General features: G+C 62.1%; 54 protein-coding genes (2 of these 54 running past the window's edge). 44 read left to right on the top strand and 10 right to left on the bottom strand.

Translation table 11 applies throughout. From position 1 onward, the window contains the following. Together E5720_RS00990 and E5720_RS00985 are read right to left on the bottom strand one after the other, a co-directional pair. Positions 1-745, bottom strand: the 5' portion of a protein-coding gene (locus E5720_RS00990; protein WP_136169123.1) for an alpha/beta hydrolase family protein. Its footprint begins 266 nt before the window's first position; 745 of the gene's 1,011 nt are visible here — the first part of the coding sequence; its start codon is at positions 743-745; its stop codon lies beyond the left edge, outside the window. Positions 746-1,279: 534 nt separating this feature from the next. Then, complete coding sequence (locus E5720_RS00985; RefSeq protein ID WP_136169122.1) at positions 1,280-2,902, bottom strand: hypothetical protein; 1,623 nt, start codon at positions 2,900-2,902, stop codon at positions 1,280-1,282. A 375-nt stretch (positions 2,903-3,277) separates the two neighbouring features. Between E5720_RS00985 and E5720_RS00980 the strand changes: the two genes are divergently transcribed. The 8 genes from E5720_RS00980 to pdxS all read left to right on the top strand — a co-directional run bounded on the left by E5720_RS00980 (position 3,278) and on the right by pdxS (position 11,347). Further along, positions 3,278-3,736, top strand: coding sequence for a TIGR02611 family protein (locus E5720_RS00980; protein WP_136169121.1), 459 nt, complete (start codon positions 3,278-3,280; stop codon positions 3,734-3,736). Between the two features lie 99 nt (positions 3,737-3,835). After that, a complete protein-coding gene (gene thrS / locus E5720_RS00975; protein ID WP_136169120.1) occupies positions 3,836-5,899 on the top strand; it encodes a threonine--tRNA ligase in 2,064 nt (687 codons plus the stop codon). A gap of 2 nt (positions 5,900-5,901) precedes the next feature. Further along, complete coding sequence (locus E5720_RS00970; RefSeq protein WP_136169119.1) at positions 5,902-6,444, top strand: HIT domain-containing protein; 543 nt, start codon at positions 5,902-5,904, stop codon at positions 6,442-6,444. A gap of 25 nt (positions 6,445-6,469) precedes the next feature. After that, a complete protein-coding gene (pgsA, locus tag E5720_RS00965) occupies positions 6,470-7,153 on the top strand; it encodes a phosphatidylinositol phosphate synthase (protein WP_136169118.1) in 684 nt (227 codons plus the stop codon). A gap of 2 nt (positions 7,154-7,155) precedes the next feature. Beyond that, the gene (locus tag E5720_RS00960; protein ID WP_136169117.1) at positions 7,156-8,061 is read left to right on the top strand and encodes a phosphatidylinositol mannoside acyltransferase; all 906 of its coding nucleotides are present in this window, start codon (positions 7,156-7,158) and stop codon (positions 8,059-8,061) included. Then, positions 8,058-9,182, top strand: a complete 1,125-nt coding sequence (locus tag E5720_RS00955; protein ID WP_136169116.1) for a glycosyltransferase family 4 protein — start codon at positions 8,058-8,060, stop codon at positions 9,180-9,182. The genes E5720_RS00960 and E5720_RS00955 overlap by 4 nt, the downstream gene beginning before the upstream one ends. After that, positions 9,182-10,207, top strand: coding sequence for an NUDIX domain-containing protein (locus E5720_RS00950; RefSeq protein ID WP_136169115.1), 1,026 nt, complete (start codon positions 9,182-9,184; stop codon positions 10,205-10,207). Before E5720_RS00955 ends, E5720_RS00950 begins: the two co-directional genes overlap by 1 nt. A gap of 291 nt (positions 10,208-10,498) precedes the next feature. After that, entirely contained in the window at positions 10,499-11,347 is an 849-nt protein-coding gene (gene pdxS, locus E5720_RS00945; protein WP_222438210.1) for a pyridoxal 5'-phosphate synthase lyase subunit PdxS, read from the top strand. A gap of 31 nt (positions 11,348-11,378) precedes the next feature. On the opposite strand, the gene E5720_RS00940 is transcribed toward pdxS, so the two are convergent. After that, on the bottom strand, positions 11,379-12,014 hold the full coding sequence (locus E5720_RS00940; RefSeq protein ID WP_210729929.1) for a hypothetical protein: 636 nt from the start codon (positions 12,012-12,014) through the stop codon (positions 11,379-11,381). A gap of 98 nt (positions 12,015-12,112) precedes the next feature. On the opposite strand from E5720_RS00940, the gene E5720_RS00935 reads away from it, so the two are divergent. From E5720_RS00935 to E5720_RS00880, 12 genes are all read left to right on the top strand, one after another. Then, entirely contained in the window at positions 12,113-12,964 is an 852-nt protein-coding gene (locus E5720_RS00935) for an acyl-CoA thioesterase II (RefSeq protein WP_136169114.1), read from the top strand. After that, a complete protein-coding gene (gene pdxT / locus E5720_RS00930; protein ID WP_136169113.1) occupies positions 12,961-13,563 on the top strand; it encodes a pyridoxal 5'-phosphate synthase glutaminase subunit PdxT in 603 nt (200 codons plus the stop codon). The genes E5720_RS00935 and pdxT overlap by 4 nt, the downstream gene beginning before the upstream one ends. Positions 13,564-13,712: 149 nt before the next feature. Continuing rightward, entirely contained in the window at positions 13,713-14,468 is a 756-nt protein-coding gene (locus E5720_RS00925) for a YebC/PmpR family DNA-binding transcriptional regulator (protein WP_136169112.1), read from the top strand. Positions 14,469-14,577: 109 nt separating this feature from the next. Continuing rightward, on the top strand, positions 14,578-15,258 hold the full coding sequence (ruvC, locus tag E5720_RS00920; protein WP_136169111.1) for a crossover junction endodeoxyribonuclease RuvC: 681 nt from the start codon (positions 14,578-14,580) through the stop codon (positions 15,256-15,258). Beyond that, positions 15,255-15,863: a Holliday junction branch migration protein RuvA gene (ruvA, locus tag E5720_RS00915; protein WP_136169110.1), complete on the top strand. Its 609-nt coding sequence runs from the start codon at positions 15,255-15,257 to the stop codon at positions 15,861-15,863. The genes ruvC and ruvA overlap by 4 nt, the downstream gene beginning before the upstream one ends. Continuing rightward, complete coding sequence (ruvB, locus tag E5720_RS00910) at positions 15,860-16,942, top strand: Holliday junction branch migration DNA helicase RuvB (protein WP_136169109.1); 1,083 nt, start codon at positions 15,860-15,862, stop codon at positions 16,940-16,942. The genes ruvA and ruvB overlap by 4 nt, the downstream gene beginning before the upstream one ends. Positions 16,943-17,145: 203 nt before the next feature. After that, positions 17,146-17,562 carry a preprotein translocase subunit YajC gene (yajC, locus tag E5720_RS00905; protein ID WP_136169108.1) on the top strand — a complete coding sequence of 139 codons (417 nt, stop codon included), beginning with the start codon at positions 17,146-17,148 and terminating at the stop codon, positions 17,560-17,562. Between the two features lie 175 nt (positions 17,563-17,737). Continuing rightward, positions 17,738-19,483, top strand: a complete 1,746-nt coding sequence (gene secD, locus E5720_RS00900) for a protein translocase subunit SecD (protein ID WP_210729928.1) — start codon at positions 17,738-17,740, stop codon at positions 19,481-19,483. A 1-nt stretch (position 19,484) separates the two neighbouring features. Next, positions 19,485-20,678 carry a protein translocase subunit SecF gene (gene secF / locus E5720_RS00895; RefSeq protein WP_136169107.1) on the top strand — a complete coding sequence of 398 codons (1,194 nt, stop codon included), beginning with the start codon at positions 19,485-19,487 and terminating at the stop codon, positions 20,676-20,678. A gap of 37 nt (positions 20,679-20,715) precedes the next feature. After that, complete coding sequence (locus E5720_RS00890; RefSeq protein ID WP_247596115.1) at positions 20,716-22,398, top strand: ABC transporter substrate-binding protein; 1,683 nt, start codon at positions 20,716-20,718, stop codon at positions 22,396-22,398. 26 nt (positions 22,399-22,424) lie between these two features. Then, entirely contained in the window at positions 22,425-22,958 is a 534-nt protein-coding gene (locus E5720_RS00885) for an adenine phosphoribosyltransferase (protein WP_247596269.1), read from the top strand. Positions 22,959-23,092: 134 nt separating this feature from the next. Further along, positions 23,093-25,414 (top strand): RelA/SpoT family protein, encoded by a 2,322-nt coding sequence (locus tag E5720_RS00880; protein ID WP_136172337.1) that lies wholly within the window; start codon positions 23,093-23,095, stop codon positions 25,412-25,414. Between the two features lie 58 nt (positions 25,415-25,472). Here E5720_RS00880 and E5720_RS00875 read toward each other — a convergent pair whose 3' ends face one another. Beyond that, positions 25,473-26,264 carry a peptidylprolyl isomerase gene (locus tag E5720_RS00875; protein WP_247596268.1) on the bottom strand — a complete coding sequence of 264 codons (792 nt, stop codon included), beginning with the start codon at positions 26,262-26,264 and terminating at the stop codon, positions 25,473-25,475. Then, on the bottom strand, positions 26,264-27,121 hold the full coding sequence (locus tag E5720_RS00870) for a peptidylprolyl isomerase (protein ID WP_136169105.1): 858 nt from the start codon (positions 27,119-27,121) through the stop codon (positions 26,264-26,266). Before E5720_RS00870 ends, E5720_RS00875 begins: the two co-directional genes overlap by 1 nt. A 215-nt stretch (positions 27,122-27,336) precedes the next feature. On the opposite strand from E5720_RS00870, the gene E5720_RS00865 reads away from it, so the two are divergent. From E5720_RS00865 to E5720_RS00855, 3 genes are read left to right on the top strand one after another with little or no spacing between them, the layout of a single operon-like run. Beyond that, positions 27,337-28,035: an MBL fold metallo-hydrolase gene (locus tag E5720_RS00865; protein ID WP_136169104.1), complete on the top strand. Its 699-nt coding sequence runs from the start codon at positions 27,337-27,339 to the stop codon at positions 28,033-28,035. Further along, a complete protein-coding gene (gene hisS / locus E5720_RS00860; RefSeq protein WP_136169103.1) occupies positions 28,032-29,303 on the top strand; it encodes a histidine--tRNA ligase in 1,272 nt (423 codons plus the stop codon). The genes E5720_RS00865 and hisS overlap by 4 nt, the downstream gene beginning before the upstream one ends. Positions 29,304-29,361: 58 nt before the next feature. Then, positions 29,362-29,925: a hypothetical protein gene (locus E5720_RS00855; RefSeq protein ID WP_247596267.1), complete on the top strand. Its 564-nt coding sequence runs from the start codon at positions 29,362-29,364 to the stop codon at positions 29,923-29,925. Positions 29,926-29,929: 4 nt separating this feature from the next. Here the strand turns inward: E5720_RS00855 and E5720_RS00850 are convergent, their stop codons facing one another. Further along, a complete protein-coding gene (locus E5720_RS00850; RefSeq protein WP_136169101.1) occupies positions 29,930-30,397 on the bottom strand; it encodes a DUF3237 family protein in 468 nt (155 codons plus the stop codon). Positions 30,398-30,542: 145 nt separating this feature from the next. On the opposite strand from E5720_RS00850, the gene E5720_RS00845 reads away from it, so the two are divergent. Continuing rightward, positions 30,543-31,574, top strand: coding sequence for an Rv2578c family radical SAM protein (locus E5720_RS00845; RefSeq protein ID WP_136169100.1), 1,032 nt, complete (start codon positions 30,543-30,545; stop codon positions 31,572-31,574). A gap of 3 nt (positions 31,575-31,577) precedes the next feature. Here E5720_RS00845 and E5720_RS00840 read toward each other — a convergent pair whose 3' ends face one another. Continuing rightward, positions 31,578-32,507, bottom strand: a complete 930-nt coding sequence (locus E5720_RS00840; protein WP_136169099.1) for a neutral zinc metallopeptidase — start codon at positions 32,505-32,507, stop codon at positions 31,578-31,580. A 161-nt stretch (positions 32,508-32,668) separates the two neighbouring features. On the opposite strand from E5720_RS00840, the gene aspS reads away from it, so the two are divergent. After that, complete coding sequence (aspS, locus tag E5720_RS00835; protein ID WP_136169098.1) at positions 32,669-34,477, top strand: aspartate--tRNA ligase; 1,809 nt, start codon at positions 32,669-32,671, stop codon at positions 34,475-34,477. A 71-nt stretch (positions 34,478-34,548) separates the two neighbouring features. Here aspS and E5720_RS00830 read toward each other — a convergent pair whose 3' ends face one another. After that, the gene (locus E5720_RS00830) at positions 34,549-35,559 is read right to left on the bottom strand and encodes a hypothetical protein (protein ID WP_136169097.1); all 1,011 of its coding nucleotides are present in this window, start codon (positions 35,557-35,559) and stop codon (positions 34,549-34,551) included. 149 nt (positions 35,560-35,708) lie between these two features. Then, positions 35,709-36,293 (bottom strand): RDD family protein, encoded by a 585-nt coding sequence (locus E5720_RS00825; RefSeq protein ID WP_247596114.1) that lies wholly within the window; start codon positions 36,291-36,293, stop codon positions 35,709-35,711. A gap of 331 nt (positions 36,294-36,624) precedes the next feature. Between E5720_RS00825 and E5720_RS00820 the strand changes: the two genes are divergently transcribed. From E5720_RS00820 to aroB, 10 genes are all read left to right on the top strand, one after another. Next, positions 36,625-37,794, top strand: a complete 1,170-nt coding sequence (locus E5720_RS00820) for a kinase (RefSeq protein ID WP_136169096.1) — start codon at positions 36,625-36,627, stop codon at positions 37,792-37,794. Positions 37,795-37,825: 31 nt separating this feature from the next. Then, entirely contained in the window at positions 37,826-39,244 is a 1,419-nt protein-coding gene (locus E5720_RS00815) for a replication-associated recombination protein A (protein WP_136169095.1), read from the top strand. A 100-nt stretch (positions 39,245-39,344) separates the two neighbouring features. Next, on the top strand, positions 39,345-42,014 hold the full coding sequence (gene alaS / locus E5720_RS00810; RefSeq protein ID WP_136169094.1) for an alanine--tRNA ligase: 2,670 nt from the start codon (positions 39,345-39,347) through the stop codon (positions 42,012-42,014). A gap of 2 nt (positions 42,015-42,016) precedes the next feature. Next, positions 42,017-42,553, top strand: a complete 537-nt coding sequence (gene ruvX / locus E5720_RS00805; RefSeq protein WP_168708257.1) for a Holliday junction resolvase RuvX — start codon at positions 42,017-42,019, stop codon at positions 42,551-42,553. Then, positions 42,550-43,884 (top strand): endolytic transglycosylase MltG, encoded by a 1,335-nt coding sequence (locus E5720_RS00800; protein WP_136169092.1) that lies wholly within the window; start codon positions 42,550-42,552, stop codon positions 43,882-43,884. The genes ruvX and E5720_RS00800 overlap by 4 nt, the downstream gene beginning before the upstream one ends. A 5-nt stretch (positions 43,885-43,889) precedes the next feature. Then, the gene (locus tag E5720_RS00795; protein ID WP_136169091.1) at positions 43,890-44,699 is read left to right on the top strand and encodes a shikimate dehydrogenase; all 810 of its coding nucleotides are present in this window, start codon (positions 43,890-43,892) and stop codon (positions 44,697-44,699) included. Between the two features lie 227 nt (positions 44,700-44,926). Further along, positions 44,927-45,385, top strand: coding sequence for an A24 family peptidase (locus E5720_RS00790; RefSeq protein WP_136172334.1), 459 nt, complete (start codon positions 44,927-44,929; stop codon positions 45,383-45,385). A gap of 12 nt (positions 45,386-45,397) precedes the next feature. After that, positions 45,398-46,585: a chorismate synthase gene (aroC, locus tag E5720_RS00785; RefSeq protein WP_136169090.1), complete on the top strand. Its 1,188-nt coding sequence runs from the start codon at positions 45,398-45,400 to the stop codon at positions 46,583-46,585. Next, on the top strand, positions 46,582-47,145 hold the full coding sequence (locus tag E5720_RS00780) for a shikimate kinase (protein WP_136169089.1): 564 nt from the start codon (positions 46,582-46,584) through the stop codon (positions 47,143-47,145). The genes aroC and E5720_RS00780 overlap by 4 nt, the downstream gene beginning before the upstream one ends. Before the next feature lie 10 nt (positions 47,146-47,155). After that, positions 47,156-48,268, top strand: a complete 1,113-nt coding sequence (aroB, locus tag E5720_RS00775; protein WP_136169088.1) for a 3-dehydroquinate synthase — start codon at positions 47,156-47,158, stop codon at positions 48,266-48,268. A gap of 83 nt (positions 48,269-48,351) precedes the next feature. Here the strand turns inward: aroB and E5720_RS00770 are convergent, their stop codons facing one another. Then, complete coding sequence (locus tag E5720_RS00770) at positions 48,352-49,008, bottom strand: B-4DMT family transporter (RefSeq protein ID WP_136169087.1); 657 nt, start codon at positions 49,006-49,008, stop codon at positions 48,352-48,354. A 105-nt stretch (positions 49,009-49,113) separates the two neighbouring features. Between E5720_RS00770 and E5720_RS00765 the strand changes: the two genes are divergently transcribed. The 9 genes from E5720_RS00765 to carB form a co-directional block, all read left to right on the top strand. Then, on the top strand, positions 49,114-50,217 hold the full coding sequence (locus tag E5720_RS00765) for an aminopeptidase P family protein (protein WP_136169086.1): 1,104 nt from the start codon (positions 49,114-49,116) through the stop codon (positions 50,215-50,217). Between the two features lie 54 nt (positions 50,218-50,271). Beyond that, a complete protein-coding gene (gene efp, locus E5720_RS00760; RefSeq protein ID WP_084348807.1) occupies positions 50,272-50,835 on the top strand; it encodes an elongation factor P in 564 nt (187 codons plus the stop codon). Position 50,836: 1 nt separating this feature from the next. Further along, positions 50,837-51,412 carry a transcription antitermination factor NusB gene (gene nusB / locus E5720_RS00755; RefSeq protein ID WP_136169085.1) on the top strand — a complete coding sequence of 192 codons (576 nt, stop codon included), beginning with the start codon at positions 50,837-50,839 and terminating at the stop codon, positions 51,410-51,412. A gap of 117 nt (positions 51,413-51,529) precedes the next feature. Then, positions 51,530-52,126, top strand: coding sequence for a bifunctional pyr operon transcriptional regulator/uracil phosphoribosyltransferase PyrR (gene pyrR, locus E5720_RS00750; RefSeq protein ID WP_136169084.1), 597 nt, complete (start codon positions 51,530-51,532; stop codon positions 52,124-52,126). Beyond that, positions 52,126-53,073: an aspartate carbamoyltransferase catalytic subunit gene (locus E5720_RS00745; RefSeq protein ID WP_136169083.1), complete on the top strand. Its 948-nt coding sequence runs from the start codon at positions 52,126-52,128 to the stop codon at positions 53,071-53,073. The genes pyrR and E5720_RS00745 overlap by 1 nt, the downstream gene beginning before the upstream one ends. Next, positions 53,070-54,371: a dihydroorotase gene (locus E5720_RS00740; protein WP_136169082.1), complete on the top strand. Its 1,302-nt coding sequence runs from the start codon at positions 53,070-53,072 to the stop codon at positions 54,369-54,371. The genes E5720_RS00745 and E5720_RS00740 overlap by 4 nt, the downstream gene beginning before the upstream one ends. Positions 54,372-54,376: 5 nt before the next feature. Further along, positions 54,377-54,913 (top strand): transporter, encoded by a 537-nt coding sequence (locus E5720_RS00735; RefSeq protein ID WP_136169081.1) that lies wholly within the window; start codon positions 54,377-54,379, stop codon positions 54,911-54,913. Next, on the top strand, positions 54,910-56,040 hold the full coding sequence (gene carA, locus E5720_RS00730; RefSeq protein WP_136169080.1) for a glutamine-hydrolyzing carbamoyl-phosphate synthase small subunit: 1,131 nt from the start codon (positions 54,910-54,912) through the stop codon (positions 56,038-56,040). Before E5720_RS00735 ends, carA begins: the two co-directional genes overlap by 4 nt. Continuing rightward, positions 56,040-57,671, top strand: partial view of a carbamoyl-phosphate synthase large subunit gene (carB, locus tag E5720_RS00725; protein WP_136169079.1) — the start only. It continues 1,734 nt past the right edge of the window; only the first 1,632 of its 3,366 coding nucleotides appear in the window; its start codon is at positions 56,040-56,042; its stop codon lies beyond the right edge, outside the window. Before carA ends, carB begins: the two co-directional genes overlap by 1 nt.

Raw genomic sequence — 57,671 nt, 5'->3', positions numbered from 1 at the left:
TGTAGAGGTTGGTCCCGCGTAGCTTCTCGGCGTTGATGACCGGGTCGTTCTCGGCCCATGCTGGATCGTCGTCCGGGCCGTACATGTTGACGGTGTTACCGCCCGCCCAGGTTTCGACCGGAAGCTTCAGGAACTGTCGACCGATGGGATCGGCGATTTGTGCACACCCGCTGTAGGCGGCGACGGTCTTGAACAGCCCGGGGGCCGACTCTGCCATCTGCAGAACCGAAGTTCCGGACGTGGATAGGCCCGCGAGAGAATTCAGGCCTGTAGAACCGAGCGCGCTGTCGAGTATCGGCGGCAACTCCTTGGTGAGAAAAGTTTGCCACTTGTTGACGCCCAGCTTGGGATCTTCCTGGCGCCAGTCTGCGTAGTAGCTGCCGCGTCCCCCGATGGGGAGAACGACGTTGACCTGCTTGTCGGAGAGAAAGCCCAACGCATCGGTTTGCTGCTGCCAACTGGCGGAGCCCTCGCCGGCGTCGAGTCCGCTGAGGAGGTACAGGTTGGGTGCCGGCTCGGATTCATCGACCGGGCGCTGCACCTGGACGGTGATGTCCTTGTCCATCGCGGCCGAATACACCTGCAAGCTCCAGGTTCGACGGTCCTTGTCGATAGACGATACTGCCGATGTGTCGTTGGTCTGGGCTGTGGCGACGCCGCCGAACACGGTCATCGTCAGCGCTGCGGCGACGGCCATGGCGGCGTTGCGCAGTGCCGATCGGGTGCGGAGTGAAGGTAGTTGCATGTGCGAAGTCGAGTCCAGTCCACGGGCCTTGGTTGGCTCCGTTATAGCGGTTGAGTGCACCTACGGGAACCGGTGCGTGGGTAGGTGCGGTTGATCTATCTTCGACACCTTATGTCTGAAAGTCCGTGTGGTTTCGTTACGAGGCACCTTTCGAACCACGCACGTGATCAAACCCAGGTGGATGAACTATCGGCACTATTCATACTTCGTCGATGGCTCGAGTCGGTCCTCATGTAGTCGCTGTATTGCAGAGAGCCGACGTGGGGGACACAGGTGACTAGGACACGGACATTGTCGCGGACCGAAAACGCGCTGAGGGCAGGGCAACTGGCTACAACGACCTCCAAGGCCCGACGGTCGAGCGTTCGCAGCCTTACGCGCTGCATGAAAAGCTTCTTCGTCTCGGCGCCGATCAGGGCGACAGGTTCGCGAATCCGTGTTGGCTGGCACAGTGGTTCACCGGCATGTGATTGGCCTCGGAACCTTAGGGCTTCTATCCCACAGGGTGGACAGGCCACCAATTCGGAGGGTCTTTCAATCGATGGAAAGCTCGGTCAACGAATAGGGAGCCAGCACCATTTTCCCAGTCACGACGGTACGGGAACTGCTGACAGTGTCGACCGGTGTGAACGCCGGATTCGACAGCGGCGGCGCGGTCAATGTGTCCGCCCTCAGAGTGGCCGGCAATGTCGACGGCAGAGTGACTTGTATGGGCCGATCGCTCAAATTGACCAGAAAGGCACCGGGATCATCGCCCAAGAACGTCGTTCCGACTACCGCCGGTACCTGCGAGACACCGAGCGGTGAGAGTAGTGCAGCATTCACCGTGGGCGCCGAATCTGCCCGCAAAGCCTGAACTGTTGCCCCACCTCGCGCGCGACCGTAGATCGGCGTCAAGACCTCGTTGATCGCTGTACGCCCGAATTCCGTCGAACCACCGGAGCCGTCCGCGAGGACGGCATGGATCTCCTCGTTACCGTTTGCTGCCCGTGATCGTTCCGACGGTTGCCCGTCGAGAGCCGCATGGATGACCGACATGGTTACCCTCGGTTCGGTAAGAGTGCCCAGCGCGAAACTCGCCACGCCGAGTCCGACGGCCCAGGTTTGCGGCACCCCCGGAATCAAGTCCGGGGGAAATCCCGGGATTTCGCCCAACGGCAGGTTGATCTGGTTGTACTCGGACAACCAGACCGACATCGACGGTGGGACCTTTGTGAGTACCTTCTCCGAGAAGGCATTCCAAGCTACGGTTCCACCTGCGACTGTCGCGCCGATGTCGGCCTGGATCGGGTCGGGTACCCAGTATGGATGGATCGCGACGGCGTCCGCATCGATGATGTTCGCGTACAGTCCGTCGTTCCACTGTTGCAGACGCTCGCCGAGGACCAACGTGATCGCCGAAGAGTCGTCAGCGCCGGAGACTGCAATCTCGATGCCCGGAAACTGTGCCCGCAGCGCAACAACCCAGCTATTCATAGCCTTCGCGTAGTCGGCACCGGTCGGGTATATCTGCTCGTAATACTTGCCCGGGTCCCATAGTTCGTTACCCAGCTCAACGTATCTGACCTCCATTCCCAACTGCTGTGCAGCCCTGAGCATTTCGATCTGCTCGTCGAGAGTTGACGTGAGCACGTTCAAGTCGAAGACGGGGGTGGTTCCGGTTTCACGTACCAACTGCGCCCAGTCATCGAGCAGCAGCGGCTGCCTGCTTTCGTTCTGACCGATGAAGAAACTGCCCTCACGTTCGTCGAAAAGGCCGGTTCGCCAGTCGATCCACTGCGAAGTGGTCCCGCCTTGCACGCGCAGCAACCCTGCCCCGAGGCCGCCCAGTGCTTGTCGGAAAACCGGATCGTGCCATTGGGCAGCATTTTCAGGAGCAATGATGCGTGCACCGTTGAGTCCGAAGAAGTCGGCCGGCACTTGCCGGGTACTACCCTGCGGGGTCAGCACCGACTCACCCTGGGAGCCAGGGCCCAACGAACCAGTGCCCACGGATCCGATGCCGCCCTCCGGGGTTGCCGACGCGGCACCCGACGCGACGAAGATCGAGGCCGTAGTCAACGCCGCAACAAGCCCGAACCTGCCGCGGACCGATCGATTGTCCAACATGGGCCAGATCATGTCACGGAGATCGCCGTCGACGGTTTGATCGGTCATCGCCGTGCCGAAGTGGGTAGCAGCACATCGGCGATGCGGCCGGCGGTCGAGAAGAGCGGTAGGCGAATACGTTTTGGGGCAAACGAGTAGGCGAGTTCGGTGTCCAATTCTGCGATACGACGATGGACGGTGGAGAGTTCTGCGCTCTCGACCGATCTCTGCCCCGGCTTCTGTCGGGTTTGACGATCTCCGGGTTGCGGCAGCCGTCCTCGATCCGGTGGGCGCTCCGTGGGCCCTGGAGCGCCCAGCCGGGACCACAGGATTGGGTAAGCGTCCCACCCCGTACTGGCAGGGGCTTGTTCGATGTTCGGGGCGTTCTATGTTCCGGAGTCGGATGTTCCGAGCCTGGGTTTTGGATTCGTCTAATCTGGGACCGTGGCAGCCGACGACGTTCGCACCGATCAGGCGGAGACAGGCGACGAGGACAGTGTTCTCGATCGCCTCTCTCGGCGGAGACAGCGACTTCGCGACAAGATCGGGTCGAATGCGGCGCTCGACCTGACCTATCGTATCGTGATCGGCGTCGTCGGGCTGGCGGTCCTGGTTCTCGGCATCATTGCAATCCCGTACCCGGGTCCGGGCTGGCTGATCGTCTTCGCCGGTCTGGGAATCCTGGCTTCCGAGTTCACCTGGGCACATCGGCTCCTGCAGGTCGTCCGCGGGAAGTACGACAGATTCATGGAATGGTTCTCGCGACAGCCGATCGCCTTCAGGGCACTTGGAGTGCTGCTCACCGCGGGTATTGTCCTCGCTACGTTGTGGTTGATCGGCGGTCTGTATCTGGTCACCGGTTGGATCGGGCCGGACTGGCACTGGCTCGCGAGCCCACTCTGACCATGCAGGCCGGAGTGAGGTAAGAGTCCGAAGTGAGTTCCCGATAGGCTGTCCTTCGGTCTCACCCGACCGAAATGACCTATCGAGGAGTACATCGCCGTGACCATGCCCGCAACAGACGTCTCACCCGCCCGCATCATGGTGCCGGCTGGAACGACCGCTGGAACGGCGTTACGGGACACCGGTCTCCCGAACAAGGGGCCCGACGCCATCGTGGTGGTCCGAGACGCCGAAGGCCACCTTCGCGACCTGTCGTGGGCTCCTGAGGGCGATGCCGAGGTCGAGCCGGTGGCCGCGAACACCGAAGACGGGCGAAGCGTCATCCGTCATTCGGCCGCACACGTCCTCGCGCAGGCCGTTCAAGAACTCTTTCCGGACGCCAAACTGGGAATCGGTCCCTTCATCAAGGACGGCTTCTACTACGACTTCGACGTGAAGACTCCTTTCACTCCCGAGGATCTGACTGCTCTCGAAAAGAAGATGAAGCAGATCGTCAAGGCAGGCCAGCGATTCTCGCGGCGGGTGTACGAGTCGATCGACCAGGCACGCGAAGAGCTCGCCAACGAGCCCTACAAGCTCGAGCTCGTGAACGACAAGTCCGGTATCGACGATCCCGAGATCATGGAAATCGGCGGCGGCGAACTCACCGCGTACGACAACTTGAATCCCCGAACCGGAGAACGCATCTGGGGGGATTTGTGCCGCGGGCCGCATATCCCGACGACCAAATACGTGCCGGCGTTCAAATTGACTCGTAGCTCCGCCGCATACTGGCGCGGAAACCAGGACAATGCGGACCTGCAGCGGATCTACGGCACTGCCTGGGAGTCGACCGAGGCGCTGGACAAGCACCTCGAGTTGCTGGCGGAAGCCGAGCGCCGAGACCACCGCAAGTTGGGTTCGGAGCTCGACTTGTTCAGCTTCCCGGACGAGCTGGGCTCCGGTCTTCCAGTATTCCACCCGAAGGGTGGAGTGATCCGAAACGAGCTCGAGAACTACTCACGGCAACGTCATATCGAAGAGGGCTACGAGTTCGTCAACACTCCACACATCACCAAGGGTCATCTGTACGAGGTTTCCGGTCATTTGGATTGGTACCGCGACGGTATGTTTCCCGCGATGCATCTCGACGCCGAACTCGATGAGGATGGTGCGGTGCGCAAGCCCGGCCAGGATTACTACCTCAAGCCGATGAATTGTCCGATGCACAACTTGATCTTCCGCTCGCGGGGTCGGTCGTATCGCGAACTGCCACTGCGCTTGTTCGAATTCGGGTCGGTGTATCGGTACGAGAAGTCCGGTGTGATCCACGGACTCACTCGTGTGCGCGGAATGACTCAGGACGATGCTCACATCTTCTGTACACGGGATCAGATGCACGACGAGCTCACTCGGGCACTGGAATTTGTGCTCGGCCTCCTGAAGGACTACGGGCTCGACGAGTTCTATCTCGAACTGTCGACCCGTAACCCGGAGAAGTCCGTGGGAAGCGACGAGGTGTGGGAGGAAGCAACGAACACTCTCGCCGAGGTCGCTGCCGCATCGGGCCTGGACTTGGTGCCGGATCCGGGTGGTGCCGCGTTCTACGGTCCGAAGATCTCGGTGCAGGCCAGGGACGCTCTCGGTCGAACCTGGCAGATGTCGACCATTCAACTCGATTTCAACTTGCCCGAGAGGTTCGAGCTCGAGTACACCGCGTCCGGTGGGACGAAGGAGCGTCCGGTCATGATTCACCGGGCTCTGTTCGGTTCCATCGAGCGATTCTTCGGCCTACTGACAGAGCATTACGCTGGAGCGTTCCCAGCGTGGCTGTCGCCGGTACAGGTCGTCGGTATCCCCGTCGCAGAAGTCCATCAAGACCATTTGTTCTCCGTGATTGCCGACTTGAAGAAGCTCGGGATACGTGCCGAGGTCGACGCGAGCGACGATCGCATGCAGAAGAAGATCTTCAACCAGACCGCGCAGAAGGTTCCTTTCATGCTCCTGGCAGGAGAGCGCGATGTCGAGGCAGGTGCTGTCAGTTTCCGTTTCCGTGACGGCACACAGGTCAACGGTGTCCCGACCGCTGATGCGGTATCGCTGATCGCCGGCTGGATTACCGCACGCACCAATACATCTCCTACTGCCGCGCTCTTTGTTCCCGACACTTCAGGAGTGAGCTGACAATGCCCGAACAGGATTCGGCGATCGTCGACACCGGTCTCGGTCATCCCGATCGTCTGCAGCGGTTGTGGACCCCGCATCGGATGTCGTACATCGCCGAGGCGCCCGGGGCTAAAAATCAGTCGAGCGAACCGTTCTCCGACATTCCGCAGATGAGTGACGAGGATGGTCTTGTCGTCGCACGGGGCGAGCAGGTGTATGCCGTACTCAATCTCTATCCGTACAACCCCGGGCACACGATGGTTGTGCCGTACCGGCGTGTTGCCGCGCTCGAGGATCTCACCTCGGCCGAGAGTGCAGAATTGATGGAGTTCACTCAGCACACCATTCGCGTGATCAAAAGGGTGTCACGGCCACACGGCTTCAACGTGGGCCTCAACCTCGGTGCTGCTGCGGGCGGTTCGTTGTCCGAGCATCTGCATCAGCACATCGTTCCCCGATGGGGAGGCGATGCGAATTTCATCACCGTGATCGGCGGCACCAAGGTGATGCCTCAGTTGCTACGCGAGACTCGTGCTCTGCTGGCATCGGCATGGAACGAATGAGTCGGCGCGGCGACGGGACGTCGTCATGCTGAGTGTCTTCGGACGGGCTTCGGTATCGAAGCTGACCGCCCCGCTGGGTAAGGCGCTGAACAGCACCGGGCTGACGCCGAACTCGGTGACGCTGATCGGAACGGTCGCGACAGTGGCGGCCGCGGTGACGCTGTTCCCGGGCGGCTACCTGTGGTGGGGATCAGTCGTCATCACCTTGTTCGTCTTGTTCGACATGCTCGATGGCGCAATGGCTCGGGCCAGAGGTGGTGGCACCAAGTACGGCGCGGTTCTCGACGCCACCTGCGACCGGGTCGCCGATGGTGCGATTTTCGGTGGCCTCGCCTGGTGGGCCGTGTTCACCGAGAACGATAAGCCGTTGCTGATCGCAACGCTGATCTGCCTCGTCACCTCGCAGGTCATCTCCTACGCCAAGGCGCGTGCCGAAGCATCAGGTCTGTCGGCCGACGGTGGTTGGATAGAACGCCCGGACCGTCTGGTGATCGTGCTCGTCGGTGCTGGATTGACCGGTGTGGGTCGCCATTTCGACATTCCTTGGCTCCAGAGCCTGATTTATCCCGCGATGTGGATTCTCGCTGCGGCGAGCGTGGTCACGGTCTTTCAGCGAGTACTCGCCGTGCGGCGGTCCGAGGGTGCACGTGAGATCATCTTCCCGCCGACCACGCAGCCAGAAACCGGATCCGATGGGAAGGCCGAATAGAGATGACGCTCGTCGAGCGCGCCACCGACGCTGGGTATGCCGCAGGGTGGCGAGTGGTTCGAGCGCTTCCGGACCCGTTGGCTCGGAAGCTGTTCGACAAGGGTGCAGATTTCGCTGCTCGTCGTGGGGGTGGCCCGGAGCAATTGCGAAAGAATTTGGCTCGGGTGCTCGATGTGCACCCGCATTTGGTGCCGGACGAGTTGATTCGTGACAGCGTCCGATCGTATGCACGTTACTGGCGTGAAGCGTTCCGGCTGCCCTCGATGGACTTGGCTTCCCAGGCCGCGGTGATCGACAAATGTGTTTACGGGCGTGAGCATCTCGACGCCGCACTGAGTGAGGGTTCCGGGGCGGTGCTGGCTCTGCCGCACAGTGGGAATTGGGACATGGCAGGGATGTGGTTGGTCCGAACCTACGGACGTTTCGCCACCGTTGCGGAACGACTGAATCCCGAATCGTTGTATCAGCGGTTCGTCGACTACCGCGAAGGCCTCGGATTCGAGATATTTCCGCTGAGCGGGGGAGAATCCCCGCCCTTCGCCGCATTGTCGGAGCGGCTTCGAGCCAATGGGGTCGTCTGCTTGCTCAGTGAACGCGACCTGGCGAAACACGGTGTGCCAGTCTCGTTCTTCGGAGAGCAGACCCGGATGGCGGCCGGGCCTGCGAAGCTTGCCTTCGATACCGGGGCACACCTGCTACCGGTACACGGCTACTTCGACGGTGACGGGTGGGGTTTCACCATTTCACCTCGCATCGACGTCAGCGAGGGTGTCGCCGTTGCTACTCAGGCGCTCGCCGACTCGTTCGCCTCGCACATCGCCGAGCACCCAGCGGACTGGCACATGTTGCAACCCCTCTGGATGTCCGACCTTTCGGACAAGCGAAGAGCACGAATCGAGGAGTCGTGAAGATCGGGATGGTCTGCCCGTACTCCTTCGACGTTCCGGGCGGAGTGCAAGCGCACGTACAACAACTTGCCGAAGTGTTCATCGAGCGCGGACACCGTGTCAGCGTGTTGGCGCCGGCATCGGAAGAGACTCTGCTCCCGGACTTCGTCGTCTCGGCCGGTGAGGCATTGGCGATTCCGTACAACGGCTCTGTTGCCCGTCTGCGTTTCGGGCCCGTGACATATTCGAGAATCCGTCGATGGATCAGTGAGAACGATTTCGACGTTCTGCACATTCATGAGCCCAATGCGCCGAGTCTGTCGATGCTCGCCCTCAAAGCTGCCGACGGGCCGATCGTCGCCACTTTTCATACCTCGACCACGAAGTCGTTGTTCCTCAGTACGTTTCAAGGGGTGCTTCGGCCATACCACGAGAAGATCAGCGGCAGAATTGCGGTGTCCGAGCTTGCCCGACGGTGGCAGGTCGAAGCCCTCGGTGGTGACGCCGTCGAGATCCCCAATGGCGTCGACGTCGCCGCGTTCGCGGGGGCGCCGCTTCTATCTGGTTATCCGCGAGCGGGGAAAACTGTGCTGTTTCTCGGGCGCTTCGACGAACCGCGTAAAGGGATGGGGGTGCTCCTCGGTGCCCTCCCGTCGCTCGTAGCGCGGCATCCCGATATCGAGATTCTCGTCGTCGGTCGAGGTGACGAAGAAGGCCTGCGGGACGACGCAGGCGTGCTCGCCCATCATCTGAGATTCCTCGGACAGGTCGATGATGCGGAAAAGGCTTCTGCGATGCGCAGTGCAGACGTCTACTGCGCGCCGAACCTCGGCGGTGAGAGTTTCGGAATCGTGCTCGTCGAAGCGATGGCGTCGGGAACAGCAGTTGTGGCCAGTGAACTCGATGCGTTTCGTCGAGTGCTACGCGACGGTGCCGCCGGGCTTCTCGTTCCGATCGGCGACTCCGAGGCGCTGGCGGCCGCTGTCGATTCTCTGTTGTCCTCGGAGAAACTACGGGTCGAATTGGTCGAAGCCGCAAGTCGAGCCGTTGTCGACTACGACTGGCCGGTAGTCGCCGAACAGATCATGCGCGTCTACGAGACAGTCACCGTCGGAGGCCAGAAGGTGCGGGCTGCGAGCTGATGACGTTGTCTGCGTTGACGATTCTCGTACTGGGCGTGGTTTCCGTGGTGATACTGGTCATCGGTCTGTGGGCCTACGCCACGGCCAACCGTTTGGATCGCCTTCATGTCCGGTCGGACCTCGCATGGCAATCACTCGATTCGGCGTTGGCCAGACGTGCCGTGGTGGCTCGTGCAGTATCGGCAGCGACTCGCGATCAGCTCGAAGACAGCAAACGTCTCGCCGCCTTGGCCGATACAGCCGAAAGAGCGGATAGATCGCGACGTGAGGACGCCGAGAATGCCGTATCCGGGGCACTCGCGGCTCTCGATCCGGCAGACCTTCCGCCGCAGCTGGTTGCCGAACTGGCAGACTCCGAAGCGCGCGTGTTGATCGCGAGGCGTTTCCATAACGACGCGGTGCGGGACACCTTGGCGCTCCGAACGACCACACCCGTGCGGATCTTGCATCTGGGCGGTACCGCCCCCTTGCCGTCGTATTTCGAAATTGCCGAAAGATCGGCGTCGGAGGCCTTCGGTCACAAGGAACGAGCCGTGCAGCGGACCTCGGCGAGAGTGGTGCTCGTCGACGAACGCGGCCGGGTTCTGTTGCTGCGTGGACATGACCCGATCGTTCCGGAAGTCTTCTTCTGGTTCACGATCGGCGGCGCGGTCGAATCCGGCGAGAGTCTGCGTGAAGCAGCGGTGCGCGAGGTCTACGAGGAAACCGGTCTCGAAGTCGAAGCAGCTGATCTCAAGGGTCCGATGTGGCGGCGGGTAGCCACGTTCCCTTTCAATGGAACCCTGATTCGGTCGGAAGAGCTGTTCTTTGCTTATCGCACTCAGGAGTTCGAACCTCATCACGGTGGCTTCACCGATTTGGAACGACGAACCGTCACCGGCCATCGTTGGTGTGAGGAGGACGACATCCGGGCCTTGGGTACGACGGGCGAAACGGTCTATCCCCTCGAACTTGCCGAGCTGCTCGACGAAGTCAACATCGTGCTTGCCCGCCGAGTGAAGCCGGACGTCCGAGCCATCCGCTGACATCCTTCGGCAGCAGATCGACTGCTCGGTGATCGAGGGCTACCAGTCCAGCAATCGCCGAGTGGTTATAGGTGGTGATCGAAGGCCAGCCTAGAATCGACTTCGAACAAATACGTCCTTTCGGATCCGCAGGCACGTGCGCCCGCTGCCGTCGAAGGATGATTCGACATCGAGAACGCATTCGATCAAACACAGGAGTTTGCCGTGAGTACCCCCACAGAGACCGACACCAGCGGCTCCGAGGAGAAGGTTTCGAAGCCCGGAATCGGAACCTCCCGCGTCAAGCGCGGCATGGCCGAAATGCTCAAGGGCGGCGTGATCATGGACGTCGTCACTGCTGAGCAGGCCAAGATCGCCGAAGACGCAGGCGCGGTCGCAGTGATGGCACTCGAGCGTGTCCCGGCAGACATTCGTGCGCAGGGCGGCGTATCCCGAATGAGCGATCCGGACATGATCGACAGCATCATGGCCACCGTGAGCATTCCGGTGATGGCCAAGGCACGGATCGGACACTTCGTAGAGGCTCAGATCCTGCAAAGTCTCGGGGTCGACTACATCGACGAGTCCGAGGTCCTGACCCCCGCCGACTACGCGAACCACATCGACAAGTGGAATTTCACCGCCCCGTTCGTGTGTGGCGCGACCAACCTGGGCGAGGCCCTGCGTCGCATCACCGAGGGCGCCGCAATGATTCGCTCCAAGGGCGAGGCAGGCACCGGAGACGTATCGAACGCAACAACGCACATGCGTAAGATCCGCGACGAGATTCGCCGACTCACCTCGCTCCCCGAGGACGAATTGTACGTTGCAGCAAAGGAATTGCAGGCACCCTACGATCTCGTCGTGGAAGTTGCACGCGCAGGGAAACTTCCGGTCACGCTCTTCACGGCAGGCGGCATTGCAACTCCCGCCGACGCGGCGATGATGATGCAACTCGGTGCAGAGGGCGTGTTCGTCGGTTCGGGAATCTTCAAGTCGGGCAACCCCCAACAGCGCGCAGAGGCGATCGTGAAGGCGACCACCTTCTTCGACGACCCCGATGTGCTGGCCAAGGTGTCGCGCGGTCTCGGCGAAGCAATGGTCGGAATCAACGTGGACGATCTCCCGGTTGGGCACAGGTTGTCCGAGCGCGGCTGGTGAATTCTCGTCGGTGACGGATCAACCGGGTTCGTCACCGAAGCCGGACCGCAGGCCGATCGGGATGGTCCCAGCGAACCCAGAGCGCCGGTCCCTCGGACGCAGTGCCCTGGTCTAGGTCCATCTCACGGTAATAGATGAGTAGTGGCTCTATCGTCCACTGTTCCTCGGGCCGTGTCCGACGACGCAATGCGCCTGCCGAGAGGTCGAGCCGGATTGTCGCGTCGACGTCGAGGCCTCGGCCCAACAGCATCGGCCCGGCAAGGATCACTACGTGTGTCTGTGCTGCCTCGCGCAGCGAAGCGCGCGCGGAGCGATCGCTCTTTTCGTCCCACAAGCGGGGTAGAAACTGCCCTCGACCGCCGGGACGCAATGGGGCGATCACCTCGCGTTCGATCGCATCGAAGTCGAACCAGCCTGTGCGATAGGTTATTTCGTCTGTTCTGGAGTGCTCGAATCGAAGCGAGGCAGGACGAACGAAGTCGTGAAGGTTCACCACGTCACACGGGCGACCGGTACTGGAAACGAATGCGCTTGTCCGATAGGCGAAGTCGACGGGATCAGCGCCGTCCGGCCCGTCGACGACCGCCACGCAACGACGGCCCGACGGAAGCAATGCGGTGAACATCTCGACGAGTCGAGCCGGCGAGATCGGTTCGAGTTGCGGCATAGGGAACATCCTGCCCTGCACGGGCTCGGGTCGCGGTGGCCGCAGATCGCGTTGGGCTCCTTGTTAGCCTTCAGGCAGCTGGTACAGAAAGGTGGATCATGGCGAGTATCGAAGACATTCTCGAACTCGAGCGCATCGAGGACGACATCTTTCGCGGTCGAACATTTCCCAGTCTGCTGCAACGGACATTCGGGGGACAGGTCGCCGGACAGGCGCTGGTTTCTGCCGTCCGAACGGTAGGCGAGCAGTATCGCGTCCATTCTTTACACGGATACTTCATTCGGCCGGGCAACCCGACCGAGCCGACGATCTATCTGGTGGATCGCCTCCGCGACGGGAGGTCGTTCAGTACGCGTCGGGTGACCGGTATTCAGGCTGGTAAGCCGATCTTCACCATGTCCGCGTCCTTTCATGTCGAGGACGAGGGTATTTCGCATCAGGACACGATGCCCAAGGTCGTCGACCCCGAGTCTCTGGCCGACTCTCGTGATCTCCCGGACGGGGGAAGTCCGTTCTTTCGCGAATGGAAAGAATGGGACGTCAGGCTGGTTCCGGATGAACAGACCGAGAAGCATCCGGATTTTGCCGCCCAACAGCGCGTGTGGTTTCGGTACCGGGACAAGCTGCCGGACAATCAGGTGTTCCACGTCTGCACTCTCGCCTACATGAGCGATATGACGCTTCTGGGTTCGGCACTGGTGCCGCATCCCGACGTGTCGACGCAGACCGCGTCGCTCGACCACGCCCTGTGGTTCCTGCGGCCGTTCCGGGCGGACGAGTGGTTGCTGTACGACCAGACTTCGCCCTCCGCGGATTTCGGTCGGGCGCTGACGCAGGGACGAATCTTCGACCGGCAGGGACGGATGGTCGCTGCCGTGGTTCAGGAGGGGCTCATGCGTTTCGATCGCAACCCCGACCGAGTGAACAAAGATCTGGCCAGGCCCCAGTGAGTGGTCCGAAGATCGGTGTCCTTGCGCTGCAGGGGGACGTCCGCGAGCACCTTGCCGCCCTGGATTCTTGTGGCGCCACCGCAACGACGGTTCGCAGGCCTGCTGAACTGGACGAGGTAGATGGATTGGTGATTCCCGGTGGGGAATCGACGACGATGAGCACTCTGCTGTCCGTCTTCGACTTGCTCGAACCTCTCAAAGCGAAGCTGAAGGACGGGTTACCCGCCTACGGGTCCTGCGCGGGGATGATCTTGCTTGCATCGGAGATTCTCGATACTCGTCCCGACGCCCAGCATCTCGATGCGCTTGACATCACTGTGCGGCGTAATGCGTTCGGCAGGCAGGTCGACTCGTTCGAAACGGACCTGTCATTCGCGGGCATCCAAGGCGAGAAAGTGCGCGCGGTGTTCATTCGTGCGCCGTGGGTGGAAAGGGTCGGGAGCGGCGTCGAGGTGCTGGCCGAAGTTCCGGATGGCCCGGCCGCTGGGCGGATAGTTGCAGTCCGGCAGGGCACCGTGATGGCGACGAGCTTCCATCCGGAAGTCACCGGTGACCGCCGAGTCCACGAACTGTTCGTAGACTTGGTACGCAACACCTAGTAGGGCGTGCAGGACCCGGTAGTACGTGCGGGTCCAGTAAACCTGCAGGGCAGTTGCCGCAGGACGGAACCGAGTTAGTGGATCCGGGCACCCGAGCACATGCGTAAAGTACACAACACTTAGCTGAAGCAGGAAAGGGGCTCTATCGCATGAGCGGCCACTCCAAATGGGCCACCACCAAGCACAAGAAGGCCGTAATCGACGCCCGTCGAGGCAAGTCCTTCGCCAAACTCGTCAAGAATATCGAGGTGGCGGCTCGCACCGGTGGTGGCGATCCGGTGGGTAACCCCACCCTGTTCGACGCCATTCAAAAGGCGAAGCGCACCTCGGTTCCCAACGACAACATCGAGCGTGCCCGCAAGCGTGGCGCAGGTGAAGAAGCCGGTGGCGCCGACTGGCAGACGATCATGTACGAGGGATACGGCCCCAGCGGGGTGGCGATGCTCATCGAGTGCCTGACCGACAACCGCAATCGGGCCGCCGGAGAAGTTCGCGTCGCCATGACGCGCAACGGCGGCAACATGGCCGATCCGGGCTCGGTGTCGTACCTGTTCGCTCGCAAGGGACTTGTCACGTTGGAGAAGGACGGGCAAAGCGAGGACGACGTGCTGATGGCCGTCCTCGATGCAGGTGCAGAGGAGATCACCGACAACGGAGATACCTTCGAAATTGTCAGTGAACCAACCGACCTCGTTGCGGTACGCACTGCACTGCAGGAAGCAGGCATCGAGTACGACTCGGCGGAGGCCACCTTTCAGGCGTCAGTGTCCGTTCCTGTGGACGTAGACGGCGCCCGCAAGGTGTTCAAGCTCATCGACGCACTGGAAGAGAGCGACGACGTGCAGAACGTGTACTCGAACGTCGAGCTGTCCGATGAAGTGATTGCTGCACTCGACGAGGAGTGAAACCGCTCGGGGCGGGAAGACTGATCTCGCTTACGGGTGTCGCGCACCCGATAGGTCGCACCGCTCCGATACGCTATCGAACAACAGTTCGTAAGCGGAAGGTGTCAGTGTGCGAGTGATGGGCGTCGATCCAGGTTTGACCAGGTGCGGTCTGAGCTTGATCGAAGGCGGGGCCGGTCGCAGTGTCGTGGCACTCGATGTAGACGTGGTGCGAACGCCGCCCGATATGGATTTGGCACAGCGTCTACTTCGAATCTCCGAGGCCGCGGAGTACTGGCTCGATACGCACAAGCCGACGGTGGTAGCGATCGAGCGCGTTTTTTCGCAGCACAACGTTCGGACCGCCATGGGTACCGCCCAGGCTGGGGGAGTCATCGCGCTTGCAGCAGCTCGTCGCGGTATCGACGTGTGTTTTCACACTCCGAGCGAGGTCAAGGCCGCTGTTACCGGCAACGGCAGCGCTGACAAAGCGCAGGTCACCGCGATGGTCATGAGAATTTTGGGTATGCAGACCGCCCCTACGCCTGCCGATGCCGCGGATGCGCTGGCACTGGGCATTTGCCATTGTTGGCGGGCGCCGATGATCGCCAGAATGGCGCAGGCCGAAGCCATGGCCGCGCAGCAGAAGCGAAAGTTCGAGCTTCGGCTCGCCGAGGAACGTAAATCGCGAGCACAGGCAGCGCGGAAGGTCGAACGCGCCAGACTCGCAGCATCCGTGCCGGCTCGTGCCGTAGAAGAGGCTCGTGCCGCAGGAGAGGCTCGTGCCGCAGGAGAGGCTGGGGCACGATGATCTCCTCGATCAGCGGCGAGGTCCTCGATATCGCCCTCGATCACGTGGTCATCGAGGCATCGGGTGTCGGATACCGAATCAATGCGACGCCCAACACCCTCGGCACGTTGAGCCGAGGATCGGCATCGAGATTGCTGACGACGATGATCGTCCGCGAGGACTCGATGACCCTCTACGGCTTTTCGGACAGTGAATCGCGCGAGCTGTTCTCGCTACTGCTGTCGGTCTCCGGTGTAGGCCCCCGCATTGCCATGGCGACATTGGCGGTACTCGATCCTCAGGCGCTGCGGACCGCACTGGCAGACGGCAACGTGGCCGCGCTGACCAGAGTTCCGGGCATCGGCAAACGAGGGGCGGAGCGCATGATCGTGGAATTGCGCGACAAGGTCGATGCGATCGTGGCAGCAGGGAACACCACGATCGTGCAGTCCGGGTCGGGAACGGTCGACTCCGTTCGTGACCAGATCGTCGAGGCGCTCACCGGACTCGGTTTTGCGGCCAAGCAGGCCGAGGACGCGACGGATTCGGTTTTGGTGGAGAGTCCGGATGCGTCTACGTCGGCGGCTCTACGATCCGCGCTGGCCTATCTGGGTAAGAGCAGATGACCGGAGATCCAGAAGAGGAATTCGCGGACTCACAGCTCGCGGCCGGGTTGATCGCGGACGACGCAGATGTCGAGACGAGCCTGAGGCCCAAGACCCTCACCGATTTCATCGGCCAACCACGCGTGCGTGAGCAACTGCAGTTGGTGTTGACAGGCGCCAAGCTGCGTGGCAGTACCCCCGATCATATTTTGATGTCCGGTCCGCCAGGCCTGGGTAAGACCTCGATGGCCATGATCATCGCGCAAGAGTTGAATACCTCGCTGCGTCTCACCTCGGGACCGGCGCTCGAGCGAGCAGGCGATCTAGCGGCAATGCTCAGCAATCTCGTCGAGGGTGATGTCCTCTTCATCGACGAAATACATCGGATTGCGCGCCCGGCAGAAGAAATGCTCTACCTGGCCATGGAGGACTTTCGGGTCGACGTCGTGGTGGGAAAGGGGCCGGGAGCCACGTCGATTCCGCTCGAAGTTGCACCGTTCACCCTGGTAGGGGCTACTACCCGATCGGGAGCGCTGACCGGACCGCTACGTGATCGGTTTGGGTTCGTCGCGCACATGGACTTCTACGAACCTGCGGAATTGGAACTGATCCTCCAGCGATCGGCCGGCATACTCGGTGTTCCGATCGACAAGGCTGCGTGCACCGAGATCGCTGGGCGCTCGCGAGGCACACCGCGCATCGCCAACCGGCTCCTGCGCCGAGTTCGTGACTACGCGGAAGTACGCGGCGACGGCACCATCACCAAGGCCACGGCCCGCGCTGCTCTCGTCGTCTACGACGTCGACCAGCTCGGTCTCGACCGGTTGGACAGAGCGGTGCTCAGCGCGCTGATTCGTAGTTTCGGCGGCGGACCGGTGGGAGTTTCCACTCTTGCTGTGGCCGTCGGGGAAGAACCGGCAACCGTCGAAGAGGTATGCGAGCCCTTTCTGGTTCGTGCAGGGATGGTTGCCCGCACACCCCGCGGTCGAGTCGCCACCGCTGCGGCGTGGCAACACCTCGGTCTCGTACCGCCGCCGGATCTGGCCATCGGCGGAATTTCCGTTCGAACCAACGAGGCTCAGCAGGAGTTATCCGAATAATCTGCTGATAATCGGTGGGAGCTGACCGGATCGTCGGTCCGGTAATGGCACACTGGTTCTTTGCGTGGTTCTTCAGCACAGCCGCGGTGACCGAATTGTCGCCTACTTCGGCTGTACGCGAACGTTGAAACCATCGTGAAGACACCGTGGGCACCAAAGCCGAAACCGATAGACAACCGAAACTTCGAGGACTGACGTAAAAGATGGAACTGCTATTCCCCCTTCTCATCGTGGCTCTGCTCGTGCCGATGTTCCTGAACGTCCGGCGCCAGAAGAAGGCTCTCGCCCAGACTCAGACTCTGCAGGATTCGCTGAAGATCGGTGACGAAGTGGTCACCACAGCCGGTCTGTACGCCCGGGTGGTGCTGGTCGAAGACGACACAGTGGACCTCGAGATCGCCGACGGCATCGTGACGACGTGGTCGCGCGCCGTCGTGAAAGAGGTCTTGCCCCCGGATGTCGACGATCTCGACTCCGACTTCGTCGGATCTGTCGACGTCATCGAGTCCGGCGACTCGACACCGTCGCTCGAGAAAAGCACGACACTCGAGAAGGACGCGTCCCCGTCGTCTTCGGAAGAGACCGTGGAGCAGAGCGCACGTCGTCTCGAAAAAGAGTGATCGACCTGTGAACGAAACCGCTGCCGGAGAAACTCCGGCAGCGGTTTCGCTTGCCGCGCACATGCTGCCCAGTTCGTCTGGAATCACCTGTTCCGACGCGTATCACCCGACAGAGACCGCTTGCGTCCCCTGATCGACCGCATGTTGTCCCACGCCAAGAGGAGAATCACACACCGTGGCACCTTCCAGCGGATCGGTGCATCCAGCCCGCTATCTCGCCGTCTTCGCGGTATTGATGGCCGCTGTGTATGCGCTGGTCTTTTTCACCGGAGACAAGTCGCCAACTCCCAAGTTGGGAATCGACCTGCAGGGTGGCACGCGTGTCACGCTCACCGCCAGGACGCCCGACGGCAGCCAGCCGAGTCAAGACTCTCTGAAGCAGGCGCAGCAGATCATCGAGACTCGCGTGAACGGGCTCGGTGTGTCCGGGTCCGAGGTGGTGATCGACGGCGACAATCTCGTCATCACCGTTCCCGGCGACGACAGTTCGCAGGCTCGTTCGCTCGGCCAGACCGCACGGCTTTTCATTCGTCCAGTGTTGACCGCAGCGCAACCGGCGGCAGGACAGCCCGCGGCAGGACAGCCCGCTCCTGCGAACGGAACACCTGCGCCCGCTACGGGCGAGCAGCCCCCGGTCGGCGAGTCAGTACCTCAGGGCCGGCCGTTCCCGGCGCAGGACCCCAGTGCGGTCGAACCGGTCCCGGCGGCCCCTGCCACCGGCGATCCAGGCAGCAACGACGCTCCGCCGGCAGCTGTCCCCACGGAGGTCTCGGAAGCAGATCAGGCGGCCAGTCAGATCACCGAGGCGAAGGCGCTACGGCAGAGCGAGGACCCCCAGGTTCAGCAGGCCGCCCTCGCGACGATCGATTGCAACGCACCCGATCCACTACAAGGCAACGACGATCCCGCGTTACCCCTGGTTGCGTGCTCCACAGATGGCACTTCCGTCTATGTACTCGGGCCCAGCATCATCGACGGGCAGCAGATCGCCGACGCTACGTCGGGCTTCAACAGTCAACAATCGCGGCACGAGGTCAGTCTCAGTTTCGACTCCGAGGGCAGTAACACCTGGGCGAAATTCACCGGCGCCAACATCGGCAAGCAAGCGGCGTTCACACTCGACTCCAAGGTCGTCAGTGCACCGCAGATCCAGGGTGCGACACCAGCCGGTAGCGCTACCTCGATTACCGGGCAGTTCACCGCGCAGAGCGCCTCGGAATTGGCGAACACCCTCAAATACGGTTCACTGCCGCTGTCCTTTGCCTCCTCGGAAGCAGAAACAGTGTCCGCGACGCTTGGGCTTGCTTCGCTGGAGGCAGGTTTGATCGCCGGCGCCATCGGTCTGGTGCTCGTCCTGCTCTACTGCCTCGTCTACTACCGCGCGTTGGGACTGTTGACAGCCCTGTCGCTGGTGCTGGCAGGTCTGATGGTCTACGGAATCCTGGTTCTGCTCGGGCGGTGGATCAGCTTCACTCTCGACCTGGCAGGTATCGCCGGATTGATTATCGGTATCGGTATGACAGCGGACTCGTTCGTCGTGTTCTTCGAACGAATCAAGGACGAGATTCGTGAGGGTCGAAGCTTCAGGTCGGCGGTGCCGCGAGGCTGGGCACGTGCGCGAAAGACTGTCCTGTCCGGAAACGCGGTCAGCTTCATCGCCGCTGCCGTGCTCTATGCACTTGCCGTCGGACAGGTTCGAGGATTCGCTTTCACTCTCGGCCTGACGACCATCCTCGACGTAGTGGTCGTCTTCTTGGTGACCTGGCCGCTGGTCTACCTGTCCACGAAGTCGAAATTCTGGTCGAGACCAGGTGTCAACGGCCTCGGCGCAGTGGCGGAGGTCGCACAGGAACGCAAGCGGGCGGCTGCCCGAACGACATCGAGTACGGTCTCGGCCGACGCGTCGACCAAGGGGGCGTGATATGTCCGATTCACCGGAGAACAACACTTCAGAAACGACCTCGACACTGCTGACAGATTCCGGTGCCGAACAGATGGATCAGCCGCAGCACAGCTGGATGAATCGGCTGTACACGGGCACCGGGGCCTTCGAGATCATCGGTCGACGGCGCTTCTACTACATTTTGACCGGAACGATCGTCTTGATCTGCCTGTTGAGCATCGCCATCCGTGGCTTCACCCTCGGAATCGATTTCGAAGGTGGCACCCGGATTCAGATCCCCGCTGCCGACAACGTCAGCACCGAGCAGGTCGAGACCGTCTTCGCCGACACCCTCGGATTCGATCCGGTATCGGTACAGACCGTCGGTTCCGGTGCCGCCGCCACGGTGCAGGTTCGATCCGAGGCGCTCGACGCTGCCGAAGTGAACTCGGTCAAGACTGCTCTGTTCGATGCCTTCACTCCTGTCGACGGAAACGGAGTTGCGTCCCCGAATGCGATCAGCATCTCCGACGTGAGCGAGACCTGGGGCGGACAGATCACCCAGAAAGCACTGATCGCGCTGCTGGTGTTCCTTGTCATCGTCAGTATCTACATCTCCATCAGATACGAACGGGACATGGCGATGGCCGCCCTCGCGGCACTCGTGTTCGATCTCTTCGTCACGGCCGGTGTCTATTCGCTGGTCGGGTTCGAGGTCACGCCCGCGACGGTGATCGGTCTGTTGACCATCCTCGGCTTCTCGCTCTACGACTCCGTGGTGGTGTTCGACAAGGTCGAAGAGAACACGAGAGGGATTCTGAATCTCAGGCGCAAAACCTATGCAGAACAGGCGAACCTGGCTGTCAACCAGACGCTCATGCGCTCGATCAACACGACGGTAATCGGCGTCCTGCCGGTGCTGGCTCTGATGGTCGTTGCCGTATGGCTGCTCGGAGTCGGAACGCTGAAGGACCTGGCACTCGTACAGTTGGTGGGCATGATCGTGGGTGCGTACTCGTCCATCTTCTTCGCAACACCGCTGCTCGTGACCATCAAGGAAAAGTGGGGACCGGTCGCCGGGCATACGAAGAAGGTGATGGCCAAACGCGCTGAAGCCGCACAGCGCGGAGGCGTCGTCGGCATGGTCGAGTCCTCGGCCGCTACCGTGTCCGCGCCGGCGACACCGCAGCCAGGGTCGAGGCCGACAGGAAAGCGCAACAAGAAGAGGCGTTGATCACGTGCGAGTCTGTCGAATAACTGCCGCAAAGGCGGTGGCAGCTGGACTGGCTGCCACCGTCACCGTGGCTACGGCCGCAGGGTGCTCGGCAGGCGAGGATCCAGTTCCGTCCATCGGGTACGCCGTCGACAATGTCGTGTCCACGTACAACGCTCGAACTGTGGACGGCGCCGCGTCCGGGGCGCGCCAGGCGTTCCCGCGCGTTCAGACCGGATTCACCTATCTCGGACCCGAGGGAGAGGCGCTGTCCGACAACGACATCGGAAGCGCGTCGGTGGTGCCCGCCGCCGCTCTGACCGTTCGCTACGTGATCGCTCCCCAGGCTGTCTACTCCGACGGCGTCCCGATGACTTGCGACGACCTCGTGTTGGCGTGGGCTGCCGAGAGCGGCCGTTTCACCTCCGGTGTGGGCAGTTCTCCGCTGTTCGACGCTGCGTCGACTGCGGGTTACTCCGACATCGACAAAGTGGACTGTGTAAGCGGTACCAAGGAAGCCACGGTGACCTTTGCGCCCGGGCGGTCCTACCTGGACTGGCGCAGCCTGTTCGGTGCGACGGCTCTGCTCCCTGCACACATCGTTGCGCGTGCAGCGAACGTCCCCAACATCGTCGACCCGATCAACAGTGGGGATCTGGACGCGGTCGGTCGGATCGCCGATTTCTGGAACACCGGCTGGAACTTCGCTCCCGACGCGATCGACACATCCCTCATGCCGTCCAACGGTCCGTACCGTGTCGATTCCTACACTGCCGACGGCGGGCTGGTGCTGGTAGCCAACGACAAGTGGTGGGGCGTCCCGCCAGAGACCGAACGAATTGTCATCTGGCCCAAGGGAACCGACATCCCGGCGCGGAGCGAAGCAGGTAATCTCGAAGTCGTCGACTCCGGTGCCGGGGGAGAGGAACCCACCGACGGATTCGACCGCACCGACTTTCCCTCCAAGGGTGTCGAACAGTTGACGTTGGCTACCGGAGGAACCCTTTCTTCTCCGGCGGTGCGGCGAGCGCTTGCCTCGTGCATTCCGCGCCAGAAATTGTTCGACGAGGTAGGGCATTCCGGATACGACAAGAGCGTCGGGATTGGATCCGGCGTCGTCGACGCCAGACTCGTGCAGCCCGACACCCTGCTCTACCCGCCGGTGTCGGCTACCGCGGCCGGGCGATATCGCCAGCCGGACACGACGGCATCGTCGTCCGAACTTCAGGCCGCCGGTGTGACGAATCCGACGATCCGGATCGGATACCTCGCTCCGGATGCACGTCGAGGGGGCATCGTGTCCACTATCGCTGCCTCGTGCGGTCCGGCAGGAATCAACGTTGTCGACGCGTCGTCCGCCCAGTTCTCGCCCTCTGCTCTCCAGCGGGGCGAAGTAGACGCGGTACTCGGATCGACCGCGTCGGCGTCGGGAGCGGCAGGTGCCGTATCCGACGCGGCAGCTCGGTACAGCCTGCGTGGTGGCGTAGGTAGCAATGTGGGCGGCTACGACAACGGTCGGGTGAATGCAATCGTGGATCAGCTTGCCGTCGATACATCCGACGCAACTGTTCTCGCGGTAGCGACGGAGGGCGAGAACATTCTGTGGAACGAAATGCCGTCGTTGCCGTTGTTCAACCAGCCGAGGATGCTCCTCGTATCGGACGGGATGAAGAACGTCGTCGCCAATCCGACCGCGGCGGGTGCGGGCTGGAATATGGACCGGTGGATACTCCTCCGGTGAGCAAACACAGTGAGACAACTTTCAACGTGAACGCGTTGGCCGAGACTGCCTCGGCAAACATCGACCGATTGGTCCGCTGGGCGGACGACTTCCCGGTTCAGGGTGTACGTTTCGCCGATTTGACACCGGTGTTCGCCGATGCGGATGGACTCTCGGCGGTGATCGAAGCGCTGGCAGTCGCTGGAACGGGTGCGGATCTCGTGGCAGGTATCGACGCTCGCGGGTTCCTTCTCGGTGCCGGCGTAGCGCTTGCGCTCGGATCTGGTGTACTCGCGGTGCGCAAAGCCGGCAAACTGCCTCCGCCCGTCGTATCGCAGCGGTACGAGCTCGAATATGGATCCGCCCAACTGGAAATCCCCGAATCCATCGATTTGGTAGGCCGGCGCGTCATCATCGTCGACGATGTGCTGGCGACCGGTGGCACGATCGCCGCGACGGCGACATTGCTGCGCGCACGTGGAGCTCAGGTTGTAGGAGCTGCCGTAGTGCTGGAGATAGCGGAGCTTCAAGGCCGCTCCAGGTGTGATGGGTACCCGCTCACCTCCTTGAAAAATGTGTGAGGACTAAAGTCGGACCACGGAGCGTGTGTGCCCGGTGCAAGACTGGGCCATGAACTCAAACGCGGCAGGAGGCGATCAGCGTGACCAGTTATCTCGACCAACCCTCGCCCGAACAGCCCGCTTCGGATTCCGCGATGCCCGAATCGAATACGGCCGATCCAGCCGCCCCGCCGACAGCCGGACGCGGGTCTGTGCCGGCTGTTCCTACGTCGGCATCGAGAAGGGTTCGCGCTCGTCTGGCGCGGCGGATCACCGCTGGTCGCTCGGCTGCCGTCAAACCGGTTCTCGAGCCTCTTGTCAGTCTGCATCGAGACCTGTACCCGAAGGCCGATCTCGCGTTGCTGCAACGTGCCTACGACGTCGCCGACGAGCGGCACGCTACGCAGATGCGCAAGTCGGGTGACCCCTACATCACGCATCCGCTTGCGGTGGCGAACATTCTCGCCGAGCTCGGGATGGATACGACCACGCTCGTCGCTGCTCTCCTGCACGATACTGTCGAGGACACGGGATACTCGCTCTCGCAACTCACCGAGGAGTTCGGTGAGGAGGTCGCGCATCTCGTCGACGGGGTCACCAAACTCGACAAAGTAGCGCTCGGGAGCGCGGCCGAAGGCGAGACCATTCGCAAGATGATCATTGCCATGGCGCGCGATCCCCGCGTGTTGGTGATCAAGGTCGCCGACCGACTTCACAATATGCGGACGATGAGGTTTCTCCCGCCGGAAAAGCAGGCACGTAAGGCCAAGGAAACCTTGGAAGTTATTGCGCCGCTTGCTCATCGGTTGGGGATGGCGACGGTCAAGTGGGAGCTCGAAGACTTGGCGTTCGCTATCCTGCACCCGAAGAAGTACGACGAGATCGTCCGACTGGTCGCGGACCGAGCGCCTTCCCGTGACACGTACCTCGAGAAGGTTCGAGCGGAGATCAACGCATCGTTGTCGGCGTCGCGAATCAGCGCCGTGGTGGAGGGGCGCCCGAAACACTACTGGTCGATCTATCAGAAGATGATCGTCAAAGGACGCGACTTCGACGATATTCACGACCTCGTCGGCGTTCGTATTCTGTGCGACGAGATTCGTGATTGCTACGCGGCTGTCGGCGTCGTGCACTCGTTGTGGCAGCCGATGGCCGGACGATTCAAGGACTACATCGCCCAGCCCCGATACGGCGTCTACCAGTCGCTCCACACGACTGTGGTCGGGCCCGAGGGGAAACCGCTCGAGGTGCAGATCCGCACCCGGGAGATGCACAGGACAGCGGAGTTCGGAATTGCCGCGCACTGGCGTTACAAGGAGACCCGAGGCAAGCACGGCAACGACAACGCCGAGGTCGACGATATGGCCTGGATGCGTCAACTGCTCGACTGGCAGCGTGAGGCGGCGGATCCGGGGGAGTTCCTCGAATCTTTGCGTTACGACCTCGCGGTCAAAGAGATCTTCGTGTTCACCCCGAAGGGAGACGTTGTAACTCTGCCTGCGGGTTCGTGCCCGGTCGACTTTGCATATGCGGTCCACACCGAAGTCGGGCACCGTTGCATCGGAGCGCGCGTCAACGGCCGGCTCGTCGCACTGGAACGCACCTTGGACAACGGTGAGGTCGTCGAGGTTTTCACCTCCAAAGCCGCCACCGCGGGTCCCAGCCGTGATTGGCAAGGTTTCGTAGTCTCTCCGCGTGCCAAATCTAAGATCAGGCAGTGGTTCGCCAAGGAACGTCGCGAAGAGGCACTGGAAGCCGGTAAGGATTCGATCGCCAAGGAAGTCCGTCGTGGAGGCTTACCACTTCAGCGTCTGATGAACGCGGAATCGATGTCCACCATTGCGCACGAATTGCGTTATGTGGATGTCTCCGCGCTGTACACGGCGGTCGGTGAAAGCCACGTATCTGCCCAGCACGTCGTACAACGCCTGGTGGCTCACCTGGGCGGGGTAGGCGACGTCGAAGAAGAGCTCGCGGAGCGCTCGACACCGTCGACGATTCCCACCCGGGCTCGGCATATCGGTGACGCAGGCGTGCTCGTTTCGGGCGCCGAAGGCATCGTGGCGAAGTTGGCCAAATGCTGCACCCCGGTTCCGGGCGACGAGATCCTCGGATTCGTCACCCGCGGTGGATCGGTCAGCGTGCACCGAACCGACTGCACCAATGCCAAGTCGCTGGAGGAGCAGTCGGAAAGGTTCGTCGATGTGCAATGGGCACCGTCGGCGTCGTCCGTCTTCCTGGTTGCCATCCAGATCGAGGCTCTCGATCGGCACCGACTGCTCTCCGATGTCACGAAGGCTCTGGCCGACGAGAAAGTCAACATTCTGTCCGCGTCGGTAGCAACATCAGGTGATCGAGTCGCCATCAGCAAATTCACCTTCGAGATGGGCGACCCGAAGCACCTGGGGCATGTTCTCAATGTCGTCCGCAACGTCGAAGGCGTCTACGACGTCTACCGCCTGACCTCGGCGGCCTGAGCCTCCGCTGGCATGGTCGAGCGGCGTGTATGCGCGCTCGACTGTGCCAGCGGAGGTTCTAGGTGACGGTTTGTATGGTCACAGCTGCGTTCGGGGCGCCGTCGCCGCCGGGAGTTGCGACCCCTGCCGCAGCGACCTTGTCGAGCGTGGCGAGTCCCTCGGCAGAAATCGTCCCGAAGACGGTGTATTGCGGAGGCAGCACCGAGTTCTCGTAGACGAGGAAGAATTGGCTACCGTTCGTGTCGGGCCCGGCATTCGCCATCGCGAGCGTTCCGCGTGGGTACACAACCGGTGTCGACGCGGCGGGATCATCGGCGGGGTACGCCGTGGTCGGGTATTCGTTCGGATATTCGTAACCCGGGCCTCGGTTTCCCTTGCCCGAAGGATCACCGCACTGGAGAACCTCCAAGCCAGGGGAGGTGGTCAGACGATGGCACGGGGTGTCGTCGAAGTAGCCCTGAGCCGCCAAGTTGGTGAAGCTGTTGACTGTGCACGGTGCTTCGGTCCGGTCCAAGGTCAATCCGATCGGCCCCTGGCTCGTCGTCATCGCAACCTCGACCGTCCCTTCGGTCGACACCCCGTCAGACGGCGGAGGGTTGTTGTCTCGGACGGCAGGAGTCGCCGCAGGATAGACACAACTCGTCGTCGGCGCTACGGGTGCGGGGACCGCAGGTAGTGCCCCGAACTGGCTCAGATCCAATTCCGGCTCGGGTGCGACGCTGGTAGTCGACTTCGGTGTCGATGCTGCTGCCGTCGTCGTGGACGTCGCAGTTCCCGATGTGTCCGATGAGCAACCAGCCACGAGCACGGCTACCGCACCGGCCGCCACGAACAAAGCCGAGCGGGTGATCATAGATCGCTCACCACGTTCGTGATCTCTACGGGAAGGGCCGGCTTTCCGTCTTGGGCACCGCCTTCGACTCCGCCTGCTGCGACCTTGTCGAGAGTCTGCAGACCCGTCTCGTCGATGGTTCCGAACGCCGTGTACGCGGGAGGCAGCTTCGAATCACCGAAGACGAGGAAGAACTGGCTTCCATTGGTTCCGGGCCCGGCGTTTGCCATGGCAAGGGTGCCGCGGGGATAGGAGATCGGCTGGCCGGCTGCAGGGTCACCGACGTTGTATTGGTCGACCGGGAACTCATCGGCGAACTCGTAACCGGGCCCGCCTTGACCGGTACCGGCAGGATCGCCGCACTGGAGCACCTGCAACCCTGCAGACGTCGTGAGACGGTGGCAAGAGGTTCCGTCGAAGTACCCCTGGTTTGCCAGTGAAACGAAGCTGTTGACAGTGCACGGCGCCTGCGGGTTGTTCAGCGTGAGCCCGATGTTGCCCTGCGAGGTTTCCATGCTGTAGCTCAAGGGCTCGTCGCTCGTCGGAATCGAGTCGGTGCGTGGTGGCGTGTTCGGCTTCGCCGCCGGTGCCTGTGCCGCCGTGTATGCGCAGTTCACGGTCTCCGGAAGCGGTTCGGAGCGGCCGTCGGTGATGAGTGTCTCTGCAGACGGAGTATCCGACGCGGTCGTCTCGGGTTCGTCGCCACCCCTGGTGATGGCGAACACGACTGCCACCGCACCGACTACGACAGCCACGCCCAGAACTGACCCGGCGATCGTCAGCTGTTTACGCTTCTTTGCTCGCTCTGCTCGGTGTTCGAGTTGTCGCTCGAGCTTCCTTTTTGCTGCCTCACGCCGTTGCTCGTTGCTGGGCAATTCGCCTGTCCTCCCGCTTGTCCTCGATCGATTACCGGCGCTCGATCCGGCTGTTCCGAGCCTGAACCGGCCGTCAGTGAGTGTGCCATTACATCCTGAGAACACTCTGGCGGGCACCGCGGGCGCGCAACGCCAGGCACTGGCGATGTCAGTGTGGGCACCGTGCAACTAGGCTGGAGGAAAGACCGTGCCAGACCGATCTAGGAGCTACAGCTGTGCTCGTCACCGGATTCCCGGCGGGAATGTTTCAGACCAACTGCTACATCCTCGCCCAGGACGGGGCAAAAGAATGCGTCGTCGTCGATCCCGGTCAGGATGCGGCAGAGCCCCTGTTCGAGTTTCTGAACTCCTCGAACACGACGCCGGTTGCTGTGCTCCTGACTCATGGGCACCTCGATCACACCTGGTCCGTGGAACCTGTCTGCAGAAAGTTCGGGATCCCCGCCTACATTCAGGCCGAGGACCGATACATGCTTTCGGACCCGATTCGAGGGACTGGGCCGGCGTTGGCCGCGATGTTGGGTGACGCCGAGTTCCACGAACCGGACGAGGTGCTCGATCTCGAGGACGGAATGACTCTCGAACTCGCCGGAATCACGTTCGGCGTGCTGCGTACGCCGGGCCACACTCGAGGGTCGGTGGTATTCACGACAACGATCGATGCGCCGGACGGGGATGTGTCCATTGCTTTGACCGGGGACACGCTCTTCGCTGGTTCGATCGGCCGCAGCGACCTCCCCGGTGGTGATCATGACCAGCTACTCCGCTCTATCGGCCGGTCTCTACTACCACTGGCCGACGACACCGTGATCCTTCCCGGACATGGTGGCCAGAGCTCCATCGGTCAAGAACGCGCGTCCAATCCGTTTCTCGTTGGAATGTCCGGTCCCGAACAAGGAAATATGCACTCGTGAGCAAGCCGACGACCTTCTCTGCACCCAAGGGTGTTCCCGACTACTTTCCGCCGAACTCCGCCGAATTCGTCGCTGTTCGAGAGGGGCTCTTGACCGCAGCACGAAATGCGGGGTACGCCCATATCGAACTGCCGATATTCGAGGACACCGGCCTCTTCGCCCGCGGCGTGGGAGAGTCGACCGACGTGGTCAGCAAGGAGATGTACACCTTCGCGGATCGAGGGGACCGATCGGTCACTCTCCGGCCGGAAGGCACTGCCGGGGTGATGCGAGCGGTAATCGAACACGGCCTCGATCGAGGGGCGCTCCCGGTGAAACTCGCATATGCCGGACCCTTCTTCCGCTACGAGCGGCCGCAGGCCGGGCGCTACCGTCAGCTGCAACAAGTGGGGGTCGAGGCGATCGGCGTAGACGATCCAGCTCTCGATGCCGAAGTGATCACAGTCGCCGACACCGGGTTTCGAAGTGTCGGTTTGACCGACTTCAGGCTCGAGATCACCTCTCTCGGTGACGACACCTGTCGCCCGCAATACCGAGAGCTACTGCAGAAGTTCTTGTTCGCGCTGCCACTCGACGAGGACACTCGACGCCGCGCGGAGATCAACCCGTTGCGTGTGCTGGACGACAAACGGCCGGAAGTCAAAGAGATGACCGCCGATGCACCACTCATGCTCGATCATCTTTCCGATTCGGCCAAGGCTCACTTCGACGAGGTGCTTGCCCATCTCGACGCGATGAAAGTTACGTACGTCGTGAATCCGCGGATGGTGCGGGGGCTCGACTACTACACGAAGACCACGTTCGAATTCGTGCACGACGGCCTCGGTGCCCAGTCCGGAATCGGCGGCGGGGGCCGCTACGACGGCCTCATGGCGCAGCTGGGTGGCCAGGAACTTTCGGGAATCGGATTCGGGCTCGGCGTCGACCGTACGATGCTCGCGCTCGCAGCCGAGGGCAAATCGGCAGGCGCTTCCGCCAGGTGCGCAGTCTTCGGAGTTCCGCTCGGTCTGGAAGCGAAAGCGAAGATCGTAGCCATCGCGGGGGATCTGCGGAAAAAGGGAATCAGCGTCGACCTGGCCTACGGAAATCGTGGTGTGAAGGGAGCAATGAAGGCAGCCGATCGGTCGGGAGCGCGCTTCGCTTTGGTACTGGGCGACAAAGAACTTGCCGAGACGTCCATCGTTGTCAAAGAACTCGCCAGCGGTGAACAGCAGCAGGTTTCGTTGGATGGCATCGTCGATCATCTGGAGGCCCGTCTTGCCGACTGACGGCTCGGATCGCGTCGATCTCGATTTGGTCCCAGTCGAGTTCATCAGGCCGCGGTTGATGAAGATCATGGCCGGTGCAGTAGTGGTCGCGATCCTGCTCGCAGTCATCGCGAGCTTTTTTCTACCCGTGGTTGTGGCAGTCGCCCTCGGGGTCATTGTGGTGGTGCCGACGGTGGTCTCGACATGGATAGTGCTGCGGCGTCGAACATGGCTGAGCGGCAACACTATCCATGTCCGCGGCGGCTTCGGGACGAAGCAGTTGTCGGTGCCGAAGGTCGTGACGGCCGAGATTGCGGTGCGGACCGCTCGGATCGACAACGTCACTCTCCGGTTGTACGACGGCAGCTCTCGCGTCACGATCGCACTCGCGCTCTACACCCAGGGCGGTGGCCGAGAGCTGCCGATCCTGTCTTTGCGCAAGCTAGCCGACGCGCTCTGGACAACTGAGTTGGTACCGGCGGCGGCGATCGCATCGGTTCTTGTCGATCAGCTCAAGGCAGAAGCGCGCGACGCGGGTCTGCACGAGCGGCCCCTGTTCAGGGCGATCGAGTTGGTCCGCTCGACGGGACGAACTCCGCTTGCCACTTTGACCGATCGAGAAGTCGCCGAACTGTCGAGCTGACCGGTCACGTCACCAGGAATGCGTCCAGCACAACAGCTTCGGCCGATCGTGAACCGGATGTCACCACCAGCGCACGGTTGAGGTATGTGAACTGCGGCACGGAGGTCGCGATATCCAGAGTTCCGCGGAAGTAGTACGTGGCCGGATCGACTTCTTCGGTCCCTCCCAGTGCCTCGATGACGTCGGCCGGGCCGAATTGGAGCCCTCGGTACGACAGCGAAAGATATCCTCCCACCGTCAGTTCGAGAGTGAACTCGGCACTGAACTCGGTGCAGCCATCCGGCCGTGTCAATCCGAAGACGGACGAAGTGCCGGCCAGCGTGCCTTCGATGTCCGGTCCGGGCGCCGCACCGCCGAGAACGGGGATGACGACTCGTTCTCCCGTGGGGACACCGCCGATGTCGATCGGTACTCCGAGAGTTATGCCGAGCCGGAGGATCGGTTCGAGCGTCGGGATATTCGGTGCAGTCACGGCGAGAATTACTCCTTCATGTTCGGGCAGTGGGTACACGCTATCCTTCGTCGCGTTCGTCTCACCTTCCTAGTGCTCCGTCGAGCGAAAAGTGCACGCCTCGTTGCGTCTTGACATGGCATAGAACAAATGTTCGACTGTGTGCATGCGATGGGCCGGACAATCACTCGACGCTGCCGACGAGGACGCGCTACCGGGTTTGGAACGTGCAGGCTTGGTGCGCAGTGTTCAAACGCCGGAGTTCGAGGGCATCACGTTCCACGAGGTGCTGTGCAAGAGCGCGTTGAACAAGATTTCCGGTGACGCCTCGCTCCCGTTCACTTGGACGATCAACCCGGCTCGCGGTTGTTCGCATGCGTGCCGATACTGCTTCGCCCGCCCCACTCACGAATATCTCGGTCTGAATTCCGGCAACGATTTCGATTCGCAGATCGTCGTCAAGACCAACATCGCTGCGGTGCTCCGCAAGGAACTCTCCCGTAGATCGTGGAAGTGCGAACCGGTTGCGCTGGGAACCAATACCGATCCCTATCAACGTGCCGAGGGGCGTTATCGGCTGATGCCGGGCATCATCCGAGCACTGGCGGAGTCCGGCACACCGTTCTCGATACTGACCAAAGGCACCTTGCTGCGGCGTGACCTACCCCTGCTGACGCTCGCGGCTCGGGAGGTGGACGTGCGCATCAGTATCAGCCTCGCTATCCACGACGCGGATCTGCAGAAGCAATTGGAACCCGGGACGCCGAGTCCGCGGGCCCGGTTGGATCTGATCCGTTCGATTCGGGAGGCCGGTTTGCCGTGCGCTGTGATGGTGGCCCCGGTTATCCCATTCCTGACCGACGGAGCCAAGCATCTCGACGGACTGCTCGAGGCGTTGGCAGAGGCAGGCGCCACTTCGGTGACCGCGATGCCGATGCACTTGCGGTCCACGACCAAAGATTGGTTCATGTCCTGGTTGGCCGAGCAACACCCTGCCCTGGTCCGGCGGTACCGGCAACTCTATGGACGCGGCTCCTATGTCACGCCCGAGTACACGAGGTGGTTTCGCGAACGAATCGACCCGCTGCTCGTCCGACACGGATTTGCGTCCGAGGACACTCGATCCCTGCCGGAGAACACACCGGCAGGGACAGCATCGAAGATCTCCGTCCCGGTCGCTGCCCTCACCTTGTTCTGATCGTCACCGGGTGAGCGCGGGAGGGCTCAGTAGATCGCGCGCCGAAAAGGTATCGCAGGCCGCGACCTGGCCCGTCCGGTAACCCGCGAGGAACCATTTCTGTCGTTGCTCGGACGAGCCGTGGGTCCAACCCTCCGGATTGACCCTGCCACTCGACGCCTGCTGTATCCGATCATCGCCGACCGAGGAGGCCGCGGACAAGGCGTCGCGGATATCGGTGTCGGTCAAAGGAGCGAGGAAGGGGACGCCGGTGTCCTGTGCAGGGATAGTCGCAGCATGATGCGCCCAGACTCCTGCGTAGCAGTCCGCTTGTAGCTCGACCCGGACAGCACCTGATTGCGGACCCTGCGGATCCGCCTGCGCGCGGCCGATGTCGCCGAGCTGATTCTGAATGTGATGTCCGACTTCGTGTGCCACAACGTATTCCTGTGCCAGAGGGCCGCCGCTGGATCCGAACTGATCGACGAGGACCTGAAAGAAGCTCGAGTCGAAATATGCCGTCGAGTCGGCCGGGCAGTAGAACGGGCCGACAGCGCTGGTGGCGTTGCCGCATCCCGTGCTGATCGAACCGGTGAACAGCTTGACGTCCGGCTGTACGTACGCGACCCCGGTCTGCGATCGGAGTTCCGATTCCCACACCGTGTCGAGGCTGCCAACGGTAAAACTCACCCGGCAGTCGATATCGGCATTGGCGTCGGCGCCCGTCTCGCAGTTCTCCACCGTGCCGCCTGCCTGCGACTGACCTGCATTGTCGGTAGAGCCGCTGAGTTGACCGAGAACGGACCCCGGATCTCCACCGAACAGCAGGGCCAAGACCAGAATGACCAGGCCTCCTGCGCCGCCGCCCAGAGCGAGCTTGCCGCCTCGTCCGCCGCCGCCCCCGCCGGTCGACACCCGGCCAGGTTGCATACGAGCGCCCTCGTTGAAGGTCATCGCCGAAATCCTCTCTTCAGGGTCAATTCTGTGGGCTGTCGGTCGTGGTCGGGCACTAGCTTTGCACGCCGTGGTGGGATCGCGTTTCCGGTCGGCGTAGGTGTCTCCGTAGGATTGGCTACCGACGAACACGCTTTGTGAAATTTTGTGAAAGGAAACCCGTGCTGCGCACCCACCTCGCCGGCTCACTTCGACCCGAGCACGTCGACCGAACAGTCACCCTGACGGGTTGGGTTGCTCGGCGACGCGATCACGGCGGTGTCATTTTCATCGACCTTCGTGACGCGTCCGGCGTCGCTCAGGTCGTCTTCCGTGAAGGCGCCGTCGCCGAACAGGCCCACCGCCTACGGGCGGAGTACGTGGTGAAGGTGACCGGCAAGGTCGAGACCAGGCCGGACGGCAACCAGAATTTCGAAATCCCGACCGGCGCAGTCGAGGTCGACGCATCCGCGATCGAAGTTCTCGCCGAGAGTGCGCCGCTCCCGTTCCAGCTCGATGAGCAGCCGGGCGAGGAAGCTCGTCTGAAGTACCGGTACCTCGATTTGCGTCGCCAGGGCCCGGGAAGCGCCATCCGTCTGCGATCGCATGTCAATGCTGCAGCGCGTAGTGTGCTGGCGCACCATGAGTTCGTCGAGGTCGAGACACCCACTTTGACGCGGTCCACGCCGGAAGGCGCACGGGATTTCCTCGTGCCTGCACGTTTGCAGCCGGGCAGCTTCTACGCGCTCCCGCAGAGTCCTCAGCTGTTCAAGCAGCTGCTGATGGTCGGTGGAATCGAGCGGTACTACCAGATCGCACGCTGCTACCGAGACGAAGATTTCCGAGCCGACCGTCAGCCCGAGTTCACCCAGCTGGACGTCGAAATGAGCTTCGTCACCCAGGAAGACGTCATTCTGCTGGCCGAGGAGATCCTCGCGGCCTTGTGGAAACTGGTCGGCTACGAGATCGTCGACAAGATTCCTCGGATCACGTACGCCGAGTCGATGAGGCGTTACGGATCCGACAAGCCGGACCTTCGTTTCGAAATCGAACTCGTCGAATGCACCGACTTCTTCGCCGACACGACTTTCCGGGTATTCCAGGCACCGTACGTCGGAGCGGTAGTGATGCCGGGCGGCGCATCACAGCCGCGCAAGCAGCTCGACAAATGGCAGGAGTTCGCCAAGCAGCGTGGGCACAAGGGACTTGCTTACGTACTCGTCGGCGAGGACGGAAGCCTCGGTGGACCGGTAGCGAAGAATCTCACCGATACCGAGCGCGACGGCCTCGCAGCTCACGTCGGCGCCAAGCCCGGTGATGCAATCTTCTTCTCCGCGGGACCGATCAAGGGCTCGCGCGGATTACTCGGTGCAGTGCGTGGCGAGATCGCGCGCAAACTCGACTTGATCGACCCGAAGGCCTGGGCCTTCGTGTGGGTCGTCGATGCGCCATTGTTCGAGCCGACATCCGACGCGACGGCCAGCGGTGACGTTGCCGTCGGCTCCGGAGCGTGGACGGCCGTTCACCATGCCTTCACTTCGCCGAAGCCGGACTCTATGGCGACCTTCGACACCGACCCAGGTTCGGCGCTCGCCTACGCGTACGACATCGTCTGCAACGGAAACGAAATCGGTGGCGGCAGTATTCGTATCCACCGCAAGGACATTCAGGAACGCGTATTCGCGGTGATGGGGATCGGTGAAGCCGAGGCACAGGAGAAGTTCGGATTCCTGCTCGACGCTTTCAGCTACGGAGCGCCACCGCACGGTGGAATCGCGTTCGGTTGGGACCGGATCACTGCTCTTCTTGCCGGAGTCGACTCGATCCGCGAAGTCATTGCATTCCCCAAGTCCGGTGGCGGCGTCGACCCGTTGACCGACGCACCGGCGCCGATCACGCCGCTACAGCGTAAGGAATCCGGCATAGATGCCAAGCCGGAGAAGAAGGAATCCGCGCAGGCCGAAAAGGATGAGTCTTCGTCTGCTCGATAGTCGAAATCACAGTGGAAGGGCCCCAATTCTCTCGCGAGAATCGGGGCCCTTCCACTCGTTCGACCGAAGGCTCAGGCGACCGGTTGTCCGCTCGTCACGATGCGGTAGGCATACGTCGAGGCAATGATGGTCATCGGAATGGTCACCAGTAGTCCTAGCCCGCAGGGGATCGCGCCGAGAATGTTGATTCCGACGAGTGCGAGCGCAAGCAGGAACAACTGGCCCGCGTTCGACGAAATCGCCCTGAAACTCGACTTGATTGCAGTGATCGCATCTTCGTTGCGGTCGACCACGAACTGAAGCGTCCACCACGTCAAAAACACCACGATGATGCCCGGGATGATCAGTAGTACGAAGCCGATCGTCGCCATGATCCCGATCAGCACGCTGGCGACGATAATCGCTGCCACATTGGCGAACTGGAAGAACGATCCGATCGTGGGCTTGGTCCCGTCGACCTCGTGCAATGCACCGCGAACCATCGCAGCCTGGATCAGGTATGTCACAACTGCACCGACGAGTGTGCCGATGATTCCCAGAACATTGAAATTCGACGAGAAGTCCCCGGAAGTGTCGAATCCGCCGAAGATCAGATTGACCACGAACTGCAGGACTGCAGCGATGAAGACAATTCCGACCCACACACCTGCGTTGTTCTTGAACTTGTTCCAGCCGAAGGAAATCGCGCCGCCGATGTCGAGCGTCGGGGGTAGTCCACCACCTGATCCGGACCCGTGCGACCCGTAGTTTCCGGGCGGCGGGGGATAGTTCCCGGGTGGGTAGTTGCCGGGAGGCGGGGGATAGTTCCCGGGTGGGTAGTTGCCGGCAGGCGGTGGGTAGTTGCCGGCAGGCGGTGGGTAGTTGCCGGGAGGCGGGGGATAGTTCCCGGGTGGGTAGTTGCCGGCAGGCGGGGGATAGTTCCCGGGGGGCGGATATCCACCCTGAGGTGGGTAATTGCCAGGCGGGGTGCTGCCGGGTGGGGTGTCGCTGCCGCCCCCTGGCTGTGAAGACTTCCCCAGGTCCGGTCGGTCGGGGTCGGGAGTGCTGCCGTACTGCGGGCCGTTCGGTGGGTTCTCGCTCACGGTATTTCTCCTATTCAGGGACTTCAGGTCATTGTGCGCCGTTCGAGTCTGCTGAACATCCGTATCCGTCCGTCGGTGAACTGAAAAGCGGATCCATCGGGACTCTTCCGATGGATCCGCTATCGTTACCCCCTGTACTCGGGCCCGGCTCAGTTGACCGTGATCACCTGAGTGCCGCCGGCGAGTTCGTCGTGCTTGCCCTGCTTGATGGGGCTCGAGTTGATCGTCACGGCAATGACGATGTACGCGACGAAAACGAGCAAGCCGCCGAGCACCGGGACGATGTTCAGCAGCAGGAACGCATTTCGCTTCGCTGCTTCGGCTTGCGTGGGGTTGCCGCCTGCAGCGCCGAGGGTGCGAAGGCCCAGCAGTTGCTTGCCCAGCGTTTGCCCACGGCTCGACTCTAGAAGCGTGAAGTAGGCGAAACCCAGAACAGCGGTGACGAGGCCGAGAATGATCTGCCCGACGAACCCGTCCGGCGAGATCGCATAGACGACGAGCGCCACTACGGACACGATGATGCCGTCGATGAAGCGAGCGGCGAACCGCGCTCCCAAGCCTCCTGGCCGGCCGCCTCCTGGCAACTGAGAACCGAGGCCGTACCCAGCATTACCCGAGGCGGGCGGTGGTGGGTAGTTGCCGGGTGGCGGGTAGCTGTTGCCCGGATTCTGGGGGTACTGCGGCTGATTCGGGTCTACGCCGCCGTAGTGCGGATCATTGGGCGGGTTGGTCACGAAATATCCCCCTGGAGTCGTTGTTCATTCATGAACGCGCCGTCGCGTACTGACGCAATTTCAGGGTGAGCGAACCCCACCGGCTGTGATGTGTCAAGCCTGACGTGGCGACGAGCAGTGCACGTGTCGAAGCGAATCGCTCTTTCCGAAGATTCAGGTACTACCGCCGGAAGTTCCACCTGTGTCGATACCCTTTTTTCCGGTCCATCCGGTTCGATGCCTGTCGTGATGAAATTGGTATCGGCGATTCCGCAGGTCAGTCCGAAACAAGCCGATTCGACGCCTCGGAGCCGCCATAGTTTGTCATACAGACCGGGTACCTTGGTACTCGATGACCGCAACATTGGCAGATCCTGTCTCAGAGGTGGTAGCAGCTGCAGAGCAGTTGCTCACCCGACGTACCGGTGCACACGTCACCCTGGTCGATCCCGTCGACCTCGGAGGCAGTGGACAGGCAATCGTCCTCCGCGTTCGAGTTTCTGACAATCGTTTTCAGTTGCCTCGAACCCTGGTGATCAAGCAGGTTCGAGATACCGAAACCGACACCGAACTCCACAGCGAAGCAGAGACGGTCGGCGGTAGGTCGGCCTTTCTCCGCGAGGCGGCGTCGTATCAATTCACTACCGCCCTCGCGACCGACAGTCGGCCGGGGCCTGCCCTACTGGCCTACGACCTGGGGGCAAGGTTGCTTGTTCTCAGTGATCTAGGCGATGCCAGTTCGATCACTGCATTGCTCAAACATTCCGACTCGGCATCGGTCACCAACTCGTTGATGGCCATGGCGCAGGCACTCGGTCGTATGCATGCCGCCACCGCTGGGCGAGAGGACGACTTCGCGGCACTGCTCAGGCGGGTGGGGCTGCCGCATTCGGCTGATGGTATTTCGGAGCAAATACCGAAAGCGCTTGTGGCCGTGCCGAGGATGCTCGCCGAAGAACTCGGCATGACGGACACTCCTCAGCGGGTCCTGGACCGGGTGGAGCGAAGCGGGCGGTTGTTCGCGCACGGTGCGCTTCGTGCCTTCAGTCCGTCCGACCTGTGCCCGGACAACATAATCGTCAACGGGGAGGGTGTGCGCTTCCTCGATTACGAGTGGGGCGGCTTTCGAGACGCCACCCTCGACATCACGTATGCGTTGGCGTCCTCTCCAGGATGTTTGTGCCATTTCGACCTCTCGGCAGAGCTTGCACAAGCCATGGTCGACGCATGGCGAGCCGAGGTTGTCGGAATTTGGCCGCAGCTGGCCGACGACCGTGTTCTTGCATCGAAAATTCTCGATGCTCAGCTCATCTGGGTCTGGATGTCGACTTACTGGTTTCTCCCCGACGACCACACCCGGATCGCCGCCGCACGCCGCCATCACCTCTCCGTTCCACGGTCCGAGGCACTCATATCGCGTTGGCGAATCCTCTTCGAACAGGCGCAACGTACCGGTGACCACGATGTTGCCGATTTCGCCGAGAGAGTTCTGGCGTCTCTGAGGTCGAAGTGGGACCGCTGAACCTCGCCCGCAGTTCTGTAGCGTTCGACTGGTGAGCATCGGTTTCGGAGCTGGATTCGACGAGGGAGAAGAAAGCGGTCTGTTCGAGACCTTCGATGCCGCTGAACCCGACCCCGGTGAGCGAGATCCGGCGAGCATCGACGCAGGCGAAGCGCCGGGTCCGAGCCGGCCCTACGCCCGACCGGACGCTCCGTTGGCTGTGCGGATGCGCCCCAAGAATCTGGACGAGGTCGTCGGGCAAGGGCATCTCCTCGCGCCGGGTGCCCCGTTACGACGTCTTGTCGAAGGTTCAGGGGCATCTTCGGTAATGTTGTACGGCCCACCCGGCACCGGCAAGACCACGTTGGCCTCGCTCATCTCCGGAGCGACGGGTCGCAGGTTCGAAGCATTGTCGGCGTTGTCGGCAGGCGTCAAAGAGGTTCGGGTAGTCATCGATCTGGCTCGCCGCCGGTTGACAGCAGGTGAGCAAACCGTCCTGTTCATCGACGAGGTTCATCGGTTCTCCAAAACCCAGCAGGACGCCCTGCTGGCTGCCGTGGAAAACCGGATCGTACTTCTTGTGGCCGCGACCACGGAGAATCCGTCTTTCTCTGTCGTCTCGCCGTTGCTGTCCCGCTCCCTCGTGCTCCAACTGCACCCGTTGAGTTCCGCAGACATCGAACTGCTGCTCACTCGCGCCGCCGACGATCCGCGGGGGTTGGACGGAGCTGTCTCGATCGAAGCCGATGCGATGGCTCATCTGGTTCGGTTGGCAGCAGGAGATGCACGTCGTGCGTTGACCGCGCTCGAGGCAGCCGCGGGGGCAGCTGCCGGACCGACACTCGACCTCGCCACCGTCGAAGCGAGTGTCGACAAGGCGGCAGTGCGGTACGACCGCGACGGCGACCAGCATTACGACGTCATCAGTGCGTTCATCAAATCGATCAGGGGATCAGATGTCGATGCTGCCCTGCACTACCTGGCGCGGATGATCACAGCAGGAGAAGATCCGAGATTCATCGCGCGCAGACTTGTCGTGCATGCCAGCGAGGATGTCGGAATGGCAGATCCCACTGCGTTGCAGACGGCAATGGCTGCTGCCACCGCGGTGCAGCTCATCGGTATGCCGGAGGCGCGATTGGCTTTGGCGCAGGCCACTATTCACCTTGCTACCGCACCGAAGTCCGGTGCCGTCATTGCTGCGCTCGGTGCGGCGATGGCCGATGTCGCAGCAGGCAAGTCCGGACCGGTGCCCTCTCACCTGCGGGACGGTCACTACAAAGGGGCGGAAGCGCTCGGCAGTGCGGTGGGTTACAAGTATCCGCACAGCAACTCAGGCGGCGTTCTCCGGCAACAGTACCCACCGGACGAGTTGGTGGGTGTGGACTACTACACGCCCACTGATCACGGTGTGGAGCGTGAGATCGCGACTCGCGTAGGCAAGCTACGCCGCATCGTGCGTGGCCATTGACATACAAGCCATTGACATACAAGCCGATCACATACAAGCCGTCGACGTGCAAATGGTGGTGATGACACGGGGTGCACCGGTGGCGCGTTAACCTGTACCGGTGCAAACCCACGACATTCGCAGGCGTTTCCTCGACCACTTCGTAAAGGCAGGCCACACCGAGGTGGCCAGTGCCTCGTTGGTGCTCGACGATCCCAACCTGTTATTCGTCAATGCAGGAATGGTGCAGTTCGTTCCTTACTTCCTGGGTCAGCAGACACCTCCGTTCGCTACGGCTACGAGTGTTCAGAAGTGTGTCCGCACACTCGATATCGAGAACGTCGGCATCACCACGCGGCACAACACGTTCTTTCAGATGGCCGGCAACTTCTCCTTCGGTGACTATTTCAAACGCGAAGCGATCCACTATGCCTGGACGCTCCTGACCGGCAGTGTGGCCGACGGCGGATACGGATTCGATCCGGAGCGCATCTGGGTGACGGTGTATCTGGATGACGACGAGGCCATTGCGCTGTGGAAAGAACTTGCCGGGATACCCGACGAGCGGATCCAGCGCCGTGGGATGGCAGACAATTACTGGTCGATGGGAATTCCCGGTCCGTGTGGTCCGTGCTCGGAGATCTACTACGACCGCGGGCCCGAATACGGTGTCGACGGTGGGCCGGAGGCCGACGAAGATCGTTATATCGAGATCTGGAATCTCGTCTTCATGCAGAACGAGCGCGGTCAGGGAATCAGCAAGGACGATTTCGAGATCCTCGGGCCGCTACCGAAGCAGAATATCGACACCGGCATGGGCGTCGAGCGCGTGGCCTTCCTGCTTCAGGGCGTCGACAACGTCTATGAGACCGACCTCGTTCGACCGGTCATTGCCAAAGCCGAGGAACTGAGCGGCCGGGCGTACGGCAAGAACCACGAGGACGACATCCGGTTCCGTGTCATCGCAGACCACGCGCGCACCGCCGCGCTGCTCATCTCCGACGGCGTCAACCCGGGCAACGACGGGCGCGGATACGTGCTGCGTCGTCTGTTGCGCAGAATTGTGCGCTCGGCGCGTCTGCTCGGTGCGCCGGACCGGACAATGGGCGAGTTCATCACCGTCGTCCGCGACACCATGGCTCAGTCGTACCCGGAGCTCGTCACCGGCTTCGATCGCATCCTCAATGTTTCGGTCGGTGAGGAGTCGGCCTTCCTCAAGACCCTCACTTCCGGTTCCAAGCTGTTCGACACAGCTGCTGAGTCGGTGAAGTCGACAGGAAAGAAGACAATCGGCGGCGCCGAGGCGTTCGCGCTGCACGACACCTACGGATTCCCGATCGACCTGACGCTCGAAATGGCGTCGGAGGCGGGTTTGAACGTAGACGAGGATGGTTTCCGGTCGCTGATGGCCGAACAGCGTCAGCGCGCGAAGGAAGACGCACGTTCACGTAAGCATGCTCACGCCGACCTGTCCGTCTACAAGGACTTCGTCGACCTCGGGGCAACGGAGTTCACCGGCTTCGAGGAGTTGTCCTCGGAGGCGAATGTGCTTGCCCTGATCTCCGGTGGAGTTCGCGTCCCGACGGCCACGGCGGGGGAGTCCGTCGAGGTCATTCTCGATCGCAGCCCGTTGTATGCGGAATCGGGTGGACAGATCGCCGATATCGGAACGATCAGTGGCCCAGGTTTCAGCGCTGACGTGGAAGACGTCCAAAAGATCGCCAAAAAGGTGTGGACGCACAAGGTCACTGTCCAATCGGGTCAGATCACCGAAGGCGACGTCGTGCGCGTCGACGTGGACCCGTCGTGGCGTAAGGGCGCAACGCAGGGTCACTCTGGAACCCACATGGTGCACGCGGCGCTGCGGCAGGTGCTCGGACCCAATGCCACCCAGGCCGGATCCCTGAACAAGCCCGGGTACCTGAGGTTCGACTTCTCCTGGCAGGGCCCACTGTCCGAGGCGCAGCGACACGACATCGAAGCTGTCGCGAACGACGCGATCGGCGCCGACCTCGCTGTCGACACCTTGGTTACCGACCTCGACAGCGCAAAGGCCATGGGCGCGATGGCGCTGTTCGGTGAAAATTACGGGGACGAGGTTCGCGTCGTCGACATCGGTGGACCGTTCAGCATGGAACTGTGCGGCGGAACGCACGTGCAACATACTTCGCAGATCGGGCCGGTCACCCTGCTCGGTGAGTCGTCGGTGGGTTCCGGGGTTCGTAGAGTCGAAGCATTCGTCGGCTTGGATTCATATCGCTACTTGGCGAAAGAACGTGCCCTGCTCGCTGGGATCGCGTCCTCGCTCAAGGTTCCGACCGAGGAAGTGCCGGGCCGGATCGAAACATTGGTGGAAAAGCTGCGAGTGGCAGAGAAGGAACTCGAGGCAGTGAAGGCAGCTTCCGTCCTCGCTTCGGCAGGTGGCCTCGCTGCAGGTGCCGAACGATTGGGAGCCATTCGAGCAGTCATAGCGCGCGCCCCCGATGGCGTGGGCGGCAATGATCTCCGCGGTCTCGCTGCCGATGTTCGCGGGCGTCTCGGGTCCGAACCTGCGGTCGTGGTCCTTATCGGCGATGTCGATGGGAAGGTGCCATTCGTGGTGACTGCAAACGCCACAGCACAGGAAGCCGGTGTGAAAGCAGGAGAACTGGTGGCCAGCTTCGGCCCGGCCATCGGTGGTCGCGGCGGCGGTAAAGCCGAATCTGCACAGGGATCCGGATCGAATCCAAGCGGTATCGCCGATGGACTGGCCGCTGTGCGCGCCCGGATCGCAGAACTCGTCGGCGCCTGACTGTGCCGGATTTTTCTCGTCGACCTCCTGGTCTACCGGACCGTCCAGGCGCGGACGATCCCGGTCTCGGACGTCGAATTGGAATCGACGTCGGAAGTGTCCGTGTCGGAGTTGCCGTCAGCGACCCACGGTGCGTACTTGCGACGCCGGTGGAGACTGTCGTGCGGTCCAAGCCCAAAGGATCGGACGCACCCGACGTCGCGCGTGTCGTCGAGATCGTCACCGAATACGAGGCGGTCGAGGTGATCATCGGACTACCACGCACTCTGCGAGGGGAAAGTGGATCCGCGGTCAAGGCAGCTGAGGGGTTTGCGCGAATATTGTCGCGGCGACTGCCCGGCGTGCCGATTCGGATGTCGGACGAGCGATTGACTACGGTAACTGCGACGCGTGCACTTCGAGACAGTGGTGTGCGGGGGAAATCACAGCGCTCGGTCATCGATCAAGCTGCTGCGGTCGCAATCCTGCAGGGGTGGCTGGATGAGCGGTCCGCGCGACTGACATCGGCAGAGACCGATCCAACGCCGGAGGTCGAGTGAACAACCAAAGGTCCACGGACCGGGGGAAGTACGAGTACGACGACGAAGCGCTGACGGATCCGATCGGGTATCAGGTCGACGAGGGCAGCGAATTTCATCACGCTCTGACTCGTGGCGGTCCGCAGGAAGTGGGACGTTCACGAGCGGAGGTTCGGCACGACCGGTCGGCCCGAAAGCGCAAGCGACGCGGCCGCAAGGTCGGGCTGGCGCTGGGGATGATCCTCGTGATCGTGATCGCAGTGGGAGGTTTCTTCGTGTACGACCGGTTTGCCGGTGGCCCGGTGGCCCCCGACGATTTCACGGCAGGTAGTTCGGGGCCGTCGGCGGTGTTACGGGTGCAGCCGGGTGATACTGCAGATCAGATCGGTGTCGAGGCGACCGACAAGGGCATCGTGGCGAGTTCGGGTGCCTTCATGGAAGCCGCAGTTGTCAATCCGGCAATGTCGTCGGTGCAGCCCGGCTACTACCTTCTCGAGAGTCACGTACCCGCCGAGGACGCAGTGACAGCACTCGTCGATCCATCCGCTCGGGTCGGCAACGTCGTGATTTCCGAGGGCCGTCAACTTCACGACTCACGCGACGTCAATACCAATGCTGTCAAGAAGGGCATCTACACGCTCTTGTCGGAAGCAAGTTGCATTGATACGACAGGTGCAGGCACACCGACGTGTATTTCCTACGCCGACTTCAACACCGCAGGTGCTCTCGCGGAGCCGACGGCGTTGGGTGTTCCCGAATGGGCGCGAGCCGAGGTGAGCATTGTTCCCGATCGAGACCGCCAGTTGGAAGGCCTCATTGCTGCCGGCACGTGGGACTTCGATCCGACCGCAGCACCGGGTGACATTCTCCGACAGCTCGTGGAGGAAAGCGCGGCGACCTACGAGAACACTGGGATCCTGACCGCAGGCGCCAACTCGGGTCTGAGCCCGTATCAGACGTTGGTGGCAGCGTCACTCGTCGAGCGTGAATCGCTTCCGCCGGATTTCAGCAAGGTGGCGCGCGTCATCATCAATCGGTTGGCCGCACCGCAGAAGCTCGAGTTCGACTCGACGGTGAATTACTCCCTCGATACAACCGAGGTCGCCACGACCGACGAGGACCGAGCGACGGTGACGCCGTGGAACACCTATGCCATGGAGGGTCTGCCGGCGACCCCGATCGCGGCGCCGAGTATCGGTGCAGTGGAAGCGGTCGAGGCACCCGCAGATGGCGATTGGCTGTACTTCGTGACCATCAACCAGGTAGGTGAGACGTTGTTCACGCGCGACTACGACGAGCATCTCGCGAATATCGGAAAGGTCGAGGACGGATTCCTCGACAGCGGACGGTAGAACCCATGCGTGCCGCCGTTCTGGGTAGTCCGGTCATACATTCGAAATCGCCCCAGTTGCATCTCGCTGCATACCTTGCCTTGGGTCTGAGCGATTGGACCTACGAACGCATCGAGTGTTCTGCCGATCAATTACCGGGGCTCGTTGGCTGTCTGGGTCCGGACTGGGTCGGCCTGTCGGTGACGATGCCGAACAAGGTTGCGGCGCTGGAGTTCGCCGAGACGAGAACCGATCGTGCGATTCTCGCTGGCTCGGCGAACACCCTGCTGCGCACCAAGACCGGATGGCGAGCCGACTGCACAGATGTCGATGGGGTGAAGGGGGCGCTGCGTGAGGTCGGTGTCGCTGATCTTGCCGGTCGGCCAGTCATGGTCGTCGGAGCCGGCGGAACATCGAGGCCGGCGCTCGTTGCTCTGGCCGAAATGGGGGCGCAATCGGCAACAGTTGTCGCACGATCGGCAGATCGAGCCCGCGAGACTCTCGCATGCGGCGAAGCGGCGGGCTTGAGGACGACGTTCCTTGCTATGTCCGACCGATCGCTGTCCGACGCGGCCGCCGCGTCGGCCGTCGTCGTCAGTACCGTGCCAGCAGAGGGCGCTGCACCGGTCTCGGCGGCCCTTGCACATGCGCCGATCGTTCTCGACGCAATTTACGATCCATGGCCGACGCCGTTGGCGACCGCGGTGGAATCGGCCGGCGGCATCATCGTCTCGGGCCTGTCGATGTTGCTCAATCAGGCTTTCGGGCAGGTTGAGCAATTCACGGGTCTCTCCGCTCCGCGCGCGGCGATGATCGCAGCTATCGGCACCCACTGACAGTTTCATCCACAGGTGGCTCGTCGCTACACAGGGCATTTCTCCACCTGGGAATCCGACGCGACGTGGGTCGGGAGTAGTTCCACACTTGCCGCATGACCACGGCATCTCTGGGATGGGCACTCGTATTCGGTTCGATCGGATGGGGCACAGGACTCGTCACCGAACGAACGGTGAGCGGGTTGGCACCGTCCTGGAAGGCCGTCGGACTTCCGTTGGTGCTGAGTATGGTGTGGTCGGCGGGATCGCTGCTCGGTTGCGGTATCGCGCTCGGGCTGTTGGGTTGGTGGTGTTCGGTTCTGGCGTGCATCGACGTCGGGTGCAGGCGATTACCGAATCCGCTGACAGGCGCAGGCGCGATCGTTGTCCTGTTGCTCGGAGCATTGTCCGGCGACATCGCGCCCATGCTCGTCGGTGCGGCGGCCCTGTTCGGCAGCTATCTCCTCGTTCATGTGTGTTTGCCCACGGCGTTCGGTGCTGGTGATGTGAAACTGGCGTGGACACTCGGCGGTGTTGCGGCGATGGCGGGTCTCGACGCGTGGGCGTTGGTTGCGATACTCCCGCCGCTGCTGACCGGGCTGGTGGGGGTGATGATGACGGCGCTCGGCCGCGGAGACTGCACCGTTCCCCATGGCCCATCCATGTGCGTGTCGACCCTGCTGGCACTCGCGGCTCCACCGACGTGAAAAGATGGGGCCGTGCTGCGCTGGATAACTGCCGGAGAATCTCACGGCCCTGCCCTCGTGTCCATCCTCGAAGGAATGGTCGCGGGTGTCGAAGTGACCTCGGACGACATTGCCGACCAGTTGGCTCGCCGCCGACTGGGCTACGGACGCGGCGCCAGGATGAAGTTCGAGGCCGACAAGGTGACGATCACCGGTGGTGTGCGTCATGGTCGGACTATCGGCGGCCCGATCGCGATCGAAGTGGGCAACACCGAATGGCCCAAGTGGGAACAGGTCATGTCCGCGGACCCGGTGGACCCGTCGGTTCTCGACGCGTTGGCGCGGAACGCTCCGTTGACCAGGCCCCGTCCCGGGCATGCCGATTACTCGGGAATGTTGAAATACGGATTCGACGACGCCAGGCCGGTTCTCGAGCGGGCGAGTGCCCGTGAAACTGCCGCGCGGGTCGCGATCGGCACCGTTGCACGCAGCTTCTTGAAACAGGCACTCGGCGTTGACGTCGTGTCCCACGTCATTTCCATCGGTGCGTCGGAGCCCTACGTCGGTCCACCACCGTCCGGTGACGATCTCGATGCGATCGATGCGAGCCCCGTGCGAGCCTTCGATGCCGCTTCGGGCGAGTCGATGATCGCCGAGATCGAGGCTGCGAAGCGCGACGGTGACACGCTTGGTGGTGTCGTCGAGGTCGTCGTACATGGGCTTCCGGTCGGTCTTGGCTCGTTCGTCAGCGGAGATCGCAAGCTCGATGCACGACTTGCTGCAGCGCTCATGGGGATTCAGGCGATCAAGGGCGTCGAGGTCGGTGACGGCTTCGAGACGGCCCGTCGTCGAGGCAGCGCCGCGCACGACGAGATCACACCGGGACCCGACGGGATCCTGCGATCGACCAACCGCGCAGGTGGTCTCGAGGGTGGCATGACCAACGGAGAGCCTCTTCGTGTCCGGGCAGCGATGAAGCCGATCTCGACTGTTCCCCGCGCGCTCGCAACGGTGGATATGACGACCGGCGAAGAAGCCGTCGCGATCCATCAACGGTCCGATGTGTGTGCGGTGCCCGCTGCGGGCGTCGTAGCCGAGACGATGGTGGCCCTCGTCGTGGCGCAGGCAGTGCTCGAGAAGTTCGGTGGCGATTCGTTGGCGGAGACGACGAGCAATGTCGCGCATTACCTGAAGGGCAACGCCGCCCGACCACCACGATGACTCCCTATGCGGTGCTGGTGGGACCTCCCGGCGCGGGGAAGTCCACCATAGGTAGGCGCGTGTCGCAGGCGCTCGATTTGGAGCTGCTCGACACGGACGCCGCCATCGAGCGCCGCACCGGTCGTACAATTCCAGAGATCTTCGCGCAGGACGGTGAGAAGGCTTTTCGAGTGATCGAGGAGCAGGTCGTTGCCGACGCGCTTGCCACCCACGCGGGCATCGTCTCGCTCGGAGGCGGATCGATTCTCTCCGATCGCACACGTGCATCGCTGGCGTCGCAAACAGTGGTCTACCTCGAAATCAGTGTCGCGGAGGGGTTGCGTCGTACCGGGGCCAACACATCCCGCCCGCTGTTGGCCGGTCCGGGTGCACGCGCCACATATCAGGCTTTGATGCGCACACGGCGTCCGCTCTATCGATCTGTCGCGACCATTCGCGTCCGCACGGACGGGCGAAGTCCGGCCCGAGTGGTCGGCCAGGTCGTGGCGAAGCTGAAGCAGCATCATGCCCAGGAAGGCACTACGCCATCAACAGTGCACAACGAGTCGTCGAGTGGATGAAGGTGAACGGATGACCGACCCCGTACGCGTAATGGTCAAGACTGCAGCGCCGTATCCGGTGATCATCGGCAGAGGATTGTTGACCGACCTGGTCGATCAACTCGTCGGTACGAAGACTGTCGCGATCTTCCATCAGCCACCGCTTGCCGAGACGGCCGAGGCCGTCCGAGAAGTGTTGGCGGCGCAGGGAATCGATGCACATCGCATCGAGATCCCGGACGCCGAGGACGGCAAAGAACTCGCGGTTGCCGGTTTCTGCTGGGAAGTTCTCGGCAGAATCGGACTGACCCGAAGTGATGCCGTGGTAAGCATCGGCGGGGGAGCCGCTACCGACCTCGCAGGCTTCGTTGCTGCGACGTGGATGCGTGGCGTCAAGGTGGTCCACGTGCCGACGACGCTGTTGGCGATGGTCGATGCGGCAGTCGGTGGCAAGACCGGCATCAACACCGAGGCGGGAAAGAACCTCGTGGGTTCGTTCCACGAGCCTTCGGCAGTGTTGATCGATCTCGCGACGTTGGAGACAGTCCCGAAGTACGAGATCGTCTCCGGCCTCGCCGAGGTCATCAAGACCGGTTTCATCGAGGACCCGGTCATTCTCGACTTGATCGAAGCCGATCCCGAAGCAGCAATGGACCCGACTGGATCGGTGCTACCCGAGCTCATTCGCCGGTCGGTCGAAGTCAAGGCCCGAGTCGTTGCCGCTGATCTACGTGAGTCCGATCTTCGGGAGATACTCAATTACGGCCACACCCTCGCCCATGCCATCGAGCGACGCGAGCGGTACCGCTGGCGTCATGGTGCAGCCGTGTCGGTCGGTCTGGTGTTCGCGGCCGAGTTGGGACGGCTTGCGGGCCGCCTCGACGACGCCACTGCCGACCGCCACCGCAGCATTCTCCAGTCGGTCGGTCTTCCCGTCGGATACGACGGCGACGCATTCGGCGATCTGCTCAAGGGAATGCAAACCGACAAGAAGAATCGCGCCGGGATGCTCAGATTCGTCGTGCTCGACGGACTGGCGAAACCGGGGAGGCTCGAAGGGCCTGATCCGGCACTCCTCGTCGCTGCATATTCGGTAGTAGCCAAGGATGCCCCGGGGCCGGGTAGCTCGGGAATTCTGCTCTGACCGAGGCACGATCCGAACGAAAATCCCCCCTGCATGTTGGGCCCAAGGCCGAAGATGCAGGGGGGATTTTTTGTCTTCGAGAGTCAGTGTTCGGAACGATGCTCGCCGTGTGACGTACCCTTCGGGTCCTCGGCTTCGGGCTGCACAGCCTGGAATACCTCGGTGTCCGCATTGTCGCCGGCCCATCGATTCTGGTCAGCTACCGAACTCTGGTCTGCCGCCGACCCCTGGTGCGAGGCGGTAGTCTCCGCGCCGACCAGATGACGATCGTGGCGTCCCTGTTCGTGTTCGGCATCGGATGCGGCGAGCTTCTTCTTCGCCTCGCGTCCGACGAGCAGCCGGCCCAGGAACACCGAGATGGTCGCCGGGATGAAGATCAGAAGAATGGTGAACGCTGCACCCGAGGTCATCTCGAAGAACAGTGAGTTCTGGCCGAGACTGAAGTCCACTATCAGGCCGATCAGCCATGCGAGCAGTCCGGCGAGCAGACCGCCGACAACCGCTGCCTTGAGCCACAGCATCGTCAGGTCGGCGCCGTAATCCGGGTCCGGGTTTGCGCGACGGTCACGAATACCGTCGATCCCAGCCCACACGATGACTGCGAGCAATACCGCAGCCAAGCCCAACCATCGAAGCTGCGAACCATGCAACGGCCACTGTGCAACTGCCAAACCCAGCAGAATTCGCACTCCGACGTTGATCAGTCCCATTCCGATTCCGCGTACCACCCACCCTGTCATGGGGGACAGCGTATCCGTTTCGGGTCGGCACTGTGTCGGGCCCCACACAAACTGCGCCTTCGCGTCGCCAAGGGATCGAACTCGCGACGGCGGTACGTTGTAAGAATGCCTGCAGATTTCGCTGCCCGTCGCTCGGCTCTTCGACACTCCCTCATCGCGAAGGAACTCGACTCTCTGCTGGTCACGGACCTGCTGAACATTCGGTATCTCACCGGGTTCACCGGATCGAACGCAGCGTTGATCATCGGAACCGGCGATTCGTCGTCGGATGAAATCAGAACCGTCATCTGCACGGACGGCCGGTATCTCAGTCAAGTCGCCGAGCAAGTCCCCGATCTTCGTGCAGTGATCGACCGGTCGTCTGCATCACATTTGCTGGCAAGCGAATATGCGCCGACCGGCGGCGCAGTCGGATTCGAGAGCCATGTCGTGACCGTCGATCAGCATCGCGGATGGAGTGAAGTGAATGCCTCGCTCGATCTGGTGTGCAGTCCCGGTCTCGTCGAAGAGCTCCGAATGGTGAAGGACGAGTATGAAATCGGCTTGCTACGCGAGGCCTGCCGCGCGGCCGACGACGCTTTTGCCGTGCTCGTCGAGCGTGGCTCGATTCGGCCTGGCCGTACCGAACTTGCCGTGGCACGTGAACTGGAGTCGCTGATGGTCGAACACGGCGCGGACGGGATTTCCTTCGAGACGATCGTGGCGGCGGGTGCGCATTCCGCGGTACCGCATCACCGACCCACTGCAGCGATCCTGGAATCGGGCGACTTCGTGAAGTTCGATTTCGGCGCGCTCGTCGGTGGATATCACTCGGATATGACCCGAACGGTGGTCATCGGAAACCCTGCGGATTGGCAGCGAGATGTGTACGAGCTGGTTTTGCGTGCTCAGACGGCGGGAAGGAATGCGCTCGTCCCTGGTGTGAGCACTGCATCGGTGGACGCTGCGGCGCGGTCGGTTATCGAAGAAGCCGGGTATGGCGAACTGTTTCTGCACGGCCTCGGCCACGGCGTCGGACTGGAGATCCACGAAGCGCCGGGAATCGCACGCACCAGCACCGGTACACTGCAGTGCGGTGCTGCTGTGACTGTAGAACCGGGTGTGTACTTCTCAGGGCGCGGAGGCGTTCGGATCGAAGACACACTCATCGTCCGCCCCGGCGGTCCTGAGCTTCTCACCATGACCAGCAAGCAACTCACTCTCGTGTGACATCACGGTCACTGCGAGATAAGAACACGCGAACACGAGGAGACATAAAAGCCAGTGGCTTCCACCAGCGATTTCAAGAATGGTCTCGTCCTCAGCATCGATAACCAGTTGTGGACGATCACAGAATTTCAGCATGTGAAGCCGGGTAAGGGACCCGCGTTCGTGCGCACCAAACTCAAGAACGTCCTGTCCGGCAAAGTCGTCGACAAGACGTTCAATGCCGGTGTCAAGGTCGAGACGGCCACGGTCGATCGCCGTGACATGACGTACCTGTACCACGACGGCACCGATTACGTCTTCATGGACGGCGACACCTTCGACCAGCTCGCCATCCCGGAGGCAACGGTCGGCGACGGCGCTCGTTTCCTGCTCGAGAACCTCAGGGTTCAGATCGCGATGCACGAGGGGGCACCGCTTTACGTGGAGCTACCTGTGACGGTCGAACTCGAGGTCAAGCACACCGATCCGGGCCTGCAGGGCGACCGCTCGACCGGAGGCACGAAGCCTGCCACTTTGGAGACCGGCGCCGAGATCTCGGTCCCGCTGTTCATCAACACCGGTGACAAGCTGAAGGTCGATTCGCGCGACGGAAACTACCTTGGGCGTGTGAATTCCTAACGTGTCGTCCAAGAAGGCAGCCGCGCGCACCGAGCCTGTGAAGAAGCTCGGTGCGCGCCACAAGGCCCGCAAGCGCGCTGTAGATTTCCTGTTCGAGGCAGAGGCACGGGATACCGATCCGGTGAACCTCGCCAAAGAACGCATCGAGCTTGCTCGCGCCGACGATTCGATCGCCCCCGTGAGTGAGTACACCGAGACCTTGGTGGTCGGTGTGGCCGAGAACTTGGATCGGCTCGATGGTGTGATCTCCGATCATCTCAACGACTGGACACTCAAGCGGCTGCCCGCAGTCGATCGGGCGATTCTGCGCGTTGCGGTGTGGGAGTTGTTCCACGCTACCGACGTTCCCCCGGTCGTTGCTGTGGACGAAGCGGTCGAACTCGCCAAGCAGTTGTCCACCGATGATTCACCGTCGTTCGTCAACGGTGTGCTCGGCCAAATCGTCCTCGTCGCGCCGCAGGTTCGCGCGGCAGCAGCGGCGGTGTCTTCGCGCGCTGCAACACCCAGTTCTCAGCCGGATGGCACTGACGAAGACACCTCATCGGTCGAAAACCGAGAGCACGCTTCCGACGAGTAATGTTCGTCACGCCAGAGCGCCCCGGCAGTGCTCGAGGGCACGATGCATTGCTAGGCTGTCCAATTGTCAGACATCCTTTAACGATCCGTCCAGAGAGGCGGAGAAGGAGGTCGTAGTTTGCCTGCGCCCGAAAGCCCGTTACCTCCGCCCGAAGAGTCGGAGTCCGCGCGAGAACTGTTGTCCGCTGCCGATGTCGGCCGGACCATCGCGCGAATTGCACATCAGATCATCGAGAAGACAGCGCTCGATTCCGCCGATGCTCCGCGGGTCGTGTTGCTCGGGATCCCGACCCGGGGCACCATCCTCGCGGATCGGCTCGCTGAACGTATCGAGGCGTTCTCGGGTGTACGTCCGCCGCTGGGTTCGCTCGACATCACCCTGTATCGCGACGATCTCCGAAACAAGCCGCACCGGCCACTCGAACGCACCTCCGTTCCCACTGGCGGAGTCGACGGTGCCCTGGTGGTCCTCGTCGACGACGTCCTGTTCTCCGGTCGCACGGTCCGATCGGCGTTGGATGCTCTTCGCGACCTCGGACGCCCGCGTGCTGTCCAACTTGCAGTCCTGATCGACCGCGGACACCGCGAGTTGCCGCTACGCGCCGACTACGTAGGCAAGAACGTCCCGACGGCGCGATCGGAGGACGTGAAAGTTCTGTTCACCGAACGTGATGGTCGAGATGGGGTCAGTTTGTCCGACGGGGGCTCGGCCTGATGAAGCATCTTCTCTCCGTGGCCGACCTGACCGTCGAGTCTGCAACACAGCTGTTGGACGAGGCCGATCGTTTCGAGCAGGCGTTGCTCGGCCGTGAGGTCAAGAAGCTTCCGACCCTCCGTGGCCGCACCATCATGACGGTGTTCTTCGAGAATTCGACCAGGACCCGCGTCTCTTTCGAGGTCGCTGGAAAGTGGATGAGCGCCGATGTCATCAACGTCAGTGCAAGTAGCTCATCGGTTTCCAAAGGTGAATCACTTCGCGATACGGCGATGACGCTGCGAGCCGCAGGAGCCGACGCACTGATTGTGCGGCACCCGGCATCGGGCGCCGCACACCAGATCGCGTCCTGGACGGCCGGACAGGGTGAAGGCACTGGCCCGGCGGTGATCAACGCGGGAGACGGAACGCATGAGCATCCCACCCAGGCGCTTCTCGACGCGTTGACACTGAGGCAGCGTCTCGGGACCATCGCAGGCAAACGAGTCGCCATCGTCGGTGACATTCTGCACAGCCGAGTCGCACGGTCCAACGCGCTCCTGCTGTCGATGCTCGGAGCCGAAGTGGTACTGATCGCACCTCCGACGCTCATGCCGGTCGGAGCGTCTAGCTGGCCGGTTCGGGTGTCGCACAATATCGATGCCGAATTGCCCGGGCTCGACGCCGTACTGATGCTTCGAGTGCAGGCTGAACGAATGAACGGCGGGTTCTTTCCCTCGGCTCGCGAATACTCGATCACGTACGGGTTGTCGCAGAAGCGTATGGATCTGCTGCCCGAGCACGCGGTCGTATTGCATCCAGGGCCGATGCTTCGCGGCATGGAGATCGCGTCCTCGGTGGCTGATTCTCCGAGAACTGCTGTGCTGCAACAGGTTACGAATGGAGTTCACGTGCGCATGGCTGTGCTGTTTCGGTTGCTCGTCGGCTCGGACGGAGGAGCGGAATGAGCGTTGTACTCACCGGTGTGCTCGTCTACGGCGAGGGCCCGGAAACAGACATATTGATCGACGACGGTCAGATCGTGGCGATCGGGACAGACCTCGATGCCGGTGACGCCGAAGTCGTCGATTCGCGCGGACAGATCGTGCTGCCCGGTTTCGTAGACCTGCATACGCACCTGCGTGAACCCGGCCGAGAAGACACCGAGACCATCGAAACCGGTTCGGCTGCTGCCGCGCTCGGCGGATACACCGCTGTCTTCGCGATGGCGAACACGTCCCCGGTCGCCGACTCGGTGGTGGTGACCGATTACGTATGGCGTCGCGGTCAGGAGGTCGGCCTCGTGGACGTGCATCCGGTAGGTGCCGTCACCGTCGGACTCGAAGGAAAGCAGCTCGCCGAGATGGCGATCATGGCCGCGGGCGTAGGCAAGGTACGCATGTTCTCCGACGACGGGCATTGCGTCGACGATCCTTTGATCATGCGGCGCGCGCTCGAGTATTCGAGTTCGCTCGGAGTGCTGATTGCACAACACGCGGAGGAGCCGCGGCTGACGGTCGGGTCCATCGCACACGAAGGCCCGACGGCCGCGCGATTGGGACTGGCAGGCTGGCCGCGAGCAGCGGAAGAGTCGATCGTCGCCCGCGACGCGATTCTCGCGAGAGACGCCGGTGCGAGGGTGCACATTTGTCACGCATCTACTGCCGGAACCGTCGCCCTACTCGCGTGGGCACGCGGCCAGGGCATTTCCATCACCGCCGAGGTGACGCCGCATCACTTGCTTCTCGACGACTCACGGCTCGAAACGTACGACGCGATCAACCGGGTGAATCCGCCTTTGCGTGAGACATCCGATGTCGAGGCCCTACGGCGCGGTCTGGCCGACGGCACGATCGACTGCGTCGCGACCGACCACGCGCCCCACGCCGAGCAGGACAAGTGCTGCGAGTTCGCGCAGGCAAAGCCTGGGATGCTCGGGTTGGAGACCGCACTGTCGATTGTCGTGCAAACGATGGTCGAGCCGGGACTACTCGACTGGCGCGGAGTTGCCCGAGTCATGAGCGAGCGGCCGGCGGAGATCGTGGGATTGCCGGATCAGGGCCGGCCTATCGAGGTCGGTGAGATCGCAAATCTCACCGTCGTCGATCCGAACGCAAGCTGGACCGTCACGGGAAAGAACTTGGCCAGTGTCGCTGACAACACACCGTTCGAATCGATGACGTTCTCGGCAAAAGTGACCACCACGCTGCTACGCGGGCGAATCACCGCACGCGACGGTGTGATCCGAACGCCGACAGGAGCGTAAGGGACATGGACAGAGTTCTCATCGTCGTCGCGTTCGTAGTGTTCTGGGTCCTGATGATCGCGTTGATCTTCTGGGGCTGGCGCGGACGGCAGAAACGACAGGCAGATCGAATCGGCACTTTTCCGGAGGTGCCGTCGGATATCGGCAGCACGGTGCTCGAGCCGTCGACGGGCCTGTATGTCGGCAGCACCATCGCGCCGAGCTGGCAGGACCGAATCGCGGTCGGTGACATCGGCCATCGCGCCACCGCCGAAATCTCACGGCACCAGCACGGGATTTTGTTGGAGAGGACCGGCGAATCCACTATCTGGATTCCTGAGGAGTCCATTCGCGCGATTCGAACCGAGCGTGGGCTCGCCGGCAAGGTCATGAGCAAGGACGGGCTTCTGGTGATCCGTTGGGAATTGCCCACGGGCACCGAGATCGATACCGGATTTCGCGCCGACGACAAGTTCGTCTACCCGGCGTGGGTCGACACAGATACAAATACTGATTCCGGCTCGAGTGCCGGTACAGATGATTCGAAGGAGACACCCGCGTGAGCAGCGCAGTTCTTGTTCTGGAGGACGGCCGGACGTTTCGCGGCACAACTTTCGGGGCCGAAGGTCGAACTCTCGGTGAAGCAGTGTTCTGCACCGGAATGACCGGTTATCAGGAAACTCTCACCGATCCCAGTTACCACCGCCAGATCGTGGTGGCCACCGCTCCCCAAATCGGCAACACGGGCTGGAACCAGGAGGACGGTGAAGCCTCCAGCGCAAGCGACCCCAACAAGATCTGGGTGGCAGGATATGTCGTTCGCGATCCGGCGCGGCGTCCGTCGAGCTGGCGTTCGACCGGAACGCTGCAGGACGAGCTCGAGAAACAGAACGTGGTCGGCATAGCCGGCATCGATACCCGCGCGCTGGTGCGTCACCTCCGCACCCGCGGATCCATGCGTGCAGGCGTGTTCTCCGGAGATGCACTCGGAAGCGCAGACGAGATGCTCGAGCAGGTACTCGGTCAGCCGTCGATGCTGGGAGCCGACCTCGCCGGCGAAGTGACCACGGCTTCGAGCTACACGATCGAGCCTGCAGGCGAGGCTCGATTCACCGTCGTCGCAGTCGATCTCGGGATCAAGACGAACACTCCTCGCATGTTTGCCGAGCGCGGTGTCCGAGTGCACGTGGTGCCCTCGACGGCGAGCATCGAGCAGATTCTGGAATTGAATCCGGACGGCGTCTTTCTCTCGAACGGACCCGGGGACCCGGCGACTGCGGACTCCAGTGTTGCCCTCACCCGTAGCGTTCTCGAGCGGGATCTGCCACTCTTCGGCATCTGCTTCGGCAACCAGATCTTCGGACGCGCCCTCGGGCGCTCTACCTACAAGATGAAGTTCGGTCATCGCGGAATGAACATCCCGGTGGTCGAACACACCACCGGCCGGATCGCCATCACTGCGCAGAACCACGGTTTCGCGCTCGAAGGCGAGGCCGGCGAAGAATTCGACACCGACTTCGGCCGAGCGCGTGTCAGTCACACGTGTGCCAACGACGGCACCGTCGAAGGCGTCGAACTGTTGAGCGGGCGGGCGTTCTCCGTCCAGTACCACCCCGAGGCCGCGGCCGGTCCACACGACGCCGCATACCTCTTCGATCGTTTCACCAGCGTCCTTCAGGAGAAGAAGTAATGCCACGCCGCACAGACCTGAGCCATGTACTGGTCATTGGATCGGGCCCGATCGTGATCGGTCAGGCCTGCGAGTTCGACTATTCGGGAACCCAGGCTTGTCGCGTACTGCGCGAAGAGGGCCTGCGTGTCAGCCTGGTCAACTCCAACCCGGCGACGATCATGACCGACCCGGAATTCGCCGACGCGACCTACGTCGAGCCGATCACCGCCGAGTTCATCGAAAAGATTTTCGCCCGGGAAGCAGAACAAGGCCACCCGATCGAAGCTGTTCTCGCGACTCTCGGCGGTCAGACCGCCCTCAACGCGGCCGTCGCGTTGCACGAGCAGGGAATTCTGACCAAGTACGGTGTCGAGCTGATCGGCGCCGATTTCGACGCCATCCAGCGCGGCGAAGATCGACAGAAGTTCAAGGACATCGTCGCCAAAGTCGGCGGCGAGTCCGCGAAGTCGGCTGTCTGCTACACGATGGACGAGGCGCGAGTTGCCGTCGAAGAACTCGGTTTTCCCGTCGTCGTTCGTCCGTCGTTCACCATGGGTGGGCTCGGCTCCGGAATGGCATACAACGATACCGATCTGACGCGTATCGCCGGCGGCGGGCTGTCTGCCTCGCCGACCGCGAACGTCCTCATCGAGGAGTCGATCCTCGGCTGGAAAGAGTACGAACTCGAACTCATGCGGGACAGTCGCGACAACGTCGTGATTGTCTGCTCCATCGAGAACGTCGATCCGGTCGGTGTACACACCGGTGACTCGGTGACCGTTGCCCCGGCGATGACACTCACCGACCGCGAATACCAGGCCATGCGTGACCTCTCCATCGACATTCTGCGTGAGGTGGGCGTCGATACCGGCGGCTGCAACATTCAGTTCGCGATGGACCCTGCCGATGGTCGGCTCGTGGTCATCGAAATGAATCCGCGGGTGTCGCGGTCTTCGGCACTGGCATCGAAGGCGACGGGGTATCCGATCGCCAAGATGGCCGCCAAACTTGCCATCGGTTACACGCTCGACGAGATCGTCAACGACATCACCAGGGAAACGCCTGCGTGCTTCGAGCCCACTCTCGACTACGTCGTGGTCAAGGCGCCGAGATTCGCATTCGAGAAGTTCCCGGGCGCGGACGGGACCCTCACCACCACGATGAAGTCCGTCGGTGAGGCGATGTCGATCGGACGCAACTTCACCGAGGCGTTCGGCAAGGTCATGCGCTCGCTCGAAACCAAGCGTGCGGGTTACTGGACCGGCCCCGAAGTGACCTGGCCGAGCAATGCCGAAGGCGATCCTGCCGAGGATCTGGAGGGGCTGCTCGCTGACCTGGCCGTTCCGCAGGACGGCCGTATGTACGGCATCGAGAAGGCCTTTGCTCTCGGCGCAACGGTCGAGCAATTGTTCGAGTCCACCAAGATCGATCCGTGGTTCCTCGATCAATTCCAGCTGATCCACGAACTCGGCAACGACATCCGCGATGCTGCAGAGTTCGACGAAGCCCTTCTGCGTCAGGCGAAGTACCACGGACTCTCGGATCGGCAGATCGCCGCGCTTCGACCCGAGCTCGGCGACGAAGACGGCGTCAGGGCTCTGCGAGGCGAACTGGGCGTCCACCCGGTCTACAAGACGGTCGATACCTGC

It is taken from the genome of Rhodococcus sp. PAMC28707, assembly GCF_004795915.1.
Lineage (GTDB): Bacteria > Actinomycetota > Actinomycetes > Mycobacteriales > Mycobacteriaceae > Rhodococcoides.
This window is presented reverse-complemented; position numbering and strand designations above follow the sequence as displayed.

Bases quoted from the DNA above. Each gene is read 5' to 3' on its own strand.
- E5720_RS00985 (WP_136169122.1), bottom strand. From the start codon at position 2,902: ATGACCGATCAAACCGTCGACGGCGATCTCCGTGACATGATCTGGCCC.
- E5720_RS00970 (WP_136169119.1), top strand. From the start codon at position 5,902: ATGCCCGAACAGGATTCGGCGATCGTCGACACCGGTCTCGGTCATCCC.
- pgsA (WP_136169118.1), top strand. From the start codon at position 6,470: ATGCTGAGTGTCTTCGGACGGGCTTCGGTATCGAAGCTGACCGCCCCG.
- E5720_RS00960 (WP_136169117.1), top strand. From the start codon at position 7,156: ATGACGCTCGTCGAGCGCGCCACCGACGCTGGGTATGCCGCAGGGTGG.
- E5720_RS00950 (WP_136169115.1), top strand. From the start codon at position 9,182: ATGACGTTGTCTGCGTTGACGATTCTCGTACTGGGCGTGGTTTCCGTG.
- pdxS (WP_222438210.1), top strand. From the start codon at position 10,499: ATGGCCGAAATGCTCAAGGGCGGCGTGATCATGGACGTCGTCACTGCT.
- E5720_RS00940 (WP_210729929.1), bottom strand. From the start codon at position 12,014: ATGCCGCAACTCGAACCGATCTCGCCGGCTCGACTCGTCGAGATGTTC.
- E5720_RS00935 (WP_136169114.1), top strand. From the start codon at position 12,113: ATGGCGAGTATCGAAGACATTCTCGAACTCGAGCGCATCGAGGACGAC.
- E5720_RS00925 (WP_136169112.1), top strand. From the start codon at position 13,713: ATGAGCGGCCACTCCAAATGGGCCACCACCAAGCACAAGAAGGCCGTA.
- ruvA (WP_136169110.1), top strand. From the start codon at position 15,255: ATGATCTCCTCGATCAGCGGCGAGGTCCTCGATATCGCCCTCGATCAC.
- ruvB (WP_136169109.1), top strand. From the start codon at position 15,860: ATGACCGGAGATCCAGAAGAGGAATTCGCGGACTCACAGCTCGCGGCC.
- yajC (WP_136169108.1), top strand. From the start codon at position 17,146: ATGGAACTGCTATTCCCCCTTCTCATCGTGGCTCTGCTCGTGCCGATG.
- secF (WP_136169107.1), top strand. From the start codon at position 19,485: ATGTCCGATTCACCGGAGAACAACACTTCAGAAACGACCTCGACACTG.
- E5720_RS00880 (WP_136172337.1), top strand. From the start codon at position 23,093: ATGCCCGAATCGAATACGGCCGATCCAGCCGCCCCGCCGACAGCCGGA.
- E5720_RS00855 (WP_247596267.1), top strand. From the start codon at position 29,362: ATGAAGATCATGGCCGGTGCAGTAGTGGTCGCGATCCTGCTCGCAGTC.
- E5720_RS00845 (WP_136169100.1), top strand. From the start codon at position 30,543: ATGCGATGGGCCGGACAATCACTCGACGCTGCCGACGAGGACGCGCTA.
- E5720_RS00840 (WP_136169099.1), bottom strand. From the start codon at position 32,507: ATGACCTTCAACGAGGGCGCTCGTATGCAACCTGGCCGGGTGTCGACC.
- E5720_RS00820 (WP_136169096.1), top strand. From the start codon at position 36,625: ATGACCGCAACATTGGCAGATCCTGTCTCAGAGGTGGTAGCAGCTGCA.
- E5720_RS00795 (WP_136169091.1), top strand. From the start codon at position 43,890: ATGCGTGCCGCCGTTCTGGGTAGTCCGGTCATACATTCGAAATCGCCC.
- E5720_RS00790 (WP_136172334.1), top strand. From the start codon at position 44,927: ATGGTGTGGTCGGCGGGATCGCTGCTCGGTTGCGGTATCGCGCTCGGG.
- E5720_RS00780 (WP_136169089.1), top strand. From the start codon at position 46,582: ATGACTCCCTATGCGGTGCTGGTGGGACCTCCCGGCGCGGGGAAGTCC.
- aroB (WP_136169088.1), top strand. From the start codon at position 47,156: ATGACCGACCCCGTACGCGTAATGGTCAAGACTGCAGCGCCGTATCCG.
- E5720_RS00770 (WP_136169087.1), bottom strand. From the start codon at position 49,008: ATGACAGGGTGGGTGGTACGCGGAATCGGAATGGGACTGATCAACGTC.
- E5720_RS00765 (WP_136169086.1), top strand. From the start codon at position 49,114: ATGCCTGCAGATTTCGCTGCCCGTCGCTCGGCTCTTCGACACTCCCTC.
- E5720_RS00745 (WP_136169083.1), top strand. From the start codon at position 52,126: ATGAAGCATCTTCTCTCCGTGGCCGACCTGACCGTCGAGTCTGCAACA.
- E5720_RS00740 (WP_136169082.1), top strand. From the start codon at position 53,070: ATGAGCGTTGTACTCACCGGTGTGCTCGTCTACGGCGAGGGCCCGGAA.
- E5720_RS00735 (WP_136169081.1), top strand. From the start codon at position 54,377: ATGGACAGAGTTCTCATCGTCGTCGCGTTCGTAGTGTTCTGGGTCCTG.